50 protein-coding genes (1 of these 50 only partly in view) are annotated in these 52,265 nt (G+C 69.3%); 43 read left to right on the forward strand and 7 right to left on the reverse strand.

The annotated features are described in order from the left end of the window. From murD to lpxC, 9 genes are all read left to right on the forward strand, one after another. A protein-coding gene (murD, locus tag FEI13_RS10825; RefSeq protein WP_138181552.1) for a UDP-N-acetylmuramoyl-L-alanine--D-glutamate ligase crosses the window boundary here: on the forward strand, window positions 1-689 show its 3' portion. 688 nt of this gene lie to the left of the window's left edge; 689 of the gene's 1,377 nt are visible here — the last part of the coding sequence; the start codon falls outside the window, past its left edge; its stop codon occupies window positions 687-689. Next, on the forward strand, window positions 686-1,909 hold the full coding sequence (ftsW, locus tag FEI13_RS10830; RefSeq protein ID WP_138181553.1) for a putative lipid II flippase FtsW: 1,224 nt from the start codon (window positions 686-688) through the stop codon (window positions 1,907-1,909). Before murD ends, ftsW begins: the two co-directional genes overlap by 4 nt. Continuing rightward, window positions 1,906-2,991 carry an undecaprenyldiphospho-muramoylpentapeptide beta-N-acetylglucosaminyltransferase gene (gene murG / locus FEI13_RS10835; RefSeq protein WP_138181554.1) on the forward strand — a complete coding sequence of 362 codons (1,086 nt, stop codon included), beginning with the start codon at window positions 1,906-1,908 and terminating at the stop codon, window positions 2,989-2,991. The genes ftsW and murG overlap by 4 nt, the downstream gene beginning before the upstream one ends. 61 nt (window positions 2,992-3,052) lie before the next feature. Further along, on the forward strand, window positions 3,053-4,465 hold the full coding sequence (murC, locus tag FEI13_RS10840) for a UDP-N-acetylmuramate--L-alanine ligase (RefSeq protein WP_138181597.1): 1,413 nt from the start codon (window positions 3,053-3,055) through the stop codon (window positions 4,463-4,465). Continuing rightward, window positions 4,462-5,379 carry a D-alanine--D-alanine ligase gene (locus FEI13_RS10845; RefSeq protein ID WP_138181555.1) on the forward strand — a complete coding sequence of 306 codons (918 nt, stop codon included), beginning with the start codon at window positions 4,462-4,464 and terminating at the stop codon, window positions 5,377-5,379. Before murC ends, FEI13_RS10845 begins: the two co-directional genes overlap by 4 nt. A 3-nt stretch (window positions 5,380-5,382) precedes the next feature. Beyond that, window positions 5,383-6,108 carry a cell division protein FtsQ/DivIB gene (locus FEI13_RS10850; protein WP_138181556.1) on the forward strand — a complete coding sequence of 242 codons (726 nt, stop codon included), beginning with the start codon at window positions 5,383-5,385 and terminating at the stop codon, window positions 6,106-6,108. Window positions 6,109-6,302: 194 nt separating this feature from the next. Beyond that, window positions 6,303-7,592, forward strand: coding sequence for a cell division protein FtsA (ftsA, locus tag FEI13_RS10855; RefSeq protein WP_138181557.1), 1,290 nt, complete (start codon window positions 6,303-6,305; stop codon window positions 7,590-7,592). Between the two features lie 34 nt (window positions 7,593-7,626). Further along, window positions 7,627-8,808: a cell division protein FtsZ gene (gene ftsZ, locus FEI13_RS10860; protein WP_138181558.1), complete on the forward strand. Its 1,182-nt coding sequence runs from the start codon at window positions 7,627-7,629 to the stop codon at window positions 8,806-8,808. A gap of 111 nt (window positions 8,809-8,919) precedes the next feature. After that, entirely contained in the window at window positions 8,920-9,831 is a 912-nt protein-coding gene (gene lpxC, locus FEI13_RS10865; protein WP_138181559.1) for a UDP-3-O-acyl-N-acetylglucosamine deacetylase, read from the forward strand. Window positions 9,832-9,992: 161 nt separating this feature from the next. Here the strand turns inward: lpxC and FEI13_RS10870 are convergent, their stop codons facing one another. Continuing rightward, entirely contained in the window at window positions 9,993-10,424 is a 432-nt protein-coding gene (locus tag FEI13_RS10870) for a DUF721 domain-containing protein (RefSeq protein WP_138181560.1), read from the reverse strand. A gap of 142 nt (window positions 10,425-10,566) precedes the next feature. Between FEI13_RS10870 and FEI13_RS10875 the strand changes: the two genes are divergently transcribed. From FEI13_RS10875 to FEI13_RS10890, 4 genes are all read left to right on the forward strand, one after another. Further along, a complete protein-coding gene (locus FEI13_RS10875) occupies window positions 10,567-10,923 on the forward strand; it encodes a hypothetical protein (protein WP_138181561.1) in 357 nt (118 codons plus the stop codon). Between the two features lie 69 nt (window positions 10,924-10,992). After that, entirely contained in the window at window positions 10,993-13,728 is a 2,736-nt protein-coding gene (gene secA, locus FEI13_RS10880; RefSeq protein ID WP_138181562.1) for a preprotein translocase subunit SecA, read from the forward strand. A 57-nt stretch (window positions 13,729-13,785) separates the two neighbouring features. Beyond that, window positions 13,786-15,015, forward strand: coding sequence for a bifunctional glutamate N-acetyltransferase/amino-acid acetyltransferase ArgJ (gene argJ, locus FEI13_RS10885; protein WP_138181563.1), 1,230 nt, complete (start codon window positions 13,786-13,788; stop codon window positions 15,013-15,015). Window positions 15,016-15,098: 83 nt separating this feature from the next. Next, window positions 15,099-16,046 carry a Nudix family hydrolase gene (locus tag FEI13_RS10890; RefSeq protein WP_138181564.1) on the forward strand — a complete coding sequence of 316 codons (948 nt, stop codon included), beginning with the start codon at window positions 15,099-15,101 and terminating at the stop codon, window positions 16,044-16,046. 190 nt (window positions 16,047-16,236) lie between these two features. Here FEI13_RS10890 and FEI13_RS10895 read toward each other — a convergent pair whose 3' ends face one another. Both FEI13_RS10895 and FEI13_RS10900 read right to left on the reverse strand, forming a co-directional pair. Continuing rightward, window positions 16,237-17,139, reverse strand: a complete 903-nt coding sequence (locus FEI13_RS10895) for a carbon-nitrogen hydrolase (protein WP_138181565.1) — start codon at window positions 17,137-17,139, stop codon at window positions 16,237-16,239. Between the two features lie 92 nt (window positions 17,140-17,231). Next, the gene (locus FEI13_RS10900; RefSeq protein ID WP_138181566.1) at window positions 17,232-18,287 is read right to left on the reverse strand and encodes an agmatine deiminase family protein; all 1,056 of its coding nucleotides are present in this window, start codon (window positions 18,285-18,287) and stop codon (window positions 17,232-17,234) included. A gap of 143 nt (window positions 18,288-18,430) precedes the next feature. Between FEI13_RS10900 and FEI13_RS10905 the strand changes: the two genes are divergently transcribed. Continuing rightward, window positions 18,431-19,672: a lipoprotein-releasing ABC transporter permease subunit gene (locus FEI13_RS10905; RefSeq protein ID WP_138181567.1), complete on the forward strand. Its 1,242-nt coding sequence runs from the start codon at window positions 18,431-18,433 to the stop codon at window positions 19,670-19,672. A gap of 7 nt (window positions 19,673-19,679) precedes the next feature. Continuing rightward, window positions 19,680-20,402, forward strand: coding sequence for an ABC transporter ATP-binding protein (locus FEI13_RS10910; protein ID WP_420841589.1), 723 nt, complete (start codon window positions 19,680-19,682; stop codon window positions 20,400-20,402). Between the two features lie 63 nt (window positions 20,403-20,465). Here the strand turns inward: FEI13_RS10910 and FEI13_RS10915 are convergent, their stop codons facing one another. Further along, window positions 20,466-21,008 (reverse strand): DUF2062 domain-containing protein, encoded by a 543-nt coding sequence (locus tag FEI13_RS10915; protein ID WP_138181569.1) that lies wholly within the window; start codon window positions 21,006-21,008, stop codon window positions 20,466-20,468. Window positions 21,009-21,130: 122 nt separating this feature from the next. On the opposite strand from FEI13_RS10915, the gene FEI13_RS10920 reads away from it, so the two are divergent. From FEI13_RS10920 to murB, 9 genes are read left to right on the forward strand one after another with little or no spacing between them, the layout of a single operon-like run. Further along, entirely contained in the window at window positions 21,131-23,320 is a 2,190-nt protein-coding gene (locus FEI13_RS10920) for a ComEC/Rec2 family competence protein (protein ID WP_138181570.1), read from the forward strand. Between the two features lie 38 nt (window positions 23,321-23,358). Then, complete coding sequence (locus FEI13_RS10925; protein ID WP_138181571.1) at window positions 23,359-24,072, forward strand: MotA/TolQ/ExbB proton channel family protein; 714 nt, start codon at window positions 23,359-23,361, stop codon at window positions 24,070-24,072. Beyond that, window positions 24,069-24,491, forward strand: a complete 423-nt coding sequence (locus tag FEI13_RS10930) for an ExbD/TolR family protein (protein WP_138181572.1) — start codon at window positions 24,069-24,071, stop codon at window positions 24,489-24,491. The genes FEI13_RS10925 and FEI13_RS10930 overlap by 4 nt, the downstream gene beginning before the upstream one ends. Continuing rightward, window positions 24,491-26,233, forward strand: a complete 1,743-nt coding sequence (msbA, locus tag FEI13_RS10935) for a lipid A export permease/ATP-binding protein MsbA (RefSeq protein WP_138181598.1) — start codon at window positions 24,491-24,493, stop codon at window positions 26,231-26,233. Before FEI13_RS10930 ends, msbA begins: the two co-directional genes overlap by 1 nt. Then, window positions 26,230-27,267: a tetraacyldisaccharide 4'-kinase gene (lpxK, locus tag FEI13_RS10940; protein WP_138181573.1), complete on the forward strand. Its 1,038-nt coding sequence runs from the start codon at window positions 26,230-26,232 to the stop codon at window positions 27,265-27,267. The genes msbA and lpxK overlap by 4 nt, the downstream gene beginning before the upstream one ends. A gap of 19 nt (window positions 27,268-27,286) precedes the next feature. Then, window positions 27,287-27,496, forward strand: coding sequence for a Trm112 family protein (locus FEI13_RS10945; protein WP_138181574.1), 210 nt, complete (start codon window positions 27,287-27,289; stop codon window positions 27,494-27,496). Continuing rightward, the gene (kdsB, locus tag FEI13_RS10950; RefSeq protein WP_138181575.1) at window positions 27,496-28,299 is read left to right on the forward strand and encodes a 3-deoxy-manno-octulosonate cytidylyltransferase; all 804 of its coding nucleotides are present in this window, start codon (window positions 27,496-27,498) and stop codon (window positions 28,297-28,299) included. The genes FEI13_RS10945 and kdsB overlap by 1 nt, the downstream gene beginning before the upstream one ends. Next, window positions 28,299-28,775, forward strand: coding sequence for a low molecular weight protein-tyrosine-phosphatase (locus tag FEI13_RS19470; protein ID WP_240036497.1), 477 nt, complete (start codon window positions 28,299-28,301; stop codon window positions 28,773-28,775). The genes kdsB and FEI13_RS19470 overlap by 1 nt, the downstream gene beginning before the upstream one ends. Then, window positions 28,772-29,785, forward strand: coding sequence for a UDP-N-acetylmuramate dehydrogenase (gene murB / locus FEI13_RS10955; RefSeq protein WP_240036498.1), 1,014 nt, complete (start codon window positions 28,772-28,774; stop codon window positions 29,783-29,785). The genes FEI13_RS19470 and murB overlap by 4 nt, the downstream gene beginning before the upstream one ends. Window positions 29,786-29,900: 115 nt before the next feature. Here the strand turns inward: murB and rne are convergent, their stop codons facing one another. After that, a complete protein-coding gene (gene rne, locus FEI13_RS10960) occupies window positions 29,901-33,257 on the reverse strand; it encodes a ribonuclease E (protein WP_138181577.1) in 3,357 nt (1,118 codons plus the stop codon). Between the two features lie 565 nt (window positions 33,258-33,822). On the opposite strand from rne, the gene FEI13_RS10965 reads away from it, so the two are divergent. The 3 genes from FEI13_RS10965 (at window position 33,823) to sppA (ending at window position 36,577) form a co-directional block, all read left to right on the forward strand. After that, window positions 33,823-34,770, forward strand: a complete 948-nt coding sequence (locus tag FEI13_RS10965) for an RluA family pseudouridine synthase (protein WP_138181578.1) — start codon at window positions 33,823-33,825, stop codon at window positions 34,768-34,770. An 11-nt stretch (window positions 34,771-34,781) separates the two neighbouring features. After that, a complete protein-coding gene (locus FEI13_RS10970) occupies window positions 34,782-35,432 on the forward strand; it encodes an HAD-IA family hydrolase (protein ID WP_138181579.1) in 651 nt (216 codons plus the stop codon). Window positions 35,433-35,503: 71 nt separating this feature from the next. Beyond that, window positions 35,504-36,577 carry a signal peptide peptidase SppA gene (sppA, locus tag FEI13_RS10975; protein ID WP_138181580.1) on the forward strand — a complete coding sequence of 358 codons (1,074 nt, stop codon included), beginning with the start codon at window positions 35,504-35,506 and terminating at the stop codon, window positions 36,575-36,577. Between the two features lie 256 nt (window positions 36,578-36,833). On the opposite strand, the gene FEI13_RS10980 is transcribed toward sppA, so the two are convergent. Next, window positions 36,834-37,421 (reverse strand): Maf family protein, encoded by a 588-nt coding sequence (locus tag FEI13_RS10980; protein ID WP_138181581.1) that lies wholly within the window; start codon window positions 37,419-37,421, stop codon window positions 36,834-36,836. 129 nt (window positions 37,422-37,550) lie between these two features. Between FEI13_RS10980 and FEI13_RS10985 the strand changes: the two genes are divergently transcribed. The 16 genes from FEI13_RS10985 (at window position 37,551) to FEI13_RS11060 (ending at window position 51,462) form a co-directional block, all read left to right on the forward strand. Next, a complete protein-coding gene (locus FEI13_RS10985; protein ID WP_138181582.1) occupies window positions 37,551-38,078 on the forward strand; it encodes a YceD family protein in 528 nt (175 codons plus the stop codon). Between the two features lie 32 nt (window positions 38,079-38,110). Next, entirely contained in the window at window positions 38,111-38,281 is a 171-nt protein-coding gene (rpmF, locus tag FEI13_RS10990; RefSeq protein ID WP_108446852.1) for a 50S ribosomal protein L32, read from the forward strand. 38 nt (window positions 38,282-38,319) lie between these two features. Continuing rightward, window positions 38,320-39,441, forward strand: a complete 1,122-nt coding sequence (gene plsX / locus FEI13_RS10995; RefSeq protein WP_138181583.1) for a phosphate acyltransferase PlsX — start codon at window positions 38,320-38,322, stop codon at window positions 39,439-39,441. Between the two features lie 5 nt (window positions 39,442-39,446). Beyond that, window positions 39,447-40,418, forward strand: a complete 972-nt coding sequence (gene fabD, locus FEI13_RS11000; protein ID WP_138181584.1) for an ACP S-malonyltransferase — start codon at window positions 39,447-39,449, stop codon at window positions 40,416-40,418. Window positions 40,419-40,448: 30 nt separating this feature from the next. Then, window positions 40,449-41,192 (forward strand): 3-oxoacyl-ACP reductase FabG, encoded by a 744-nt coding sequence (gene fabG / locus FEI13_RS11005; RefSeq protein WP_138181585.1) that lies wholly within the window; start codon window positions 40,449-40,451, stop codon window positions 41,190-41,192. A 129-nt stretch (window positions 41,193-41,321) separates the two neighbouring features. Further along, the gene (acpP, locus tag FEI13_RS11010) at window positions 41,322-41,555 is read left to right on the forward strand and encodes an acyl carrier protein (protein WP_008956801.1); all 234 of its coding nucleotides are present in this window, start codon (window positions 41,322-41,324) and stop codon (window positions 41,553-41,555) included. 198 nt (window positions 41,556-41,753) lie between these two features. Beyond that, window positions 41,754-42,992: a beta-ketoacyl-ACP synthase II gene (fabF, locus tag FEI13_RS11015; protein ID WP_138181586.1), complete on the forward strand. Its 1,239-nt coding sequence runs from the start codon at window positions 41,754-41,756 to the stop codon at window positions 42,990-42,992. Between the two features lie 16 nt (window positions 42,993-43,008). After that, window positions 43,009-43,824, forward strand: coding sequence for an aminodeoxychorismate lyase (gene pabC / locus FEI13_RS11020; RefSeq protein ID WP_138181587.1), 816 nt, complete (start codon window positions 43,009-43,011; stop codon window positions 43,822-43,824). Window positions 43,825-43,843: 19 nt separating this feature from the next. Continuing rightward, window positions 43,844-44,848 (forward strand): endolytic transglycosylase MltG, encoded by a 1,005-nt coding sequence (gene mltG, locus FEI13_RS11025; protein ID WP_138181588.1) that lies wholly within the window; start codon window positions 43,844-43,846, stop codon window positions 44,846-44,848. Window positions 44,849-44,867: 19 nt separating this feature from the next. Further along, on the forward strand, window positions 44,868-45,521 hold the full coding sequence (tmk, locus tag FEI13_RS11030; protein ID WP_138181589.1) for a dTMP kinase: 654 nt from the start codon (window positions 44,868-44,870) through the stop codon (window positions 45,519-45,521). After that, the gene (locus tag FEI13_RS11035; RefSeq protein WP_420841590.1) at window positions 45,518-46,513 is read left to right on the forward strand and encodes a DNA polymerase III subunit delta'; all 996 of its coding nucleotides are present in this window, start codon (window positions 45,518-45,520) and stop codon (window positions 46,511-46,513) included. The genes tmk and FEI13_RS11035 overlap by 4 nt, the downstream gene beginning before the upstream one ends. A 48-nt stretch (window positions 46,514-46,561) precedes the next feature. Further along, the gene (locus FEI13_RS11040) at window positions 46,562-46,897 is read left to right on the forward strand and encodes a PilZ domain-containing protein (protein ID WP_108446859.1); all 336 of its coding nucleotides are present in this window, start codon (window positions 46,562-46,564) and stop codon (window positions 46,895-46,897) included. Window positions 46,898-46,951: 54 nt separating this feature from the next. Then, the gene (locus tag FEI13_RS11045) at window positions 46,952-47,797 is read left to right on the forward strand and encodes a TatD family hydrolase (protein WP_138181591.1); all 846 of its coding nucleotides are present in this window, start codon (window positions 46,952-46,954) and stop codon (window positions 47,795-47,797) included. 22 nt (window positions 47,798-47,819) lie between these two features. Then, window positions 47,820-48,389, forward strand: coding sequence for a DUF1285 domain-containing protein (locus FEI13_RS11050; RefSeq protein ID WP_138181592.1), 570 nt, complete (start codon window positions 47,820-47,822; stop codon window positions 48,387-48,389). Next, the gene (locus FEI13_RS11055; RefSeq protein ID WP_138181593.1) at window positions 48,386-50,635 is read left to right on the forward strand and encodes an ATP-dependent helicase; all 2,250 of its coding nucleotides are present in this window, start codon (window positions 48,386-48,388) and stop codon (window positions 50,633-50,635) included. Before FEI13_RS11050 ends, FEI13_RS11055 begins: the two co-directional genes overlap by 4 nt. Then, window positions 50,632-51,462 (forward strand): sulfurtransferase, encoded by an 831-nt coding sequence (locus tag FEI13_RS11060; RefSeq protein ID WP_138181594.1) that lies wholly within the window; start codon window positions 50,632-50,634, stop codon window positions 51,460-51,462. Before FEI13_RS11055 ends, FEI13_RS11060 begins: the two co-directional genes overlap by 4 nt. 146 nt (window positions 51,463-51,608) lie before the next feature. On the opposite strand, the gene FEI13_RS11065 is transcribed toward FEI13_RS11060, so the two are convergent. Beyond that, on the reverse strand, window positions 51,609-52,265 hold a 657-nt coding region (locus FEI13_RS11065; protein ID WP_193555732.1), incomplete at its 5' end, for an electron transfer flavoprotein-ubiquinone oxidoreductase.

Below are 52,265 nucleotides of genomic sequence, written 5' to 3' on the forward strand. Positions count from 1 at the left end.
CGGCCACAAAGCTGCCCGCCGAGGAGCGCTTCACCACCGCCGCCCCCGAGCGGGGGGAGTGGGGGATCGGGCGCCATCGGGGCGCCGACTGGCTGATGCACGGCGACACGCCGCTGATGCCCGCCGCCGAGATGCGCCTGCCCGGTCGCCATAACCAGGCCAATGCGTTGGCCGCCATGGCGATGGGCACCCGGCTGGGGCTGCCGCTCGCCGCGATGCTCGCGGTGCTGCGGCGTTTTCCCGGGCTGCCCCACCGCGGCGAGCTGGTGGCCGAGATCGACGGCGTGCGCTGGATCAACGATTCCAAGGGCACCAACGTCGGGGCGACCCTGGCCGCCATCGCGGGCCTGGGGCCGACCCTCGAGGGACGGCTGATCCTGCTCGCCGGCGGGGTGGGGAAGGGCGCTGACTTCCGTCCCCTGGCGGCGCCGCTGGCGCGTTACGGGCGCGAGGCGATCCTCTTCGGTGAGGATGCTCCGCGCCTCGAGGCCGAGCTGTCGGGCGGCACGGCGCTGACGCGGGTCGATGACCTGGACGTGGCGCTGGCGCGCGCGGCCGAGATCGCCGAACCGGGCGATTGCGTGCTGCTCTCGCCGGCCTGCGCGAGTCTCGACCAGTTCCGCGATTATCAGGCCCGCGGCGAGGCCTTCCGCCGGGCGGTCCTGCAGCGGGCGGAGGTGACGCCATGAGCCGGCTCGCGCGTCTTCGCCAGCGCCTGAGTACCGCCGACCAGCCCTTCGACGGCTGGCTGGTGCTGGCCGCGCTGTCGCTGCTGCTGATCGGCTGGGTGATGGTGACGTCGGCCTCCAGCGAGGTGGCCTCGAGCCTGACCGGCAACGCCTGGTACTTCAGCCTGCGTCACGGCACCTTCCTGCTGGCGGCGCTGGCCGTCGGGGCGTTGGCCCTGCGCGTGCCGCTGGCCTGGTGGAAGGCCAACGGCCCGCTGTTGCTGCTGGTGGGGCTCTCGCTGCTGGCGCTGGTGCTGCTGGTGGGTCGCGAGGTCAACGGCAGCCGGCGCTGGCTGTCGCTGCCCGGCGTGCCCTTCAACCTGCAGGCCTCGGAGGTCGCCAAGTTCTGCCTGATCGTCTACCTGGCCGGCTACCTGGAGCGTTTCCTGCCTCAGGTGCGCCGCGAGTGGGGCGCCTTCCTGCGTCCCCTGGCGGTGATGGCCGTGGTGGCGGGCCTGCTGATACTCGAGCCCGACTACGGCGCCGTGGTGGTGATGACCGGGGCGGTGATGGGCATGCTGCTGATGGCCGGCGCGCCCTGGGGGCGCTTTCTGGTGCTGCTGCTGCTGGTCGGCGTTCTCGGCGCCCTGGCCGCCGTCGCCGAGCCCTATCGCATGGCGCGTTTGACGAGTTTCGCCGACCCCTGGGCCGACCAGTTCGCCAGCGGCTACCAGCTGACCCAGGCGCTGATCGCCTTCGGGCGAGGCCACTGGCTGGGCATGGGCCTCGGCAACAGCGTGCAGAAGCTCTTCTACCTGCCCGAGGCCCACACCGACTTCGTCTTCGCGGTGCTCGCCGAGGAGCTCGGTCTGGTTGGCGCGATCGCCGTGGTGGGGCTCTTCGCCCTGCTGATCTGGCGGGCCATGGCGGTGGGCCGGCGGGCCGAAATCGCCGGCCTGGCCTTCGCTGCCTACGTGAGTTATGGCTTCGCCCTGGTGCTCGGCGCCCAGGCCTTCATCAACATCGCCGTGAGCACCGGCATGCTGCCGACCAAGGGCTTGACCCTGCCGCTGCTGAGCTACGGAGGCTCGAGCCTGGTGGTGAGCAGCGTGATGGTCGCCCTGCTGCTGCGCGCCGACATCGAGACTCGCGAGGTCCGCCGGCGGGCGCGCTCCACGGCCCGGCGGGCCTCCTCGGACAAGACGCCCGGTGCCGGCAAGACACAAGGAAGTACCCCATGAGTCGACAGCCAGGACGTCGTGTCCTGATCATGGCCGGCGGCACCGGCGGCCACGTCATCCCCGCGCTCTCGCTGGCCCAGGGGCTTGCCGAGGAGGGCGTCGAGGTCGCCTGGCTTGGCAGCCCGCGGGGCATCGAGAACCGCCTGGTGCCCGAGGCCGGCATTCCGCTGTTGCGCATCGCGGTGAGCGGCCTGCGCGGCAACGGGCTGGCCGGCTGGCTGCTGGCGCCGCTGAACCTCGCGCGCTCGGTCTGGCAGGCGCGGCGGGTAATCCGCGAGGTCGACCCCCAGCTGGTGGTCGGCCTGGGCGGCTTCGCCAGCGGCCCCGGGGGGCTCGCGGCCTGGCTGATGCGCCGTCCGCTGGTGATCCACGAGCAGAACGCCGTGGCTGGCCTGACCAATCGGGCCCTCTCGCGCCTGGCGCGCCGCGTCTACGCCGCCTTTCCCCAGGCCTTTCCCGGCCGGGCCGAGGTGATCGGCAACCCGGTGAGGGCCGAGATCGCCGCCCTCGGCCGGGTGCCTAGGCGCGCCGCGGAGATGGCGGGGCGTCGCCTGCGCCTGCTGGTGGTAGGCGGCTCGCTGGGTGCCAAGGCCCTCAACGAGCGCCTGCCCGAGGCGCTCGCCGCCCTGCCCGAGGAGCGCCGCCCCGAGGTGCGCCATCAGGCCGGGCGCGACAAGGATCAGACGACCCGCGAGGCCTATGAGGCGCAGGGCGTCGAGGCCGAGGTCACGGCCTTCATCGACGACATGGCCGGCGCCTATGAGTGGGCCGACCTGGTGGTCTGCCGCGCCGGTGCCCTGACCGTGGCCGAGCTTGCCGCCGCGGCCAAGCCGGCGCTCTTCGTGCCGTTCCCCCATGCGGTGGATGATCATCAGACGGCCAACGCCCGGGCCCTGGTCGAGCAGCAGGCGGCCCGGCTAATGCCCCAGCAGGAAATGAGCGCAGCGGCGCTGGCCGAGTGCCTGGCGACGCTGCTGGACCCCGACACTCTCGCCACCATGGCGGCACGGGCCCGTGCCGGTGCCCATCTCGACGCCGTCGAGCGCCTGGTGGCCGGTTGCATGGAGACAGGTTTTGAGTGATGAGACCCTCGGGCCGGTGCCCGGTCAGGCGACACCCCCGCATCCCGGCCGCGGGCTGGGCATGCGTCGGATTCGACACATCCACTTCGTCGGCATCGGCGGCGCCGGCATGTGCGGCATCGCCGAGGTGCTGGCCAACCAGGGCTATGCGGTCAGCGGCAGCGACCTGAAGGCCTCGCCGGTGGTGGCCCGCCTGCAGCAGTGCGGCATTCGCGTGGCCCTCGGCCACGCCTCCGACAACGCCGCGGGCGCCGACGTGGTGGTGGTGTCCACCGCGGTGGACGAGACCAACCCCGAGATCCGCTGGGCCCATGAGCACCGCGTGCCGGTAGTGCGCCGCGCCGAGATGCTCGCCGAACTGATGCGCTTTCGTCACGGCATCGCCGTGGCCGGCACCCACGGCAAGACCACCACTACCAGCCTCACGGCGACCCTGCTCGGCGAGGGTGGCCTCGATCCCACCTTCGTGATCGGCGGGAAGCTGACCAGCGCCGGCACCAACGCGCGACTGGGCGAAGGCGACTACCTGGTGGCGGAGGCCGACGAGTCGGATGCCTCCTTCCTGCACCTGCAGCCCATGGTGTCCATCGTCACCAACATCGACGCCGACCACATGGCCACCTATGGCGGCGATTTCGAGCGGCTCAAGGGTGCCTTCATCGAGTTCCTGCACAACCTGCCGTTCTATGGCCTGGCGATCCTGTGCATCGACGATCCGCATGTGCGCGGCCTGCTCGACCGGGTCAGCCGGCGGTTCGTTACCTATGGCTTCAGCGAGGACGCCGACTACCGAATCGAAGACTTCGATCAGCGGGCCGGCGAGGTGCGCTTCACCGCGGTGCGCCCCGAGGGGCTGGCCCCCCTCGAGGTGCGCCTGGCCATGCCGGGCCGCCACAACGCGCTCAACGCCCTGGCGGCGATCGTGGTGGCCAGCGATGCCGGTGTCTCCGACGACGCCATCCTGAGCGGGCTGGGGCATTTCGAGGGCGTGGGGCGTCGCTTCCAGGTGCATGGCCACTATCTCGCGCCCGAGGGCGAGGGCCAGGTAATGCTGGTCGACGACTATGGCCACCATCCCCGCGAGGTGGAGATGGTGATCGATGCGGTTCGGGCGGGCTGGCCCGACCGGCGCCTGGTGATGGTCTACCAGCCACACCGCTACTCGCGCACCCGCGACCTCTATGAAGACTTCGTGCGCGTGCTGTCCGGGGTCGACACCCTGCTGCTGCTCGACGTCTACAGTGCCGGGGAGGCGCCGCTGGCCGGTGCCGACGGCCGCACCCTGGCCGGCTCGATCCGCCAGCGCGGCGCGGTCGACCCGATCTTCGTGCAGGACAAGAGCGAGCTGCCGGGGCTGCTGGCGCGAGTGTTGCGCCCCGACGATATCCTGATCACCCAGGGGGCCGGTGACGTGGGCGGCATCGCCCAGCGGCTGAGCGATGCCGCCCTGAATCTCGATGAGGTGACGCTATGAATGGCGACATGGGGCGAGTGGCGGTGCTCTTCGGCGGCGTGTCCGCCGAGCGTGAGGTGTCGTTGAAGAGCGGGGCCGCCGTGCTGGCGGCCCTCGAGCGCCAGGGCGTAGACGCCATCGGCTATGATCCCGCCGATGGCGGGCTGGTGGGCCTCGAGGCGCTGGCACCGGATCGCGTGTTCATCGCCCTGCACGGCCGCGGGGGCGAGGACGGCACCCTGCAGGGGGCGCTGCAGCTGCTGGGCATTCCCTATACCGGCAGTGGCGTGCTGGCCTCGGCGCTGGGCATGGACAAGCAGCGCACCAAGCTGGTCTGGCAGGCCCTGGGGCTGCCGACGCCGGAGAGCGTGATGCTCGGCCCCGATGCCGATTGGCAGGCGGTGGTCGAACGGCTCGGCCTGCCGCTGATCGTCAAGCCGGTGCACGAGGGCTCGACCCTGGGCATCAGCATCGTCGACAGCTGCGATGCCCTGGAGGCGGCCTACCGCGATGCCGCCCGTTTCGATGCCCGGGTGATGGCCGAGCACTTCATCATGGGGGAGGAGTATACGGTGTCGCTGCTCGGCGACGAGGTCCTGCCGGCCATCCGTGTCGAGGTGCCCGGCGGTTTCTACGACTACGAGGCCAAGTACGTCTCCGACGACACGCGCTACCACCTGCCGTGCGGGCTCTCCGCCGACGAAGAGGCCGAACTCGCCGTGCTCTGTCGCGATGCCTTCGCGGCGATCGGCGCCGAAGGCTGGGGGCGCATCGACGTGATGCGTGATGGAGAAGGGTGCTTCTGGCTCATCGAGGTCAATACCGTGCCGGGCATGACCGACCACAGCCTGGTTCCTCAGTCGGCGGCCCATGCCGGCATCGATTTCGATGCCCTGGTGCTGCGTATCCTCGCCACGGCCGGGGAGAGTCGCTAGCCCATGGCAGCGCGTGGAAGCCTCGTCGGGGTGCTGCTGCTGGCGCTCTTGCTGGGCGCCGGGGGGCGGGCGTTGTGGGTGTGGCTGGATCGTCCCATCGAGCGGGTCTCGGTGCGGGGCGAGCTACAGCATGTCAGTGCCGACTACTTGCGCAGCCGCCTGGCACCGCTGATTCAGGGCCAGAGCTGGCTCTCCGTCGACCTGTCGGCGCTGCGCCGTCAGGCTCGGGAGATCGGCTGGCTGAAGGAGGTGCGCGTCAGCCGCGAGTGGCCCGATGCGCTGACCTTCGAGCTGGTCGAGCAGGTGCCGGTGGCGCGCTGGAGCGATGGGCGCCTGCTCAATCCCGAGGGCGAGCCCTTCGCCGCCGGCCCGGTGTCGCCGCCCGCCGACCTGCCGGACCTGGCCGGCCCGCCCGACAGCGGGGCCGAGGTCCTGGACTACCGGACTCGGCTCGCCACGCAGTTTGCTTCCCTGGGGCTCGAGGTGCGCCAGCTGCGCCTGGAGCCGCGCGGTGCCTGGCGCTTCCAGCTCGACAGCGGCGTCTGGGTGATGCTGGGGCGTAACGATCGCGCCTCGCGCCTGGGCCGCCTGGTCGCCGCCTGGGAGCGCGAGCTGGGACCTCTGGCGTCGCATATCCGCTACATCGACCTGCGCTATCCCAACGGCGTCGCCGTGGCGTGGCACGGCGAAACCGAGCCGCTCGAGGATGAGTCGGTAACGGATGGGTGAGCGATCGATGAAATGACTCGCTCATGAGGGCGGTATTTCGGGTGTTTCTTTCGCGGCAAAATCGCCGTATCGTGTCCGGTGTTTTAACAATCGGGCTGGTGGAACACGCGATGTTGTTCCTATAATTGCCCCAGGCTAACTTTTCAGGATTAATCTTCCCCTTCGGGGTCAGGTTCTAGGAGACTTCCCGACTCATGGCAGGTCCATCCAATGCGTCCAGTATGGTAGTCGGGCTGGATATCGGAACATCCAAGGTCGTGGCGATCGTGGGGCAGCCCAACGACGATGGCGGGATCGAAATCGCCGGTATCGGCTCACACCCGTCCCGCGGCATGAAGAAAGGCGTGGTGATCAATATCGAATCCACGGTGCAGTCGATTCAGCGCGCCGTGGAAGAGGCCGAACTGATGGCCGGCTGCGATATCCACTCGGTCTATGTAGGCATCGCCGGCAGTCATATCAGTTCGATGAATTCCGATGGCGTGGTGGCGATCAAGGAGCGCGAGGTCGCCTCCACCGATATCGACCGCGTCATTGACTCCGCCCGTGCGCGCGCGATCTCGGAGGGGCAGCGGGTGCTGCACGTCCTTCCCCAGGAGTTCGCCATCGATACCCAGGGGGGTATCCGCGAGCCGCTCGGCATGTCCGGGGTTCGCCTCGAGGCACGGGTGCATCTGGTCACCGCCGCCCTGAATGCCGTTCAGAACATCGAGAAGTGCGTGCGCCGCTGCGGGCTCGAGGTGGACTCCATCATCCTCGAGCAGCTGGCGTCCAGCCATGCGGTGCTGACCGAGGACGAGCGGGAGCTCGGCGTCTGCATGGTGGACATCGGCGGCGGCACCACCGACATCGCCGTGTTCACCGAGGGGGCCATTCGCCACACAGCGGTGATTCCCATCGCCGGCGACCAGGTCACCAACGATATCGCCATGGCGCTGCGCACGCCTACGCAGCATGCCGAGGAGATCAAGGTCAAGTATGCCTGCGCGCTGACCCAGCTGGCCGCCAGCGACGAGATGATCAAGGTGCCCAGCGTCGGTGACCGGCCGGCCCGGGACCTCTCCCGCCAGTCACTGGCCGAGGTCGTGGAGCCCCGCTACGAGGAGCTCTTCACCCTGGTGCGCGACGAGCTGCGGCGCAGCGGCTACGAGGACCTCGTCGCCGCAGGCGTGGTCCTGACCGGCGGCACCGCCCGCATGGAGGGCGTGGTCGAGCTGGCCGAGGAGATCTTCCATATGCCGGTACGCATCGCCTGTCCGCAGAATGTGCGTGGACTGGCCGACGTGGTGCGCAATCCGATTTATTCGACGGGTGTCGGCCTGCTGCATTACGCTCTACTGGAAACCCGTCAAGGGCATGGCCGCCAGGGGGCTGGGGGTAGCATGTCGGCGCAACCCAGAAGTGACGACAATACCCGGCGTGACGCAGGGGAAGGGACTCCGGCGTTGGCAAGGATCAAGGGCTGGTTCAAAGGAAATTTCTGACAGGGCCGCAGTCGCGGTCCAGGAGACGGGACTTATGTTCGAACTGGTAGATAGCGCACCCTCCAGCAGTGCAGTCATCAAGGTCATCGGTGTCGGGGGCGGTGGCGGCAACGCCGTCAACCACATGGTCGAGAGCAACATCGAGGGCGTCGAGTTCATCTGCGCCAATACCGATGCTCAGGCGCTCAAGCGCGTTGCCGCCAAGACCGTGCTCCAGCTCGGCAGCGAGATCACCAAGGGACTCGGCGCCGGCGCCAACCCCGACGTCGGCCGTCAGGCCGCCATGGAGGATCGCGAGCGCATCGCCGAGCTGCTCAACGGCGCCGATATGGTGTTCATCACCGCCGGCATGGGCGGCGGGACCGGCACCGGGGGCGCGCCCGTGGTCGCCCAGGTGGCCAAGGAGCTGGGCATCCTCACCGTCGCCGTGGTGACGCGTCCCTTCCCGTTCGAGGGCCCCAAGCGCATGCGCGCCGCCGAGGAGGGCATGAAGGAGCTCTCCGAGCATGTCGACTCCTTGATCACCATTCCCAACGAGAAGCTGCTCTCGGTGCTGGGCAAGAGCGCGACCCTGTTGACCGCCTTCAGTGCGGCCAACGACGTGCTGTTGGGGGCCGTGCAGGGCATCGCCGAGCTGATCACCAGTCCCGGCATCATCAACGTCGACTTCGCCGATGTGCGCACCGTGATGTCCGAGATGGGCATGGCGATGATGGGCACCGGCGGTGCCACCGGCGAGAATCGCGCCCGTGAGGCCGCCGAGAAGGCCATCCGCAGCCCGCTCCTCGAGGATATCGACCTCCACGGTGCCCGCGGCATCCTGGTCAACATCACCGCCGGCCCGGATCTCTCCATCGGCGAGTTCAACGACGTGGGTGCCACCGTTCAGGAGTTCGCCTCCCAGGACGCGACCATCGTGGTCGGCACCTCCATCGACATGGACATGACCGACGAGCTGCGCGTCACCGTGGTCGCTGCAGGGCTGGAAGGCAACAAGGCCCAGAAGCCGACCACCCGCGAGGCCTCGCGCAGGACCGAAGCCAGCGGCTATCGCCAGCGTCCGCCAGCGGCTGCCAGTCGTGGACAGGCCGCGGCGGCATCCAAGCCGGCGCCGCAGGAGGCGCCACGGCCCCAGTCGCAACCGGAGAAGCGTCCCTCTCAGGAGCTCGATGACTACCTCGATATTCCCGCCTTTCTGCGCCGTCAGGCCGATTGAGGCGGCCTATCACGGGAATAGCGGGCGCCAGGTGATCTTTCTTTGTTGAAACGGCCGTTCGGTGTTATAGTGAACGGTGTTTGATAACCAATGACTGCCTGGCGACTGCCCATGATCAGACAACGAACCCTGAAGAATGTCATCCGCGCCACCGGCGTCGGCCTGCACTCCGGCAAGAAGGTCTACCTGACGCTTCGTCCGGCACCGGTCGACACCGGGATCGTGTTCGTGCGCACTGACCTCGAGCCCGAGGTGCAGATCCCGGCTCGCGCCGAGCATGTCACCGACACCACGCTCTGCACCGCGCTCTCCGCGGGCGGTGACAAGGTCGCGACCGTCGAGCACCTGATGTCGGCCTTCGCCGGTCTCGGCATCGACAACGCCTACGTCGACGTCAGCGCGCCCGAGGTGCCGATCATGGACGGCAGCGCGGGGCCCTTCGTGTTCCTGATCCAGTCGGCGGGCATCGCCGAGCAGAATGCCCCCAAGAAGTTCATCCGCATCAAGCGTGAGATCGTGGTGCGCGAGGACGACAAGGAGGCCATCTTCCTCCCCCATCAGGGCTTCAAGGTCTCTTTCGCCATCGACTTCGATCATCCGGTGTTCGAGGGGCAGTCGCAGACCGCGATGGTGGACTTCTCCACCACCTCCTTCGTGAAGGAGGTGTCCCGGGCGCGGACCTTCGGCTTCATGCGTGATCTGGAGTATCTGCGCGCCAACAACCTGGCGCTGGGTGGGAGCCTCGACAATGCCATCGTGGTCGACGACTACCGCATCGTGAACGAGGGTGGGCTGCGTTACGACGACGAGTTCGTCAAGCACAAGGTGCTCGATGCCATCGGTGACCTCTACCAGCTCGGCTACAGCCTGATCGGCGAGTTCCGCGGCGTGAAGTCGGGCCATGCCTTGAACAACCAGCTTTGCCGTGCACTGCTGGCCCAGCCGGAAGCCTGGGAGTTGGTCACCTTCGAGGGCGAGGCCGAGAAGGCGCCGATCTCCTACGCGGCGCCCGCCATGGCCTAGCCCGAAGCTTGAAGAGCGGCGCTTCGCGCCTGGAAGCTTGAAGAAAAACAACCCCGCTGGTAGGCCCAGCGGGGTTGTTTCATACCAGGCTGAGGCTATGCTGCGTTCCAGCTTCCAGCTTCCAGCTTCCAGCTTCCAGCTTCCAGCTTCCAGCTTCCAGCTTACGGCTCCTCCTCGCGTTCGGCGTGGGCGGCCAGCCGTTTCAGGGCGCTCTTGAGGCCGGGGTCGTCGACGTCGGCGGCACAACTCGTTATCTCGTCGGCGGCCTTCTCCGGCAGGTGACGGGCCTGGCGCAAGGGTGGGCGGGTCGGGCGCACGGGGCGCACCTTGAGGATGAAGCCGGTGACCGCCTCGAACCCCGGCAGCTGGTGCAGCAGGCCGAGCAGTCGCGGCTGCTCGTAGCGCAGCCGAGTCAGCCAGACGGCGCGGTCGGTGATCAGCGCCAGCTTCCCCTGATGGAAGCCACCGACGAAGAGATGCTCGCGCATCTCCTCGGGCAGGTGATCGCGCAGATGGGCCTGGGCCCGTTCGACCAGGGTGGCCATGCGCATCAAGGCGCTCAGCTCGCCGCGCCCTTCGAGCAGGCGGGACATGGGCTGTGCTCGGAACTGCTTAACCTTTATACTCATCCGCTTGATTCTCGGGGTCGAAGCCCTGACGTTAGCCGTCGGCCGCCATCATCCAGGCGGCCCTTGAACAGCCAGAGCCTAGCACGCACCGGAGGCCGTCGACAGCATGCCCGCCGCCATCACCGACAACTGCGCCGGCCCCCGGGGTTCGCGGCGCATGCGCCGCGCGACGCGCTGGTGGCTGGCCGGTCTGCTGGTGGGTTGCCTGTTGCCGGCGGGCCTCGCCCAGCTGGAATCCCTGCGTCCCGTCGAGCGGGCCGCTCAGGTCAGCCTGCTGGTACCCGTGCTGCTGCGCGTGCGCTCTCGCCTCCAGGCGCGTCGGCGCGCCTTGGGGCGCTGGGTCCGCCGCCGGATGGGCTGGCCGCTGGCGACGAGACGGATATGCCCGCGTCCTGCGCATCCCCGTGTTCCGGTTGCCGCCAATGACGTCCTGTCGCGTCGTGGCCCTCCCGCGGGCCGCTGAGCCACCGCACCGGAGAGGTCGCGGGCCATTGCCCGCGATGCGATGTCACACGCAGCCACTGGATCCTTCATGATCAATAACCTGTTACGCAAGGTCGTCGGCTCGAAGAACGACCGCGACGTCAAGCGCATGAACCGCCAGGTCGCGGACGTGACCGCCCTGGAAGCCGAACACGAAGCCCTCGATGAGGCCGCCCTCAAGGGCCGTACCGATCACTTCCGCGAGCGTCTCGCGGGGGGCGAGTCCCTCGATGCGCTGCTCCCGGAGGCCTTCTCGACGGTTCGCGAGGCCAGCCGCCGCGTCATGGGCATGCGCCATTTCGATGTGCAGATGGTCGGCGGCCTGACCCTGCACCGGGGCCGCATTGCCGAGATGAAGACCGGCGAGGGCAAGACGCTGGTGGCGACACTGGCCGTGTACCTCAATGCCCTGCCGGGCAAGGGCGTGCACGTGGTCACGGTCAACGACTACCTGGCACGCCGCGATGCCGAGTGGATGCGCCCGCTCTATGAATTCCTCGGCCTCTCGGTGGGGGTGATCTACTCCGGCCAGACGCCGGAGGAGAAGCGCCACGCCTACGGCTGCGACATCACCTACGGGACCAACAACGAGTTCGGCTTCGACTACCTGCGCGATAACATGGCCTTCTCGCTGGAGGAGAAGGTGCAGCGCGACCTGCACTTCGCCATCGTCGACGAGGTGGACTCGATCCTGATCGACGAGGCGCGCACTCCGCTGATCATCTCCGGGGCGGTGGACGAGGACACCGAGCTCTATCAGGTGGTCGACCGCCTGGCCCACCACCTCGCAGAGTGCAGCGACGAGGAGGATCCCGAAAGCGGCGACTTCACCCTCGACGAGAAGCAGAAGCAGGTCGAGATCACCGAGGGCGGCCACCACAAGGTCGAGGCGCTGATGCGCGAGCAGGGCCTGCTCGGCGAGGCGGACTCCCTCTACGCGGCCCAGAATCTCAACCTGCTTCAGCACATGCACTCGGCGCTGCGCGCGCGCCACCTCTATCACCGCGACGTGGACTACATCGTCAAGGATGGCCAGGTGGTGATCGTCGACGAGCACACCGGCCGCAGCATGCCGGGGCGTCGCTGGTCGGAAGGCCTGCACCAGGCGGTGGAGGCCAAGGAGGGGGTGCCGGTCCAGCGCGAGAGCCAGACGCTGGCCTCCACCACCTTCCAGAACTACTTCCGGCTCTACGATAAGCTCTCGGGCATGACCGGCACCGCCGACACCGAGGCCTTCGAGTTCCGTCAGATATACGGCCTGGACGTGGTGGTCATTCCTACCAACCGGCCGCTGGTCCGCCAGGACTTCAACGACCTGGTCTACCTGACCGCCGAGGAGAAATTCGAGGCGATCATCGAAGACGTCCAGACGCAGACCGCGGCCGGTCGCCCGGTGCTGGTCGGTACCGCCTCCATCGAGACCAGCGAGTACCTGGCCGAGCTGATGAAGCGTGCCGGCATGGCCTTCAACGTCCTCAACGCCAAGCAGCACCAGAGCGAGGCACAGATCATCGCCCAGGCCGGCCGTCCCGGGGCCGTGACCATCGCCACCAACATGGCCGGTCGCGGCACCGACATCGTGCTCGGCGGTAACTGGGAGGCCGAGGCTGCCACGCTGGAGAATCCCAGCGAGGCGGAGCTCGAGCGGCTCAAGGCGGAGTGGCAGGCGCGCCACGACGCGGTGCTCGAGGCCGGTGGCCTGCACGTGGTCGGCTCCGAGCGTCACGAGTCCCGGCGCATCGACAACCAGCTGCGCGGGCGCGCCGGCCGCCAGGGCGACCCGGGCTCGACGCGCTTCTTCCTCTCGCTGGAAGACAACCTGATGCGGCTGTTCGGCTCCGATCGGGTCCAGCGGCTGATGCAGGCGCTGGGGCTGGAGCGGGGCGAGGCGATCGAGCACAAGATGGTCTCCAATGCCGTCGAGCGGGCCCAGAAGAAGGTCGAGGGGCGCAACTTCGATATCCGCAAGCAACTGCTCGAGTACGATGACGTGGCCAACGATCAGCGCCGGGTCATCTACGAGCAGCGCAACGAGATCCTCGCCGCCGAGGACATCTCCGACAACGTCGCCGGCATCCGCGAGGAAGTGCTGGATCTCGCCATCAGCGAGTTCGTGCCGCCCCAGAGCCTGCCCGAGCAGTGGGACCTGGCCGGGCTCCAGGATCACCTGAAGAGCGAGTTCAACCTCGAGGCGCCGGTCGTCGAGTGGGCGGAGCAGGACGACCGCTTCCACGAGGAGCCGCTGCGCGAGCGGCTCCAGGCGATGCATCGCGAGGCCTACGAGGCCAAGGTCGCGGAGGCCGGCGAGACCCTGATGCGCCGCTTCGAGAAGCAGGCGATGCTCCAGGTGCTCGACACCCGCTGGAAGGAGCACCTGCAGTCCATGGACCACCTACGCCGCGGAATCCACCTGCGAGGCTATGCCCAGAAGAACCCCAAGCAGGAGTACAAGCGCGAATCCTTCGAGCTGTTCCAGCACCTGCTGACCAACATCAAGGCCGACGTGACGCGCATCCTGAGCCACGTCCAGGTGCGTCGTCCCGAGGAGGTCGAGGAGCTCGAGCGCCAGCGTCGCGATGCGCTGGAGCGCGAGAAGGCGACGGCGGCGAGCCGCCATGACGAGCCCGCCATGGCCGGCGACGCGCGAGACGAGGCGCCGGCCGCGCCGGCACCGGGCGCCGACGGTCGCCCGCTGCGTCGTGAGGGCCCCAAGGTGGGGCGCAATGACCCCTGCCCCTGCGGGTCGGGCAAGAAGTTCAAGCAGTGCTGCGGCAAGCTGAGCTGAGGTGATGGGTTGAGGTGACTGGCCGGGTACGCCCCGGCCGACAGAGGAGACGAGACGATGGCAGTGGGTGAGACACGTTTTCCCGAGATGCCGGTGATCGAGGGGCTGCGGCTGGGTGCCGCCATGGCCGGCATCAAGAAGCCCGATCGCCGCGACCTGGTGGTGATCGAGATCCCCGAGGGGGCCAGGGTGGCGGGGGCCTTCACCCGTAACGCCTTCTGTGCGGCGCCGGTGATGGTGGCCCGCGAGCACCTCGCCGCCTGTGTGGCGCGCGGCGAGGGGGCGCGCTATCTGGTGGTCAATACCGGCAATGCCAACGCCGGTACCGGCGCGACGGGGCTCCGTGACGCCCGGACCACCTGTGCCGAACTGGCGCGGCTGGCCGGAGTGGAGGAGGCGAGCGTGCTGCCGTTCTCCACCGGGGTGATCGGCGAGCCGCTGCCCATGGACCGCCTGCTGGCGGGGCTGCCCGGCGCGGTGCAGGCGCTCGATGACGGATCAGACGCCTGGCTCGCGGCGGGCGAGGGCATCCTCACCACCGATACGCGGGCCAAGGGGGCCAGCGTCACCCTCACGCTTGGCGACGCGACGGTGACCATCAACGGCATCGCCAAGGGCTCGGGCATGATCCGTCCCGACATGGCCACCATGCTCGCCTTCGTGGCCACCGACGCCGCCATCGAGCAGGCGCTGCTCGATGGCCTGCTGCGCGAGGCGGTGGAGCGCTCCTTCAACTGCATCACCGTGGACAGCGACACCTCGACCAATGACGCCTGCCTGCTGATCGCCACCGGGCGTGGCGCGGCGGTGGTCGACGGTGAGGCGCTCGAGCGCTTTCGCGAAGGGCTCCTACAGGTGATGGCCGAGCTGGCCCAGGCGGTGATCCGCGACGGTGAGGGCGCGACCAAGTTCGTCACGCTGCGGGTCGAGGAGGCGCGCAGCCGTCGCGAGGCGCTGGACGTGGCCTTCACCGTGGCGCACTCGCCGCTGGTCAAGACGGCCCTCTACGCCTCTGATGCCAACTGGGGGCGTATCCTCGCCGCGGTCGGGCGGGCGCCCGTCGAGGAGTTCGACGTCGACCTCGTCACCATCGATCTGGGCGAGGTTCGCCTGGTCGAGAACGGCGGTCGCGCGCCTGGCTATGCCGAGGAGGCCGGCAGCGCGGTGATGGCTCGCGAGGAGATCGAGATCCGCATCGCCCTGGGGCGTGGTGAACAGCACGCCACGGTCTGGACCTCGGACCTGTCTCATGACTACGTGAGCATCAACGCCGACTATCGTAGCTGACCGAATCCTTCGGTCGGCAGTCAGACAGAAACCCCGCGCGGCCCACGGCCGCGTGGAACAGCGGGTAGGAGTCAATGAACGCAATGGTGAAGAGAAGGGTGCACGTGGCGGCGGCCGCCATCATCAGTGCCGACGGTCGCGAGGTGCTGCTGGCCCGTCGTCCCTCCAACGTCGATCATGGCGGCCTCTGGGAGTTTCCCGGTGGCAAGCTGGCACCCTACGAGACCGGCCTGGAAGCACTCAAGCGCGAGCTCCACGAAGAGCTGGGCGTGGAGATCCGGCGCGCTCAGCCGCTGATCCGCATCCACCATGAGTATTCCGACAAGCACATCCTGCTGGACGTGTGGCAGGTGCACGACTTCGCCGGCGAACCGTTTGGTCGCGAGGGGCAGGCCGTGCGCTGGGTGCCCATGAGCGAGCTGGCGAACTACCCCTTTCCGGCGGCCAACCTGCCGATCCTGCGGGCGGTGATGCTGCCGACGGAGTACCTGATCACCGGTGAGGAGGTCGACGAGTCGCGTTTCCAGGAGTGCCTGGGGCGCGCCCTCGACGAGGATGGCGTGCGCCTGGTACAGCTGCGGGCCAAGTCGCTGGACGAGGCGGAATACCTGAAGCGCGCCGAGCAGGCCCTCGAGCTCTGCCGGGCGCGGGGCGCACGGCTGGTGCTCAACGGCGAGCCGTCGCTGCTCGAAGCCGTGGATGCCGACGGTATCCATCTGACCAGCGATCGCTTGATGAGCCTGGAGCGGCGGCCCGTGGCCGAAACCAAGTGGCTCTCCGCCTCGACCCATGATCGCCGGCAGCTGGACCATGCGCGCCGCATCGGCTGCGACTTCGTGACCCTGTCGCCGCTGCGCACCACGCCCTCGCATCCCGAGGTGCCCCCGATCGGCTGGCATGACTTCCAGCAGCTGGTGGAGCGCGCGGGCATGCCGGTCTTCGCGCTGGGTGGGATGACGCGCTTCGATGCCCACCATGCCCGCGCCGTGGGCGCCCAGGGCATCGCCTCGATTCGCGATTTCTGGAAATGACCGGCTTCGCCGGAGCTTGAAGCCATCAGCTTGAAGCGGGAAGAAAACCGCCCCATGGCCTTGCCGTGTGGGCGGTTTTCTTTAGGCTCTCTGCAGCTTCCAGCTTCCAGCTTCCAGCTTCCAGCTTCCAGCTTCCAGCTTCCAGCTTCCAGCTTCCAGCTTCCAGCTTCCAGCTCCGCGCGAAGCGCGGTCAGTCCCGATAGCGCCGGGTCAGGTCGCCATAGGCGTCGATGCGCCGGTCCCGCAGGTAGGGCCAGATGCGCCGCACCTCCTCGCTGAGCGTCATGTCCAGCGTCACCAGCATGCGCTCCGCCTCCTGGCCGGCATGGGCGAGCAGCTCGCCCTGGGGGCCGCAGATGAAGCTGCCGCCCCAGAAGTCGATGCCCGGCGTCGCCCCGGAAGGATCCGACTCGTGGCCGACCCGATTGGCGACGATCACCGGCAGGCCATTCGCCACGCCATGGCTGCGCTGGATCAGGGTCCAGGCCTCCTTCTGGCGCCGTTTCTCCGGGGTGTCGTCCGGCGGATGCCAGCCGATGGCGGTGGGGTAGAGCAGCAGTTCCGCACCCGCCAGGGCCATCAGCCGGGCGGCCTCCGGGTACCACTGATCCCAGCAGACCAGCACGCCGAGGCGGCCGAGCGAGGTGTCGATCGGCGTGAAGCCCTGGTCGCGGGCAGCGTCCTGGTCGCCGGGGGTGAAGTAGAACTTTTCAAAGAAGCCCGGATCGTCGGGGATGTGCATCTTGCGATAGTGGCCCACGCGGCCGCGATCGCGGTCATAGACCACCGCGGTATTGTGGTAGAGGCCGGGCGCGCGGCGCTCGAACAGCGATCCCACCAGCACGATGTCGAGCTCTTCCGCCAGCGCCGCCAGCCGGGTGCCGGTCGGCCCGTCGAGGGGCTCGGCCAGGTCGAAGACGTCGGTGTCCTCGGTCTGGCAGAAGTAGTGGGTGGCGTGAAGCTCCTGGAGCATCACCAGCTGGGCGCCGGCGCCTGCCAGCTCTCGGATGCCGGCCTCGCTCTCGGCGAGGCTTCTGGCCTTGTCGGGCCAGGCGGGCTGCTGGACCAGTCCAACCTTCAGGTGACGGGACATGAATGAGTCTCCTCGTGGTTCAATGCTCGAGGCTAACCCGGTAACAGGTGTCCGAGGGGGCCCTCTGCCATCTGTCCCCGGCGCCTCTTGCGTCAGGCAACGGGTGTATCCTGGGCAGCCAGGCTGCCGGCGGGCAGCTGCATGGTCAGGCAGTGCAGGCTGCCGTGTTGGCGAATCACGCTCAGGCAGTCGATGGGGATGATGTCGCGGCCCGGAAAGGCGCTTGCCAGGGCGCTGAGCGCCCGGGTATCGGCGGCGTCGCCGTAGGTCGGGACCAGCACGGCGCCGTTGATGATCAGAAAGTTGGCGTAGGTGGCGGGCAGGCGGTGGCCGTCCACCGGGTCGTGGCAGGCGCGCGGCCAGGGCAGGGGCACCAGCCGGTAGGCCTCGCCGTCGGCGCGGCGTAGGGCCTTGAGCTCCGCCTCCATGGCGGCGAGCGCCGGATAGTGGGGGTCGGCGGGGTCGTCGCAGCGCACATAGGCCAGGGTGGCCGGGTCGCAGAAGCGCACCAGGGTATCGACATGGCTGTCGGTGTCGTCGCCCTCCAGGTGGCCGTGGGTCAGCCACAGCACCCGCGTGATGCCGAGATCCTGCTTGAGGCGCGCCTCCATGGCCGCCCGATCGAGCTCGGGATTGCGGTTGGGGTTGAGCAGGCACGCCTCGGTGGTCAGCAGGGTGCCCTCGCCGTCGGTGTCGATGGCGCCGCCCTCCAGCACCAGCTCGCTCGAGGCGAGGGGGCAGGCGAAGGCGCCGGCCTCGGCCAGGCGCCGGGTCAGGGTGTTGTCCCGGGCGGCTTCGTACTTGCCGCCCCAGCCGGTGAAGGCGTAGTCGAGCAGCCGCGGCGCATTGCCCTCGGCCACGGTGACCGGGCCGTGATCGCGGGCCCAGGTGTCATCGGCCGGGGCGACCATCAGCCGCAGGCGGGCGGGGTCGACGCCCAGGCAGATGAAACGCCGGGTCAGGTGGCTGCGGGTGGCCGCGTCCGGCACGGCGATCAGCACGGCCTGATAGCGGGCGATGGCCACCACCATGGCCTCCAGGGTCGCCTCGATGCGCTCGAGCAGAGGCGCCCAGTCGCTGTCGGCGGCGGGCCAGGTGAGTTGCACGGCATCCTGGGGATGCCATTCGGGGAGCAGGCAATGGGCCATGGGGCGAGTCTCGTGCGGGTCGTGACGGCGCAATGTAGGCTGCCGTCGTCAATGATGCAATCATCGCGCAAGCGGCCAGGGACGGCGATGCAGGCGCGGGCAAAAAACCGTACCATGGGCGCCCGCCGACAAGGAACGTTCTCATGCTCGACCGTCTCCCCTTTCTGATCGGGTTGCGCTACGTGCGGGCCAAGCGTCGCAACCACTTCATCTCCTTCATCTCGCTGACCTCCATGCTGGGCCTCATGCTCGGGGTCGCGGTGCTCATCCTGGTGCTCTCCGTCATGAACGGCTTCGACCATGAGCTGCGCACCCGGGTGCTGGGCATGGTGCCGCATACCAAGATCGAGTCGCCGGGTGGTCTCACCGGTTGGCAGTCCCTGGCCGAGCGCCTCGTCGAGCGCGAGCGGGTGATCGGCGCCGCCCCCTATGTGGAGCAGCAGGGCATGTTCTCGGTGGGCGGTCGCAACGAGGGCGCCATGGTCAACGGCATCGACCCCGCCTGGGAGAGTCGCGTGTCGATCGTCGACGAGAACATGCGTCAGGGCCGACTCGACGACCTGAAGGAGGGCGAGTGGAACGTCGTGCTGGGCTCGATTCTCGCCCGTCGACTGGGCGTGGGGGTGGGCGATCGCGTCACCCTGCTGGTGCCCGAGGCATCGATCACCCCGGCCGGGGTGTTCCCCCGGCTCAAGCGCTTCACGGTGAGCGGCATCTTCAGCGTCGGCGCCGACCTAGATGCCGCCCTGGCCTATGCCCATATCGAGGACATGCAGACCCTGGCGCGCCTGGGCGACGCCGTGGGCGGCCTGCGCCTGGAGCTCGACGACCTGTTCGCCGCCGGCAGCGAGACCCGCGCCATCATCGACGAGCTCGGTGCCGGCTACCGGGGGATCGACTGGACCTACTCCCACGGCAATCTCTTCCAGGCGATCCAGATGGAGAAGCGCATGATCGCGCTGCTGCTGACGGTCATCATCGCCGTGGCGGCCTTCAACATCGTCTCCACCCTAGTGATGGTGGTCACCGACAAGCGGGCCGATATCGCCATCCTGCGCACCATCGGCGCCACCCCGCGCTCGATCATGGGCATCTTCATCGTCCAGGGGCTGGCGATCGGCGTGATCGGCATCCTGGTCGGCGTCACCCTGGGCGTGCTGTTGGCGCTCACCGTGTCGGACCTGATCGGCTGGGTGGAGAGCACCCTGGGCATCCACTTCCTCGATGCCGGCGTCTACTTCATCAGCGAGCTGCCGTCGCGCCTGATCTGGTCCGATGTGCGCAACATCGTCGCCGCGGCCTTCATCCTGACCTTCCTGTCGACCCTCTATCCGGCCTGGCGGGCCGCGCGGGTCCAGCCTGCCGAGGTACTGCGCTATGAGTGACACGGCCATGACGCCACGGACCGATGCGGCCAGCCGAGCGGAGCGGGTGATGCTCGAGTGTCGCGACCTGACCCGCGTCTATCGCGAGGGGCCGCGGGACTTGACCGTGCTGGACGGCCTGGAGATGCGGGTGCAGGCCGGCGAGCGGGTCGCCGTGGTCGGCAGCTCCGGCTCCGGCAAGACCACGCTCCTGAACCTGCTGGGCGGGCTGGATCAGCCCAGTCGCGGCGAGGTGTGCATCGCCGGCGAATCGCTGCTGGCGCTCAACGACGCCGACCTGGGGCGCTTTCGCAACCGCCACATCGGCTTCGTCTACCAGTTTCACCACCTGCTGGCGGAGTTCACGGCGCTGGAGAACGCGGCCCTGCCGCTGATCGTGCGCGGCCAGCGCAAGCGCCACGCCGAGGAGCGCGCCCGGGAATTGCTGACGCGCGTCGGCATGGCCGATCGGGCCGATCACAAGCCGGGTGAGCTCTCCGGGGGCGAGCGCCAGCGGGTGGCCATCGCCCGGGCGCTGGTCACCGACCCCAGCCTGATGCTGATGGACGAGCCCACCGGGAACCTCGACCAGACCACCGCGGGGAGCATCCTCTCGCTGATGGACGAGCTGGCGGCAAGCGCCGCCTGTGCCTTCGTGATCGTCACTCATGATCCGGGGCTTGCCGCCCACCAGGATCGCGTGCTCAAACTCGACGGCGGGCGCCTGGTCGAGGAGCCTCCCCACGCCTGAGCGCGCCCGGTATCGCGATGAAGCAGCGGCCGGCGTCCTGGCGCCGGCCGCTGGCGTTTTACGTCACGATTCCTGGGTGGCCTCTCGCGAGCGGCGGCGTCGGCGGGTGCGCTGACGCCAGCTGCGGGACACCTGCCAGCGCCAGATCAGGCGAATCGCCAGGTTGGCCAGGGCGGCGGTGACCACCGCCGCGACCAGCGACCCGAGCGCCAGTGCCGGCAGGATCTCCACGAGCTGCTCGGCGATCCACTGGGTGGAGATCCGATCCGGGGCCGGGCGCACGGGCGTGTCCAGCAGCCAGGCGCCGAGGCGATAGTTGCCGAAGAAGATCAGCGGCATGGTCAGTGGGTTGGTGATCCATACCAGGCCGATCGACAGCGGCAGGTTGCAGCGCGCCAGCCAGGCGCCCATGGCGGCCACCAGCATCTGGAAGGGGATCGGCAGCAGGGCGCTGAACAGCCCCACGGAGAAGGCGTTGGCCACGCTGCGTCTTGTCAGCACCCACAGCGACGGATTGCCGATCAGGTGGCCGACCACGCGCAGGGAACGCCGGCGCCTGAGGGCGTCGGGATGGGGCAGGTAGCGCTGCAGGAGTCTGCGCGGCATGAAGACGAGCTCGCGGCGTCGAAACCCGAGCTATTATCCATAGAAGTCGCCTGCCTCGCCATGATGCGTCTCTCCGATGCGACGGAGGGCGAGGCGTCCGCCCGCCGTTCAGGGACGATATCATGTCGCTGGGTCTGGCCATGCCCCTGGCGCTCGCCGTGCTGGTTGGCGTGCTGGGAGGGCATCTTGCCGTGCCGGGAAGTACCGAGCTGCTCGCGGTCGCCTTCCTGGCGGCCCTGGCAGCGCGCCGCCCGCGGTTCGCGCTGGGGCTCGCGGTAACGGTTCTGGTCGCCGTGCAGCTGCTGGTCGTGAGCGGCGGTGAGCTCGCCGCCGGCCTGACCCGCCAGGAGCTGCGCCTCGAGGGGCGGTTTGACTCGGTGCGTCGCGATGCGAATCTCGCGCGGGTGGTCATGGCGGTGGACGAGTGCCGTGCGTTGTCGAGCGGCGTCCCGGCCTGTGACGACCTGACGCGGGTGCGCCTGTCCTTCTTCGAGGCCCCCGAGCTGGTAGCGGGTGAGCGCTGGGCGCTGACGGTGCGGCTGCGCCCACCGTCCGGCTTCGCCAATCCCGATACCTTCGACTTCGGCGCCTGGCTGAGGCGGGAGGGCATCCAGGCCAGCGGCTATGTGCGTCGCGACCCACCCCCGCAGAGGCTCGCCGAGGCCGGCTTCTCTCTGCGCCGACAGGCTCTCGAGCACCTCGACGCCCAGGCGCTGGCGGGTCGCCAGGCGCGCTGGCTGGCGGCGCTGACCCTGGGGGCCAGTGAGCGGTTGGAGCGCGCCGACTGGGACCTGCTCAACGCCAGCGGCACCACCCACCTGGTGGTGATCTCCGGTCTCCACGTCGGCCTGGTGGCGACCTTCGCCCTGTGGCTGGCGCGGGGCGTGGCCCGGCTGGTGACGCCCGGGGCCTGGCGCCTGGCGGTGTGGCCCTGGTGGCTGGCCGCCGCCTCGGCGGCGGGGTATGCCGTGCTCGCCGGCCTGGAGCCGCCTGCGCTGCGCGCCATGATCATGGCCCTGGTGGGGCTCTGGGTGGCCAGCGGGCGACATGCGCCCGGCCCCTGGCAGGCCTGGTGGCTGGCGCTAGGCCTGGTGCTGTCGATCGACCCGCTCTCGGCATGGCGTCCCGGCCTCTGGCTGTCGTTCGCCGCCGTGGCGCTGCTGATCCTGATCTGGCAGGGGAGGCCGCGTCCGCGGGGAGTGAGAGGATGGCTGTGGGCCCTGGTGCGCACCCAGCTGCTGCTGGCGCCGGTGATGGCGGCCGCGGTGCTGCTGGCCTTCGACCGTCTGGCGCCTGCGGCGCCGCTGATCAATCTGATTGCCGTGCCGCTGGTCAGCACGCTGCTCGTACCGCTCGGGTTGCTAGGCTGGCTCACCGCCTGGCTGCCCCCGCTCTCGGCGCTCTGCTGGAGCCTGTTCGGCCTGCTGGTCGATGCCCTGGCAGCGCTGCTGGAGCTGGCGGTCGCCTGGCTGCCGCTGTGGCAGCCGGCGCCGTCGCGGGTGCTACCTGTCGGTCTGGCGCTGGGGCTGGCCGGCCTGCTGTGGGCGCTGCCGGGTCTCGTGATGGGTCTGCGTCTGGCGGCCACGGCGACGCTGATGCTGCTGCCGCTGGGGCTGCCTGCCCCGTCGCCGGTGCTTGCCGAAGGACAGCTGCGGGTCCGAGTTCATGACGTGGGCCAGCGCTTCGACGACCTCATCGTCAGCCACGCCGACCAGGACCATGCCGGCGGCCTGCCGGCACTGCTCGACGCGCATCGAGTGGCACGCGTCCTGGCGCCCCCCGGCGAGGACCTGGGGCTGCCGGCCAGGCCCTGCACGGCGGGGCGCCGCTGGCAGCGCGGCGGGGTAAGCTTTCGCATCCTGTGGCCGCCTCGGGAGACCGCCGAGCTCTCCGCCAACGATCGCTCTTGCGTCCTGCTGGTCAGTGCGGGGGCCCAGCGATTGCTGATCACCGGCGACGTCGGTCGCCAGGCCGAGCGACGCTTTCTCGACGAGATCGAGCCGGGGATCACCCTGCTGGTGGCGGGCCACCACGGCAGCGACACCAGCTCCGGGCTCCAGCTGGTGCGGCGCCTGGCACCGCGCCATGTGATCTTCAGCGCGGCGCGCCACAATGCCTTCGGCCATCCCGCGGATCCCGTCGTGCGTCGCTTCCGGGCGGTGGGCAGCTGTCTCTGGAACACCGCCCAGGACGGTGCCGTGACCCTCTGGTTCGGCGACGAGGCGCGGCCGGCGCTCACCGCCGAGCGGCCGGCCGCCGGGCGGCGCGGCGGTGTCGGAGGCGGCTGCCTTGCGTTAGAATCGCGCCACTGATGCCGGCCCGCGGGCCGGCCCTACCCGGGGAGAGTGCCATGGACATGATGGATGCCCTGATCGCCGGCGGCTGGTTGATGGTGCCGCTGCTGGGCTGCTCGCTGCTGGCCTCGGTGATCATCATCGAGCGGCTGTGGACCCTGCGCGCGCGCCGCATTGCCCCCCGCGGGCTTGGCCAGGAGGTCTGCCACCTGGTGGCGCGCGGGCAGGTGAATCTCTACTGGCTGGAGGCGCACTCGCCGCTGGGCGGCGTGCTCGCCGCCGGACTGCGCAACGCCCGGCTCGGTCATGAGCAGGTGCGCGCCCGCTTGCAGGAGGCGGCGACCGCGGTGATCCACGACATGGAGCGCTTCCTGAGCCCGCTGGGCACCATCGCCGCGATCACCCCGCTGATCGGCCTGCTGGGCACCGTGGTCGGCATGATCGAGGTGTTTGCGGTGATCGTCAGCGGCGACGGGGCGAGTCGCACCGCGGATCTCGCCGGCGGCATCTCCCGCGCGCTGGTGACCACCGCGGCGGGCCTCACCGTGGCGATTCCCGCGCTGATGTTCCATCGCTACTTCCAGCGCCGGGTCGAGGACATCACCGTGCGCATGGAGGAGCAGGCCGGCCAGGTGGTCGAGTACCTGGCCCACTATCCGGGCGAGCTGGTGCTCGCCGAACGCCACGCCGACGAGGCGCACCCGGCGGCGCGCGGCGACGAGCGTCGTGAGGCGGACGGGCGCATCGCGCCGCGGGTGAAGCCGTCGTGAGATTCCCCCGGCGACGACGCGATCCGGTGGAGGTCAACCTCACGCCGCTGATCGACGTGGTCTTCCTGCTGCTGATCTTCTTCATGGTCTCGACCACCTTCGAGACCCGCCAGGCGCTGGAGCTCGAGCTCCCCGAGAGTGCGAGCGGCCAGCCGATGGAGGCCGCGCCGGTGACGCTGGTCGTCACGGCGGCGGGCGAGTATCGCCTGGGCGAGCGGGTCCACACTGCCGGGACCTTGGGCGATGCCCTGGCGGCAGAGGCCGAACAGGCCCGCGAACACGGCCTCGTGGTGGAGGCCGACGGGCGGGCCGCCCATGCCGACGTGGTACGCGTGCTGGATCGGGCCGCCGGTCTCGAGATCCGGCACGTGCGGATCGCCACCGAGGCCGTTGCAACCCCCCAAGCGGAGACACCGTGATCGAACATTCCGGCTGGACCCTCTACAAGCGCCTGCTGGGCTACGTGAAGCCCTACTGGCGTGCCTTCGCCCTGGCGATCCTCGGCTACGTGATCTATGCCGCCTCGAGCACCGCCCTGGCCGAGATGATGAAGCGGCTGATCGACGGCATCCAGAACCCGGACGCGGCCTTCCGCCTGTTCCTGCCGCTGTTCGTGGTGGGCATGTTCGCGGCGCGTGGCCTTGGCACCTTCCTTGGCACCTACTTCATGAGCTGCGTGGCGCGCAATCTGGTCCACGTGCTGCGCTGCGACGTCTTCAACCACATACTTCACCTGCCGGGACGCTTCTTCGACGCCCATTCCACGGGACAACTGATCTCCCGTGTCACCTACCACGTCGAGCAGGTCACCGGGGCCGCCACCAAGGCGGTCACCATCCTGTTGCGCGAGGGGCTCTTCGTGATCGGCCTGGTGGTCTACCTGCTGTGGACCAATTGGATGCTGACGCTCCTGTTTCTGGCCGTGACACCGCTGATCGGTGGCGTGGTCAGCTATGCCAGCAAGCGCTTCCGGCGTATCTCGCGGCGTATCCAGCGCTCCATGGGAGACGTCACCCACGTTGCCTCCGAGGCGCTTTCGGGCTATCGGGTGGTGCGCACCCATGGGGCCGAGGGCTTCGAGAAGGCGCGTTTCGAGAAGGCCAGCGAGGTCAATCGTCGCCAGAGCATGAAGGAGGCGCTGACCAAGGCTACCAGCACTCCGGTGATCCAGCTGCTAGTGGCGCTGTCGCTGGCGCTGCTGGTGTGGCTCGCCATGTCGCCAGCGCTGCTCGACGAGATGACGCCGGGCGAATTCGTCGCCTTCATCACTGCCGCCGCCCTGATGGCCAAGCCGGTGCGACAGCTCACCGAGATCAACAGTGAGATCCAGAAGGGCATCGCCGCCGCCGGCGAGCTCTTCGGGCTACTCGAGGAGCCCCCCGAGCGCGACACCGGCACCCATGAGCCCGGTCGACTCGAGGGGCGGATCCGCTTCGAGGGCGTGCGCTTCGCCTACGGCGACGACCAGCCCGAGGTGCTCAAGGGCATCGATCTGGAGGTGACGCCCGGCGAGATGGTCGCCATCGTCGGCCGCTCCGGCAGCGGCAAGTCGACCCTCGTCGGCCTGCTGCCGCGCTTCTACCGCCCCACGGCGGGGCGACTCTTGATCGATGGAGTGGAGCAGGGCGATTACCGCCTGGCCCCGCTGCGCCGCCAGATTGCCCTGGTCTCCCAGCAGGTCACGCTGTTCAACGCGAGCATCGCCGACAACATCGCCTACGGCGTGTCGGGGGCCGACCCCGCGGCCATCGAGGCCGCCGCCCGGGCCGCCCATGCCCACGAGTTCATCGAGCGCATGCCGCACGGCTACGACAGCGTGGTGGGGGAGAACGGCGTGATGCTCTCCGGCGGCCAGCGCCAGCGCCTGGCCATCGCCCGGGCGATCTTCAAGGATGCTCCCCTGCTGGTGCTCGACGAGGCCACCTCGGCCCTGGATACCGAATCCGAGCGCTATATCCAGGCGGCCCTGGAGGAGGTGTGTCGCGGCCGGACGACCTTCGTCATCGCCCATCGGCTCTCGACCATCGAGCGGGCCGACCGGATCCTGGTCATGGAACAGGGCGAGATCATCGAGCAGGGCTCCCACGCCGAACTGCTGGCCCGCGACGGCGCCTACGCGGCGCTGCACCGGCTGCAGTTTCAGGAGTCCGGGCCGGCATGACCGGCCTCGGCGAGCACTGGTTGACGGCGGCCTATCGCGGTGACGCCTGGCTTGGCGCCCTGCGGCCGCTGGAGGCGCTCTACCGCCTGGCCGTGCGCCGCCGCGCCGCGGCCTATGCGTCGGGCCGCAAGCCGGTATGGCAGGCCCCGATGCCGGTGATCGTGGTCGGCAACGTCACCCTGGGCGGCACCGGCAAGTCGCCGCTGGTCGCCTGGCTGGCCCGCCACCTGGCCGAGCGGGGATGGTCTCCGGGTATCCTCTCCCGGGGCTATGGTGGTCGCAGCGAACGCTATCCGCTGCTGCTGGACGCGCACACGCCGGTCACCGACTGCGGCGACGAGCCGCGCATGCTGGCCGACCAGACGGGCCTGCCGGTGGTGGTGGATCCGGATCGGCCGCGCGGGGCGAGGCGCCTGCTCGAGGCGGGCTGCGATATCTTGATCAGTGACGACGGCCTGCAGCACCTGGCGCTGGGGCGTGACCTGGAATTAGTGGTGGTCGACGGGCGGCGCGGCTTCGGCAATGGTCGCTGCCTGCCGGCGGGCCCGCTGCGCGAGCCGCTCTCGAGGCTCGACCATGTGGATGCGGTGGTGATCAACGGCACGCCGGTCTTCGCCTCGCTCCCCGGGGCCCATGTCATGGCCCTGGAACCCGCCGCCTGGCGCCGCCTGGGGGATGGCCGGCGCTTTCCGCTCTCGCCCTTGCCCTTCGAGGGGGCGGTGCACGCCCTGGCTGGCATCGGCCATCCGCCACGTTTCTTCGCGACCCTGGCAGCGCTCTGTGTCGAGGCGACGCCACATGCCTTCGCGGATCACCACCGCTACACGGCCGAGGACCTGGCCTTCGGCGACGACCGGCCGCTGGTGATGACCGCCAAGGACGCGGTGAAGTGCCGGGGCCTGGCGCCCGACGGGAGCTGGGTCCTCGAGGTGGAGGCGAGCCCCGATGCCGCCTTCCGTGCCTGGCTGGCGCAACGGCTGGACACCCTGTCATCATCTTATCCGACGCCGGGCGAGGCCCGGGCGGCGAACTGAATCACCACGAGGGGGAGTCATGGACAAGGAACTGCTGGCAATGCTGGTCTGCCCGCTGTGCAAGGGCAAGCTGAAGTACAACCGCGAGGCCCTGGAGCTCGAGTGCCGCTTCGATGGCCTCGCCTACCCGATTCGCGACGGCATCCCGGTGATGCTGCCGGAAGAGGCGCGGGCCATGAGCGTCGACGAGACGCTGCACGACTCGCCGGGACGCACGGGGGAGGCGTGATGGGCGACGCCGACTCCTTCATCGCGGTGATTCCCGCGCGCCATGCCTCCTCGCGCCTGCCCGGCAAGCCGCTGGCCGAGATCGCCGGCGAGCCCATGGTGGCTCATGTCTGGCGGCGTGCCGGCGAGAGTCACGCCGCGCGGGTCGTGGTGGCCACCGACGATGAACGCATCCGCGAGGCCCTCGAGCCTCTCGGCGCCGAGGTCGTGATGACGCGTGACGATCACCCCTCAGGGACCGACCGCCTGGCGGAAGTGTCCGAGCGCCTGGGACTGGCCGACGATGCCGTGCTGGTCAACGTGCAGGGCGACGAGCCGCTGATTCCGCCGGTGCTGATCGACCAGGTCGCCGCGAGGCTGATCGACGATCCCGAGGCCTCCATCGCCACCCTCGCCGAGCCGATCGGCGACGTCGAGACGCTCTTCAACCCCAATGCGGTCAAGGTGGTGCGCTCGCTCTCCGGGCGGGCGCTCTACTTCTCACGGGCACCTGTTCCTTGGGATAGAGAGGCCTGGGATCGTGGGGCCTTCGCCCGGCGTCCCGAGCTGCTCGAGACCGACGCCTGGCTGCGCCACATCGGCCTCTACGCCTATCGGGCGGGCTTTCTCGCCGATTATCGCGACTGGCCCCCGTCGCCGCTGGAGCAGCTCGAACAGCTCGAGCAGCTGCGCGCCCTGCACCACGGCCACGTCATCCAGGTCGCCTTGGCCCAGGTGCCCCATCCGGCCGGCGTCGATACCGAGGCGGACCTCGCACGGGTCCGCGCGCTGCTCGATGGCCAAGACCGCTCGGGAGGTGCCTGATGCGTGTGCTCTTCGTCTGCCTGGGGAACATCTGCCGGTCGCCCACCGCGGAAGGGGTCTTCCGCGCTCATCTCGAGCAGGCCGGCCTGGCCTCGCGGGTCGAGGTCGACTCCTGCGGCATCGGCCCCTGGCACGTCGGCAAGGCACCGGATGCCCGTGCCCGAGAGGCGGCCCTGCGACGCGGAATCGACCTCTCCGAGCTCAGGGCGCGGCAGCTCGCCGCCGAGGACTTCGAGCGCTTCGACTACGTGCTCGCCATGGACCACGACAACCTCGCCGCCATCGAGGCGCGGCGCCCCGCGTCGAGCGAGGCGGTCGTCGGTTTGTTCCTCGCCTTCGCCGGCTGGCCCGAGCGCGCCGTGCCCGATCCCTACTTCGGGGACGAGGGCGGCTTCGAGGCGGTGCTGGACCTAGTCGAGGCGGCTTCCCGGGGGCTCGTGACCGATATCGTTTCGCGCCTGGAGGCCACGCCTTGAGCCTGGCGCTCCACGCCGATCACTCGCTGACCGATGCCAATACGCTCGGGCTGCCCTGCGTCGCCGAGCGCCATGCCGCGCCGGCGACCCCGGCCGAGCTGCGCGAGGCGCTGACCCTGGCGCGTCGGCACGACTGGCTGCTGACGGTGCTCGGGGGCGGTAGCAACCTGATCCTGCCCGAGCGGCTGCCGGGGCTGGTGATCCAGCCGGCCATGGCGCGGTGGTGGCTCGAGGAGCAGGGTGACGGCGCGCTCGTGCATGCCGAGGCGGCCGTGGAGTGGCACGCGCTGGTGATAGCCCTGGCACAGCGTGGGCTCTGGGGCGCCGAGAACCTGGCGCTGATTCCCGGCCGCTGCGGGGCGGCGCCGATCCAGAACATCGGCGCCTACGGGGTCGAGCTGAGCGACCTGCTCGAGGCGGTGCACCTGGTCCACCTCGACGACGGCCGCGAGGCGGTGCTGTCGGCGGCCGACTGCGCCTTCGGCTACCGAGACAGTGTCTTCAAGGGCGCGCTAACGGGTCGGGTGGTGATCACGCGGCTGGTGCTACGCGTGTCGCGCACGCCGCGTCCACGGCTTGGCTATGGCGATTTGGCCAGCCGGCTCGATGCCGAGCCGACGGCGTTGGCGGTGGCCCAGGCGGTCTGTGCGATCCGCCGCGAGAAGCTCCCCGATCCGGCGACGCTCTGCAACGCCGGCAGCTTCTTCAAGAACCCGCTGATCGATGGTGAGCGCGCCCGCCGACTGCTGGCTGAGCATCCCACCATGCCGCACTTTCCCCAGCCCGATGGGCGCGTCAAGCTGGCGGCCGGCTGGCTGATCGATCGCTGCGGGCTGAAGGGATGGCGCCAGGGCCACTTCGGCGTGCATGAGCGCCAGGCCCTGGTGCTGGTGCACTTCGGAGGCGGCAGCGCCGACGAGCTGCTCGGCTTCGCCGGCGAGGTGGCCGCCCGGGTGAAGGCGTGCTTCGGTGTGAGTCTCGAGCGTGAGCCTAGGTGGGCCGGCGCCTAGGGTCATAGGCGAAGGGCCGCTAGGCGCATTCGCTCGCATATCGGGCCGACCGCGACCCTAAACGACAACACCCGCAGCCATGGCTGCGGGTGTTGTCGTTGGGGCAGGGCAGGGATCAGCCCTTCTTGCCCTCCTGGGCCTTGGCCTCCTGCTCGCGGCGGCGAATCTCGCGCGGATCGTTATGCGCGCGACGCCCCCGGCGGCGAGAGGCCTTGGTGGCGGGCTGAGGCTCGTCTTTCGCCTTGGCCTTGGCCGGCTGTTCGGCCTTTTCCTCGGCCTTTTCCTCGGCCTTTTCCTCGGCCTTCGCGTCGGCCTTCGCGTCGGTCTTGGCTTCGGCGGGCTTCTGCTCGGGCTTCTCTTCAGCCTTTTCCTCAACCTTCGCGTCAGCTTTGGCCTCGGCGGCTTTCGGCTCGGGCTTCTCTTCAGCCTTTTCCTCAACCTTCGCGTCAGCCTTGGCTTCGGCGGGCTTCGGCGCGGCCGGCTTCGGCTCGGCGGGCTTCGGCTCGGGCCTTGCGTCGGCTTTCTTGTCGGCCTTGTTCTCGGCGGGCTTCGACTCCGGCTGCGGCTCGGCCTTGGTCTCGGCGGGCGTCTGCTCCGGCTTCGGCTCGGCCTTGGTCTCGGTGGGCTTCTGCTCCGGCTTCGGCTCGGCCTTGGCCTCGGTGGGCTTCGGCTCGGCCTTGCCGTCGGTCGGCTTCTGCTCGGCCTTGGCCTCGGTCGGCTTCGGCTCGGCCTTGGCCTCGGTCGGCTTCGGCTCGGCCTTGGCCTCGGTGGGCTGCGGCTCGGCCTTGGCCTCGGTGGGCTGCGGCTCGGCCTTGGCCTCGGTCGGCTTCTGCTCGGCCTTGGCCTCGGTCGGCTTCTGCTCGGCCTTGGCCTCGGTCGGCTTCTGCTCGGCCTTGGCCTCGGTCGGATTCTGCTCGGCCTTGGCCTCGGTCGGATTCTGCTCGGCCTTGGCCTCGGCGGGCTGCGGCTCGGCCTTGGCGTCGGTCGCTACCGGCTCGGCCTGGGGCGCCTCGGCGGCTTCCGCCTGCAGGCGCTGCTGCTCGGCCTCGGCCTTGGGGTTGAGGGCGTGCTTGCGGGTGCGGTTGCGCGGATTGTTGCGGGTCCGCTTCGGCTTGCCATCATCGACCGGCTCGCTGGCGGCCGGCTTGTCAGCGCGTTTCTCGCTCGACTTGTCGGCGACCTTTTCGGCTGGCTTGTCGCTCGGCTTGTCAGCGCGTTTCTCGCTCGACTTGTCGGCGACCTTCTCGGCCGGCTTGTCGCTCGGCTTGTCGGCGGCGACCTTCTCGGCCGGCTTGTCGCTCGGCTTCTGGCGGCGCGCGTCCTCGCGGGACTTGTCGTCACGCGGCTTGTCATCTTGACCCTTGGGCGCTTCCTGCTGGTTCGCTGCCTGGCGGTTGTCGTCCTGGCGGCCACGTCCACGGCCGCCACGGTTGCCGCGGTTGTCGCGTCCCTCGGTGCCGGTGGCCTTGCCCTGATCGCGGCCACCCTCCTGGCGAGCATTGCTGCGACGCTCGTCACTGCGCTGACGACGTTGGCGACCGCCACGGCTGCCGCGATCCTCGTCACGCGGGGCGGGCTTGCGGGCTGTCTGGTCGCTGTCGGTCGACGACTCGCTGCGGCGAGCGGCGGGCGTCTTCTCCTGGTCGGCGGAGGTGTCATCACCGCCGAGCAGCTTGGCCAGCCCCTTGACCAGGCGACCGAGGACGCCGCCCTCGGGCTCGGCGGCCGGCAGCGCGGCCGGCGCCTTGGCGGCCGATGCCTTGGCACTGGAGGCCTTAGGCGCGCTGGGTTTGCTGGCCGTGGGCGTCTTGGCGGCGGCCGGGGCAGGCGCCTGCTCCTCTTCCTTCTGCAGGGAGGCGGGAGCCGGCTCGTGGTGGATCACCGTCTTGACGGCGGCCTCGACGCGCTGGACCGGCTTACCGAAGGCGGCCTCGGGCTCCTTGCCCACTTCGCTCTCGGTGGAGAGCTCGAAGCTGGAGAGATTGGAGGTGCCTTCCTCGTCGACGTGGTCGTCGCGCAGGCGCTGGACGTCGTAGTGGGGCGTGTCCATGTCGGGATTGGGCAGCATCACCACGCGGACGTCCTGGCGGCGCTCGATGTCGGCCAGCACGCTGCGTTTCTCGTTGAGCAGGTAGGTGGCGACCGGTACCGGCAGGATCGCGCGGATCTGGGCGCTGCGATCCTTCATGGCCTCTTCCTCGATCAGGCGCATGATGGAAAGCGAGATGGAGCGCACGTCGCGGATGGTGCCCTGACCGTCACAGCGCGGGCAGACCACGCCGCTGGTCTCGCCGAGCGATGGGCGCAGGCGCTGGCGAGACATCTCCATCAGGCCGAAGCGTGAGATGCGCCCGATCTGCACCCGGGCGCGATCGAGCTTCAGCGCGTCACGCATGCGGTTCTCGACCTCGCGCTGGTTACGCGCGGGGCTCATGTCGATGAAGTCGATGACCACCAGACCGCCGATATCGCGCAGGCGCAGCTGGCGGGCGATCTCGTCGGCCGCCTCGCTGTTGGTCTGCAGGGCGGTCTCCTCGATATCGCTGCCGCGGGTGGCGCGTGCCGAGTTGATGTCGATGGAGACCAGCGCCTCCGTGTGGTCGATGACGATCGAGCCGCCCGAGGGCAGCTTGACCTCACGCTCGTAGGCGGTCTCGATCTGCGACTCGATCTGGAAGCGCGAGAAGAGCGGGACCTCGTCGACGTAGAGCTTGATCTTCTGCTGGTAGGAGGGCATCACCTGGCGGATGAAGGCCAGCGCCTCCTGGTGGATCGCCTCGCTGTCGATCAGCACCTCGCCGATGTCCTGGCGCAGGTAGTCGCGCATGGCGCGGATGATGACGTTGGATTCGCGGTAGATCAGGAAAGGCGCCGCGCGCTTGCCGGCCTCCTCGGTGATCGATTCCCACACCTGGACCAGGTAGTCGAGGTCCCACTGCAGCTCCTCGGGAGAGCGGCCGATGCCGGCGGTGCGCACGATCAGGCCCATCTTGTCGGGCACGGTCAGCTGGCCCATGGCTTCCTTGAGCTGGCTGCGCTCCTCTCCCTCGATACGACGCGAGATGCCGCCGGCCCGCGGGTTGTTGGGCATCAGCACCAGGAAGCGGCCGGCCAGGCTGATGAAGGTGGTCAGCGCCGCGCCCTTGTTGCCGCGCTCCTCCTTGTCGACCTGGACGATCACTTCCTGACCTTCCTTGAGCACCTCCTTGATGCTGGGGCGTCCGGAGGGCTCCTTCAGGAAGTAGTCGCGGGAGACCTCCTTGAGGGGCAGGAAGCCGTGGCGGTCGGCACCGAAGTCGACGAAGGCGGCTTCGAGGGAGGGTTCAACGCGGGTGATCTTGCCGCGGTAGATGTTGGCTTTCTTCTGTTCCCGGGCACCGGACTCGATGTCCAGGTCGTAGAGGCGTTGTCCATCGACCAGCGCGACGCGCAGCTCTTCCGGCTGGGTCGCATTGATGAGCATCCGTTTCATGTCGTCTCACAAATATGGACGTGCCGGATGGTGGTCAACGACGGAGGCGAACCGCTGGCTGCAGCGTGCCTGTGCTCAGCGCATGTCGCGGATGCGGTATAGCGCCCGGCCGCCCCGGAGCATCCTTGCACGATGGATCCGACGCGGCATGATCATGTTGAGTACGGGGCGGTGGCAGGACATGTCACGGTGGGACATCGCCCATCCGGTTCTGCGGTCACCGCCAACACCTGGCATTCATCGATTCGCCAACGCCGGCCTCCGGCACGTTGTTGTACGTATCCCTGGATCTCCGGTCGTGCCGCTGCGGGCGCGATCGGAGCCGGGCGTGGCGTAGTATCGTTTGCTTGTCGGCGGCGGGACCTCGGATTGGCGAGGATCTTCGCGGCCCGATCTTTTCGCCTCGGCCTGCGTGTCTGTCGTGCAGGCGCACTCATCGGGTCGTCACGACCCATTGAGGCGAGCTGGTAATATACCAGTAACGGGGGTGGCCAGCAATTGGCGCAGGATGGTGCACACTGCGTTAGAATGCGCCTTTCGAGCGGGTTTTCAGTGGAGTGGCGGCATGGCCGAAGGGCGCGACGTGCAGTGGGTGGAAGTGACCGAGGGTCAGGTTGGCCAGCGGGTCGACAACTTCCTGTTGACGCGCATGAAGGGGGCGCCGCGAGCGCTGATCTACCGCATCGTGCGCAAGGGCGAGGTGCGGGTGAACAAGAAGCGCGTCAAGGCGGATACTCGCCTGGTGCTGGGCGATCTGGTGCGTATCCCGCCGCTGCGCCTCACGCCCCGGGAGGCGGTGCGCGAGGTCAGCGACAACCTGCGCAACCTGCTGGCCGGCAGCGTGCTGGTGGAGGGGCGCGACTGGTTGGTGATCAACAAGCCCTCGGGGCTCGCCGTGCACGGCGGCAGCGGGGTCAAGATCGGCCTGATCGAGGCGCTGCGCCAGGTGCGCGAGGATCTCGACTTCCTGGAGCTGGTGCACCGCCTCGATCGCGATACCTCCGGCTGCCTGCTGCTGGCCAAGTCACGACCGGCGCTGTTGGCGCTCAACGAGTCGCTCAAGCAGCATCGCATGGACAAGCAGTACCTGGCCCTGGTGGCCGGGCGCTGGCCGGCGCGTCGCGACTTCGTCAGCGCCCGGCTCGATCGTTATGAACTGGGCAACGGCGAACGGCGGGTGCGAGTGGAGTCGGCCGGCAAGGTGGCCCGCACCCGCTTCGCGGTGCGCGAGACCTTCGACAAGGTGACCCTGATCGAGGCCGAGCCGGTCACCGGGCGGACGCACCAGATCCGCGTGCACGCCGCCCATGCCGGGCATCCGCTGCTCGGGGACGACAAGTACGGCAGCCGCGAGAGCCAGCGCCTAGCGGCAGGGCTCGGCGTGCCCCGGCTCTTCCTGCATGCCGCCTCGCTGACCTTTCCCGAACCCACCAGCGGCCGTCCCGTGCAGATCAGGGCGCCGCTCCCCGACGATCTCGAGGCGGCACTCGCCCGAGCGCGCCACTCTCGCTGACAGGAGACTTCATGCGCTATCGATTGGCCATCTTCGACTGGGATGGCACCCTGATGGACTCCATCGCCCGCATCGTCTCCTGCATGCAGGCGGCCTCCCGGGATGCAGGCTGGGGCGAGCTCGAGGCAGGCGCGGTCCGCAACATCATCGGCCTCGGCCTGCCCGAGGCCATCGTCACGCTCTGTCCCGGCATCGATGCCGAGCGGGCCGAGTTGCTCAGGGCCCGCTACGCCTACTACTTCGTCGAGGGCGATGTCACGCCGATGCTCTTCTATCCGGGCGTCGAGACGGGACTCGCCCGGCTGTGCGGACGGGAAGGGCAGCGCCTGGCGGTGGCCACCGGCAAGAGTCGCCGCGGGCTGGATCGCATCTTTCGCGAAAGCGGCAGCGGCGACTGGTTTCATGCCAGTCGTACCGCCGATGAGACCCTCTCCAAGCCGCACCCTCGCATGCTCGAGGAACTCCTCGTCGAGCTCGGCGTCGAGGTCGGCGAGGCGGTGATGATCGGCGATACGGAATACGATCTGGAGATGGCCAGGGCGCTGGGCATGGACCGCATCGCGGTGACCTGGGGGGTGCATGCCCCGGTCCGGCTGGCCGCCAGCCGCCCGGTGCTCACCGCCGAGACGGTGCCCGAGCTCTTCGACTGGCTGCACGGCTAGGACCTTGATGTCCAGGTCCGCCACGGTCAGCTCGTTCACGACCCGCCTATCAAGGGAAGGATTGCATTGCCATGAGTGACGACGACAAGCGGGACGATCGCTGGACGACGGGCCCGGAGCTGACGCCCGAGCAGGCGCGTGAGCGGGCGTCGGCCGATGCCGCGTCGTCTGGCGACGAGGATGCCGAGACGCTGCGCGAGCGCCAGCGCCTGGCTCAGCTCGCGATGATGGATCGCTGGATCGACGGCGTGCTGGTCGAGCAGCGCCGCTCGCGGCGCTGGAAGCTGTTCTTCCGCTTCTTCTTCGCGCTGCTGATCCTCGCCTCGCTCTCGACCACCTTCTATGGGCTCTTCCTGGCACCGGGTGCATCGGCGCCTGCCGGGCGGCACCTCGGCGTCGTCGAGGTCAAAGGCGTGATCGACAGCGAGTCGCCGGCCAGCGCCCAGCGCGTCATCGAGGGGCTCGAGCGGGCCTGGAAGGCCGATCAGGCCGAGGCGGTGGTGCTGCATCTCAATAGTCCCGGGGGCAGCCCGGTGCAGTCCCAGCGCATCTTCGATGCGGTGATGCGGCTGCGCGAGCAGGGCGACAAGAACATCATCGCGGTGATCGAGGACATCGGGGCCAGCGGCGCCTACTACGTGGCGGCGGCGGCCGACGAGATCATTGCCGCCCCGGCCAGCCTGGTGGGCTCTATCGGGGTGATCCATGCCGGTTTCGGCTTCGAGGAGGCCATCGAGCGCCTCGGGGTAGAGCGGCGAGTCTTCACCGCCGGAGAGAACAAGGCCTTCCTCGATCCCTTCTCCGATATTTCCCGCTCCCAACGTCAGTTCTGGCAGGAGGTGCTGGCCACCACCCACCAGCAGTTCATCGACGACGTCCGCGCGGGGCGCGGCGACCGACTGGCCGATGACGAGCGGCTCTTCAGCGGGCTGATCTGGACGGGCGAGCAGGCCCGGGAGCTCGGCCTGGTGGATGAGCTGGGCAGCCTGGATACCCTGGCGCGACGCTTCGACGAGGCGCGGCTGCAGGACTACACGCCGCGCCTGGATCCCCTGGAGCGGATCTCCCGCCGGTTCGGTCGGGTCGCCGCCGAGTGGGTGGGGCTCCCGCAGGCCGCGGCGCCGGTACGCTACCAGCTTCGCTAGCTTGAAGCTGGAAGAGCGCCGCTTCGCGGCTGGAAGCTTGAAGAAAGCCCCTGGTCACTCGATGGGTGGCGATATGCTGCCTTCCAGCTTCCAGCTTCCAGCTTCCAGCTTCCAGCTTCCAGCTTCCAGCTTCCAGCTTCCAGCTTCCAGCTCCCAGCTCCCAGCTTCCAGCTCCCAGCTCCCAGCTTCCAGCTTCCAGCTTCCAGCTCCCAGCTTCCAGCTCCCAGCTTCCAGCTTCCAGCTTACGGCTTACGGCTTACGGCTCGCCGAGCGGGTCGAGGCCTGCCTCGCGGAGCATCGCGCAGAGCCGGATCAGCGGCAGGCCGATCAGGGTGTTGGGGTCATCGCCCTCGAGGCGCTCGAACAGCGTGATGCCCAGGCCCTCCATGCGAAAGCTGCCGGCACAGTCCAGCGGCTGTTCCCGGGCGACATAGGTCGCGATCTCTCGCTCGTCGAGTCGACGAAATACCACCTCATAGCTGTCGTGACAGACGCGATGCCGGCCATGGCCGGTGTCGATCATCGCCAGGCCGGTGAGAAAACGAACCCGCCGGCCGGAGAAGCGCGCCAGCTGGGCGCGGGCGGTGGCCTCACTGCCTGGCTTGCCGAGGATCTCGCCCTCGAACAGCGCTACCTGGTCGGCGCCGACGATCAGGTGGTCGGGGTGGGTCGCCGCCAGCCGCTCGGCCTTGGCCAGCGCCAGGCGATGCACCAGCGTCTCGGGCGCTTCTCCCGGGCGCGGTGTCTCGTCGATATCGGGACTCTCCCAGGCATAGGGGAGGGCGAGGCGGTCGAGCAGCTGGCGGCGCCAGCGAGAGCCCGAGGCAAGCACCAGGCGGGGCATGAAGGCTTCCTCTGCGGTGGGTCGAGTGAACGGAATGCACGATGACGCCGAGCGCGCCGTCTGGCCATTGTAACCCGGTGCGATGGCGGCTTTGACAGGGGAAGGGGGAGTGCCTATCATTGCGCGCCTATGTTGACCTCAAGACTCCCCGGCAGGGTCGAGCCCTACAAGCTCGCGGCCCGTGCCGAACACCTGGAAGGCCTGGTGGCGCTCGCCGAACTGGCCCGACTCGAAGACGAAGTCGGCGCCCAGTCCGGCGACGCTCAGGTGTGGCTGGATTTCGCCATCGATCCCCAGGGGCGCCGGGAGATTCGCGGCCACCTGGAAGCCGAGCTGCAGATTCCCTGCCGCCGCTGCCTCCAGCCCATGGCGCAGCGCGTCGAGAGCGATTTCCGGCTGGGGATGGTCACCAGCGACGCCCTGGCCGCCGAGCTGCCGAGCACCCATGAACCGGTGCTGGTGGAAAACGAACAGCTGAACCTGATGGCGGTGGTCGAGGATGAGATCATTCTCAGTCTGCCCCAGGTGGTTTACCACGACGAGGCCGAGTGTCCAGTCTCGCGCGACCAGCTGACCAGCGGGGAGGCGACCGACGCGTCGGCCGACGCCCCGGCGAGCCCTTTCGATGTGCTGCGGCAGATCAAGGGCAAACTCTGATACACCCTCGTTTCACTCTGGAGTGACAACCCATGGCAGTTCAACAGAACCGCAAGACCCGTTCCAAGCGCGGCATGCGCCGTAGCCACGACGCCCTGACCTCGGCAGCCCTGTCCCAGGACAAGGAAACCGGTACCACTCACCTGCGTCACCACGTGGCGCCGGACGGCTTCTACCGTGGCCGTAAGGTCGTCGACGTCTAAGACGACGACGGCGAGAGTGGTAGTGGCTGGCCGCTGACGTGCGGATTGCCATCGACGCGATGGGCGGGGACCTCGGTCCCCGCCCCGTCGTCATGGGGTCCGCCCAGGCGGTCAACGCCGACCCGGATCTAGAGCTCCAGCTGTTCGGCCCCGCCGAACGGCTCAGTGATGAGATCGCCCGTCTGCCGCGGCAGTTTGCTGCGGCGGCGGCGCGTCTGCGGGTCAGCGATGCGCCTGGCGTGATCCGCCAGGCGCAGCGGCCCAGCGAGGCGCTGCGCCACGGGGCCGATACCAGCATGGCCAGGATGCTCGACAGTATCGCCACCGGTGGTGCGCTAGCCGGAGTCAGTGCCGGCAATACCGGCGCCCTGATGGCCCTGGCGCGGCGTGCCCTGGGCACGGTGGCGGGCATCCCGCGGCCGGCGATCAGCACCGCCATTCCCACTCGCGATCGGCGGCGCTGCTATCTGCTTGACCTGGGGGCCAACGTCGAGGCGAGCGCCGCGCGGCTCGTCGACTTCGCCCTGATGGGCGAGGTCATGGCACGCCACGTGGACGGCCTCGCCGCTCCTCGGGTGGCGCTGCTCAATGTCGGTGTCGAGGGTACCAAGGGCACCGCCAGCGTGCGCGAGGCCGATGCCTGGCTACGGCAGCATCCCGGCATCACCTACCTCGGCTACGTCGAGGGCGACGGAGTCTTCAGCGGTGCCGCCGACGTGGTGGTCTGCGACGGCTTCGTCGGCAACGCGGTGCTCAAGGCCAGCGAGGGCCTGGCACGCTTGCTGGTGGAGCGGGTGCAGGCGACCTTCGAGGCCCACTGGAGCAGTCGGCTGGTGGGGCTGCTGGCCCGGCCGGCGTTGCGGCGCCTCAAGGGCGAGCTCGATCCTGTTCGCTACAATGGGGCCAGCCTGCTGGGGCTCGCCGGGATCGTGATCAAGAGTCATGGTGGCGCCGATGCCACGGGCTTTCGCTTCGCGGTCCAGCGCGCGGCCGACGAAGTCAGTCACGACCTGCCGAGTCGGCTGGCCGCTGAACTGGATCATCGACGGTCCTCTGTCGATTCGGCCGCCGTCGGTCGAGTCGAGAGCGGATCCGGACATCAAGGTCCGATCCTGCCGGGTGCGACCGGCATCGACGACAGTCAACAAGCGCAAAGGTGATCGACATGACACAATCCCTTGCCCTCATCTTTCCCGGGCAGGGCTCGCAGCAGATCGGCATGCTGCGCGAGCTGGCGGAGCGCTACAGCGTGGTGCGTACCACCTTCGAGGAGGCTTCCGACGCCCTGGGGTACGACCTCTGGCAGGTGGTTCAGGAAGGGCCGGCCGAGGCGCTCAACGCCACGGCCTGCACCCAGCCGGCGCTGCTCACCGCCAGCGTCTCGATCTGGCGTGTCTGGCAGGAGCTGGAGGGCCCGAGGCCCGTGGCCATGGCCGGTCATAGCCTGGGCGAGTACAGCGCCCTGGTGTGTGCCGGTGCCCTGACGTTCGCCGAGGGCGTGCGGTTGGTGAAGCTGCGCGGCGAGGCGATGCAGGTGGCCGTGCCGGTGGGCGAGGGCGCCATGGCGGCGATCCTTGGTCTGGACGACGCCGCCGTCGAGCAGGCCTGCGCCCGTGCCGCGGACGGCGACGTGGTCGCCGCGGTCAACTACAATGCCCCCGGTCAGGTGGTGATCGCCGGCAGCAAGGCGGCGGTCGAGCGAGCCATCGTGGCCTGCCAGGAGGCCGGGGCGAAGCGTGCCATGCCGCTGCCCGTGTCGGTGCCGTCCCACTGTGAGCTGATGCGCCCGGCCGCCGAGCGCCTGGCGGCGGCGATGGAGGAGATCGAGCTGCGCGCGCCGCGCTACACGGTCTATCAGAACGTGGATGCCCAGGCTCATGCCGATGTGGAGACCCTTCGCACCCGGCTGATCGAGCAGCTCTATCAGCCAGTGCGCTGGACCGCCTGCATCGAGGCCATGACCGGGCGGGGCGCCGAGGTGCTTATAGAGTGCGGGCCCGGCAAGGTGCTCACCGGCCTCAACAAGCGCATTGCACGGGGCAGCAAGGGGCTGGCGGTCAATGACCCGGACAGTCTCTCTGCGGCCCTCGAACTGGCCAGGGAAGCCGCCGGCCAGTCGCCGTCGGCCAATGGCTGATCCATCTTCAGGACGTAGACGGAAGAGACCATGACAACCGAGCGTAGAGTCGCCCTGATCACCGGGGCCAGTCGCGGCATCGGCCGCGCCACCGCCCACGAGCTGGGGCGCCAGGGTCGCATCGTGATCGGCACCGCCACCAGCGATGCCGGGGCCGAGCGGATCGATGCCGATCTCGCCGCGGCGGGCATCGAGGGGGCCGGCCGCAAGCTGGACGTCACCGACCAGGCCAGTGTCGATGCCCTGATCAAGGCGATCACCGAGGAGTTCGGGGCGCCGACCATCCTGGTCAACAACGCCGGCATCACTCGAGACAACCTGCTGATGCGCATGAAGGAGGATGAGTGGGATTCGGTGATCGACACCAATCTCAAGTCCGTCTATCGCGTCAGCAAGGCCTGCCTGCGCGGCATGACCCGGGCTCGCTTCGGACGCATCGTCTCGATCAGCTCGGTAGTGGCCACCATGGGCAACCTGGGGCAGACCAACTATGCCGCCGCCAAGGCGGGCATGGAGGGTTTCACCCGGGCGCTGGCCCGTGAGGTGGCCTCGCGTGCTATCACCGTCAATGCGGTGGCGCCGGGGTTCATCGCCACGGACATGACCGAGGCGCTGCCCGAGGAGCAGCACAAGATGCTGCTCGGCCAGATTCCCCTGTCACGACTCGGTGATCCCGAGGAGATCGCGGCGGCGGTGGGCTTTTTGACCGGCGAGACGGCGGGCTACATCACCGGCGAAACCCTGCATGTCAACGGCGGCATGAACATGCGTTGAGGCCATCGGGGGAGGCGGTTGCGCCGACCCCGGGGCGTCTATAAACTACCCCGCAGCTTCCGGCTAGCGGATCTGGATCTTTAACGGCTGGTTTCCGAACGGCCAATGTGAACGACTGGAGTAGTCATAATGAGCACCATCGAAGAGCGCGTTAAGAAGGTTGTGGCTGAGCGTCTGAACGTCAAGGAAGAAGACATCCAGAACTCCTCTTCCTTCACCGAGGACCTCGGCGCGGATTCCCTGGATACCGTCGAGCTGGTGATGGCGCTCGAAGAAGAATTCGACACCGAGATTCCCGACGAGGAAGCCGAGAAGATCACTACCGTTCAGGAAGCCATCGACTACGTCAACGCCCACCAGTAAGGTGGCGGTCGATACCGCTTTCTGAAGCGTCCGGGGCAGTGCCCCGAGGAGAGCCGTCCTGCCGAGGCAGGACGGCTCTCGTGCTATGCGCGCCGGGAACTTGCCGAGCCCGCACAGGTCGAGGAGACTCGGGTATAATGCGCGCAATGACGATCCCGCCACGGGGTCGTGTCACCAAGGTTGTCTGGAGGAAAGCTGATGGCTCGTAGAAGGGTTGTGGTGACCGGGCTCGGTCTGGTCACGCCGGTGGGAAATACCGTCAAGGAGAGCTGGGCCAATATCCTGGCCGGCAAGAGCGGTATCACTCCCATCGAACACTTCGATGTCAGCGCCTTCAATACGCGCTTCGGCGGGTCGGTGAAGGACTTCGACATCAGTCCCTATCTCAATCCCAAGGACGCCCGCAAGATGGATCTGTTCATCCAGTACGGGATGGCGGCGGGCGGCCAGGCGATTGCCGATGCCGGGATCGAGTGCACCGAAGAGAACGCCGATCGTATCGGGGTGGCCATCGGCTCGGGCATCGGCGGTCTGCCGATGATCGAGCACAATCACAACGCCCTTAACAAAGGCGGGGCGCGCCGGATCTCGCCGTTCTTCGTGCCGGGCTCGATCATCAACATGATCTCCGGGAATCTGGCGATCCAGCACGGCTTCCGCGGCCCCAATATCGCGATCACCACCGCCTGCACCACCGGTACGCACAACATCGGCTACAGCGCGCGCACCATCGCCTATGGCGACGCCGACGTGATGGTCTGCGGTGGCGCTGAGATGGCGACCACGCCGCTGGGCCTCGGCGGCTTCTCGGCGGCCCGCGCGCTGTCCACGCGCAACGACGATCCCGAGGCGGCGAGCCGCCCCTGGGATCGTGATCGCGACGGCTTCGTGCTCTCCGACGGCGCCGGGGTGGTGGTGCTCGAGGAGTACGAGCAGGCGAAGGCCCGCGGGGCGACCATCTACGCCGAGCTCACCGGCTTCGGCATGAGCGACGACGCCTACCACATGACGGCGCCGCCGGTAGATGGCCGCGGGGCCGCCCGGTCCATGCGCAACGCCATCAAGGATGCCGACATCGATCCCTCGGCCGTCGACTACATCAACGCCCACGGCACCTCGACCGCGTCCGGCGACCTCGCCGAGAGCCGTGCCGTCGAGCAGGTGATGGGCGAGGCCGCCCGGTCGGTCGCGGTCAGCTCCACCAAGTCGATGATCGGCCACCTGCTGGGGGCGGCAGGTGCCGTGGAGGCGGTGTTCAGCGTCCTGGCGATTCGCGATCAGGTCGCGCCGCCGACGATCAACCTGGACAACCCCCAGGATGGCTGCCGTCTCGACTACGTGCCGCACACCGCGCGCGACATGAAGATCGACATCAGCCTGTCGAACTCCTTCGGCTTCGGCGGCACTAACGGCACGCTGATCTTCAGCAAGGTGTGAGTCCGGGGGGCGCGTCGTGACGGCAGAGACGGCGAAGGACGACTGGCCGTTGGAGGATCGCGGCGTCGCCTACGGCGACGGTCTCTTCGAGACCGTCCTCGTGCGCGATGGCCGCCCGCTGCTGTGGGAGCAGCACCTGGCCCGCCTCGCTCGAGGCTGCGGGGTGCTGGGGATCCCGTTACCCGCTCGAGAAGCGCTGGAGGCGCCGCTGGTCGAGGCCGGCGAGGGGCTCTCGGTGCTCAAGCTGATCCTGACCCGCGGCAGCGGCGGACGCGGCTATGCGCTCCCAATCCCCTCCGATCCCCAGCTGCGCTGGCGGCTCAGCCCGTTCGCGCCCAGCGCGCAGCGCTGGCGGCAGGGGGTGCGGGTGCGCCACTGCCGGCTGCGCCTGGGCATCCAGCCCATGCTGGCCGGCCTCAAGCACCTCAACCGCCTCGAGAACGTCCTGGCCCGTGCCGAGTGGACGGATGCCGACACGGCCGAAGGACTGCTCTGCGACAGCGAGGGGCGTCTGGTGGAGGCCACCTGCATGAACCTCGTCTGGCAGCGTGACGGCAAGCTGGAGACGCCCCGGCTCGATCGCTGTGGCGTGGCCGGCACGCTGCGATCTGTCCTGCTCGAGCGGGCGCCGATCCATGAGGTCGACGCCTTCCCCTCGGCGCTGGATGGGGTCGAGGCCCTGTGGCTCGGCAATTCGCTGCAGGGGCTCTGGCCGGTGGCGAGGCTCGACGATGCCGCGGGCACCCCCATCCGGCACTGGACCATCGGACCGGCGCACCGTCGTCTGCAGGCCCTGGCCCATGCGGCGCTGGGCTATCCCCCCGTCACGTGATGATTGAACGAGGACACGCATGCTGCGTCTGCTGAAGATCCTGCTGGTGCTGGCCGTGCTGGCGGCCCTGGCGTTACTCGCCGGCCACCGTTACTGGCAGTCGCGCCTCGAGGCGCCCATCGCCCTCGAGGCGCCGACGCTCTACGAGGTGCCGGCCGGCGCCGGCTACCATCGCGTGATTGGTGAGCTGACCGAGCGCAGCATCCTCGAGGAGGTCTGGGCCTTTCGCCTGCTGGCGCGCCTGGAGCCAGAAAGTCTGCCCGACCTGCGCCCCGGCGAGTATCGCCTGCAGCCCGGGATGAGCGGTCACGAGCTGCTGGCGCTGCTGGGTAGCCATGAGGTCGTCACCTACTCGCTGACCATTCCCGAGGGGTGGACCTTTGGCCAGATGCGCGAGGCGCTCGACGCCGCGCCCAAGCTCGAGCATCGCACCGAGGGGCTCAGCGACGCCGAGGTGATGGCGCTGCTCGACCGGGAGCAGCGCCACCCCGAGGGCTGGTTCTTCCCCGATACCTATCGCTATCACAAGGGGCTCAGTGACCTGGAGATACTGCGTCAGGCTCTCGAGCGCATGGAGACCACCCTGGCGAGCATCTGGGAAGAGCGCGACGAGGACCTGCCGCTCGAGAGTGCCTACCAGGCGTTGATCATGGCCTCGCTGATCGAGCGCGAGACCGGCGCTCCCGAGGAGCGGCCCCAGATCGCCGGCGTGTTTACGCGCCGCCTGGAGCGCGGCATGCGCCTGCAGACCGATCCCACCGTGATCTACGGCATGGGCGAGCGCTACGCGGGCAACATCACCCGGGCCGACTTGCGCGAGCCGACGCCCTACAATACCTATGTGATCGAGGGGCTGCCGCCGACGCCGATCGCGCTGCCGGGACGCGCCGCCCTGGAGGCTGCCGTTCAGCCGGCCGAGGGCGAGACGCTCTACTTCGTCGCGCGCGGCGACGGCACCCACCACTTCTCGCGCACCCTGCGCGAGCACAACAACGCGGTGAACCGGTATATCCGCAATCGCTGACCATGGAGCGGCATCGAACATGACCGAGCGCGGACGATTCATCACCCTGGAAGGCGGCGAGGGGGTGGGCAAGTCCACCAACCTCGCCCTGGTGGTCGAGCACCTGCGGGCCTGCGGGCACGAGGTGGTGGCGACTCGCGAGCCCGGCGGCACCCCCCGGGCGGAAGACATTCGCCGGCTGCTGCTGGATCCCGTCGAGGAGGAGCCCCTCGACCCGGATGCCGAGCTGCTGCTGGTCTTCGCCGCCCGCGCCCAGCACCTGGCGCGGGTGGTCAAGCCGGCCCTCGCGCGCGGTGCCTGGGTGGTCTGCGACCGCTTCACCGACGCCACCTACGCCTATCAGGGCGGCGGGCGCGGCATCGACACCGCGCGCATCGCCGAGCTCGAGGCCTTCGTGCAGCGCGGCCTCGAGCCCGACCTCACGCTGCTGCTGGACATGTCCATGGACGCCGCCCAGCGGCGCCTGGACAGTCGCCTCGAGGGGCAGGGCGAGGCGCGCGACCGCTTCGAGCGCGAGCGCGGCGACTTCTTCGAGGCGGTGCGTCGCGCCTATCTCGCGCGCGCCGAGGCCGCCCCCGAGCGGGTGGCGGTGATCGATGCCGGGGCCGGGCTCGACGAGGTCAAGGCCGAGCTGCTGGCCCGCCTGGACGCGCGGATGGACGCATGGCGATGAGCCCCGTCGAGGTGCCGCGCCCGCTGCCCTGGCTGATGCCGCGCTGGCGCGAGCTCGTCCAGTTGGCCGATACCGGGCGGCTGCCCCACGCCCTGCTGATCTCGGGCGGTCACGGCATCGGCAAACACTCGCTGGCCGAGGCGCTGGTGGCCCGTACCCTCTGCGCCTCGCCCGGCGAGACCGCCTGCGGCCGCTGCCATGCCTGCCACATGCTGGCCTCGGGCTACCATCCGGACCTGCTGCGGGTGGCGCCGGAGGAGGGCAAGCGGCTGATCCGCATCGGCCCGGTGCGCGAGGTCAACGCCTTCGTCGCCCAGACCGCCCAGCAGGGCGGCTATCGGGTGATCACCATCGCCCCGGCCGAGGCGATGAACGTGGCGGCCTCCAACGCGCTGCTCAAGAGCCTCGAGGAGCCGGGCGGTCGCACCCTCTTCGTGCTGCTCTCCGACATCCCCTCACGACTGCTGCCGACCATCCGCTCGCGCTGCCAGCATTGGAGCCTGCCCGTGCCGGCCGAGGCCGACTGTCGGTCCTGGCTGACCGAGCAGCTGGGGGGCGAGGAGGAGGCCCACTTCTGGTTTCGCGCCGCGGGGGGGTTGCCGCTGCGCGCCCTGGAGCTCGCCGAGCCCACCGCCCGGGCGCTGCGCCAGCAGCTGGTCGAGACCTTCGAGGCGCTGATGCGCGGCGGCGAGCCGGTGGCCGAGGCAGCCCGGCTGGATCGCCAGTCCATCGATGCCATCCTGTGGTACGGTATCATCTGGCTCGAGGACCTGATCCGCCTGGGGCTCTCGGGCGATACTGCCGAGCTGCGCAACCCCGACCTGCTGGTGCTCTACCGCCAGGCGGTCAAGAATGCCCGGGTACGCGACTGGTTCCGCCTGCTGGACTATGCTCGCGAGCAGCGACGCCTGCTGGCCGAGGGCGGTAACCCCAACCCCCAGCTGACCCTCGAGGCCTGGCTGGTGCGCTGGTCCACGCTGTTGCGTTCCTGAGACGCCGCGGCGCCCTTGACCCGCTGACGCTTCGTAAAGGGAGATACCATGGCCGCACAGAAGGCGCTTTCGCTGACCATCCAGGATGTCCCGACCCTGCTCTCGGCCTACATGCCGGTGCTCGAGCGCGGCGGCATCTTCGTGCCCACTCGCGAGCGCTATGCGCTGGGCCAGGAGGTCTTCCTGCTGCTCATGCTGCCCGGCGACGAGGAGCGCGTGCCGGTCACCGGTCAGGTAGTGTGGGTCTCGCCCGAGGGCGTGGCCGGCCGCCGGGTCCCCGGCATCGGTATCCACTTCAGCCCCGACGACCAGGCCGTGCGCGACCGCATCGAGACCCTGCTGGCCGGCCAGCTAGACAAGGGCGCCCCGACCTACACGCTCTGACGGACCGCTCCGGTTCGCTACCTGAACTCACCTGTCATTTCGGAAGTCCCCTGCATGTTCGTCGACTCCCACTGCCACCTCGATCGCCTCGATCCCGCCAGCCACGATGGCGACCTCGCCGCCGCCCTCGAGGCCGCCCGTGCCCGTAACGTGCGCCAGTTCCTGGCCATCGCCGTGACCCTGGAGGACGTGCCGACCCTGGCCGAGATCAGTCGCGCCCATGACGATGTGGTGATCTCGGCCGGCATTCACCCCCTGCAGTCGCTCGAGGCGGAGCCCGATGTAGCAGCGATCATCGAGGCGGCCGAGCGCTTCGGCGCCGTGGCCATCGGCGAGTGCGGGCTGGACTACCACTATCTCGACAAGTCGCCCGACTCGGTGCCCTCCCGGGAGGTGCAGCTCGAGCGCTTCCGTCGCCAGCTGATCGCCGCTCGCGAGCTCGAGCTGCCGGTGATCATCCATACCCGCGAGGCCCGCGAGGACACCCTGGCACTGATCCGGGAGCACGTTGACCCGGCGGTGGGCGGGGTACTGCACTGCTTCACCGAAGACCTCGACATGGCCCGGGAGGCGGTGCGCCACGGCTTCTACATCTCGCTGTCCGGCATCGTCACCTTCCGCAACGCCGAGTCGCTGCGCGAGGTGGCGCGGAGGGTGCCGCTGGATCGGCTGCTGATCGAGACCGACAGCCCCTACCTGGCCCCGGTGCCGCATCGCGGCAAACCCAACGAGCCGGCCTGGGTGGTCGAGGTCGCCGAGTGCATCGCCGAGGCACGAGGCATCAGCATCGAGGAGCTCGCCGCCCAGACTACCGCCAACTTCTACCACCTGTTCCGCGCGGCGGCCCCCGAGGCCCCGGCGAGCGTCCGCGACGCCCTGTCCCGCGCCGGACTGGTCTAGGTAACCGACAGAGGCCGTATCCATGACCCTCGACCCCCTGCTGGCTCAGATCGAGCCCCACGGCGAGATTCCCCCCGTGGATCGCTGGCACCCCGCGCAGCGCGGCGAGATGGACCTCACCATCGCCGCCGACGGACGCTGGCTCCACGAGGGCACGGCCATCGCGCGGCCGCGCCTGGTGCGTCTGCTGTCGACCATCCTGCGCCGCGAGGCCGATGGCGACTACTGGCTGGTGACCCCGGCCGAGATGCAGCGCATCCGCGTCGAGGATCGCCCCTTCCTGATCGTCGATGCCGAGCTCGAGGCGGGCGACTGGTGGCTCACCACCAACGTCGGCGACCGCGTTTGCCTCGACGCGGCGTGCCGCCTGACCCTCAGCGAGACGCCGGCCGGCGAGACGATCCCCGAGGTGCCAATCCGCTTCGGCCTCGCCGCCCGCCTGGGGCGCAACGTCTACTACCGGCTGGTGGAGCAGGCCGAGACGCGAGAGGTCGGCGGGGGCGCCCTCGAACTGGGCCTGACCAACGGCGGAGTATGGCAGCCGTTAGGTCGGCTCGAGGCGGGCGAGCGCCGGGACGGCGACGGCCCATGAGCGAGAGTGCCGCCTCGCACCCATCGCTGACCGCCGAGCAGCGGGCGGTGGTGTCCCATGAGCGGGGGCACGCCCGGGTCGCGGCCGTGGCCGGGGCCGGCAAGACCACCACCATGGTGGCCCGGGTGCTGCACCTGCTGGCGCGCGATGTGCCCCCGGGGAGGATCCTGGTACTGATGTTCAACCGCTCGGCCCGGGAGGACTTTCAGGCGCGGCTCGCGGCCATGGCACCGGCCGGGCAGGCGCTGCCCGATGTGCGTACCTTCCATTCGCTGGGGCATCGGCTCTCCGCCAGCCTGACCCGCTGGGGCGTGCTGGCCCCGCGCCAGCTGCTTACCGCCGACTGGCAGCTCGAGCGGCTGCTGCGTCAGGCGACCCTGGCGGCGCTCGCCGAGGAGCCCGAGGCGCGGGAGGCGGCGTTGGACGCCGAGCGTCTCGAGGCATTGGCGCACTTCTGCGGACTGGTGAAGGCCGAGATGGCCTCGCCCGCCGAGCTGCACGCTCGGCTCGACTTCGGCGAGGAGACCGGGCATTTCGTGGCCGCCTTCGAGCATGCCGAGCGGCTGCTGGCCGAGCAGGGGCTGATGACCTTCGCCGACCTGCTCTATCGGCCGCTGCTGGCGCTGGAGGAGGACGCCGCGCTGCGCCGCCGGGTCCAGGGCTTTCTCGATCACGTGGTCATCGACGAGTACCAGGACATCAATACCGCCCAGCAGCGGCTGCTGGCGCTGCTCGCCGGCCGCGAGGCCGAGGTGATGGCGGTGGGCGATGCCAACCAGTGCATCTACGAGTGGCGCGGCGCCCATCCCGACACCATGCTGGAGAACTTCACCGCGACCTTCGGTGCGGCGCGCGACTACCCGCTCTCCATCACCTTCCGCCACGGCCACGCCCTGGCGCTGGCCGCCAACCACGCCATCGCCGCCAACCGCCGGCGCCCCGACCAGCTCTGCCTGGCCGCCCCCGACAATCCCCGCACCGAGCTCGCGGTGGGGCAGGGCGGCCGGGCGCTGCTCGACGAGCTCGGCGCCTGGCAGCGCCAGGGACGGGCTCTCGACGAGGCCTGCCTGCTGGTGCGCAGCTGGGCGCTCTCGGTGCCGCTGCAACTGGCGCTGCTGCGCGAGGGCATCCCGTTCCGGCTGACTCGGGAGGATCGCTTCGTCTTCCGCCTGCCGCTGGTGGAGGCCCTGGCCGGCTACCTGAAGCTGGCGCTGGAGCCCCGGCTGCTCCAGGATCCTGGGCACCTTTCGCGACTGCTGGCCCAGCCCACTTCTTTCGTCGCCCGGGAGCGGATCGCCGCCCTGGCCACCCGGCTGGCCGAGAGCCAGCGCTGGCCGGAGCGTCACGATCCCCTGCTGGAGGGGCTCAAGCCCCACCAGCGGCGCACCCTGAAGCGGCGCTGGTCGCTGCTCTGTGAACTGCCGCGGCGCTCGGCTTGGCCGCCGGCCCGACTGCTGGAGCACGTGCTCGAGGCGGTGGAGGCCGAGAAGGTCCTGAAGCGCGCGGCCGCGCGGCGCGACAAGGGCGAGGAGGATGTGCGCCTGCTCGACGTGCTGGTCGAGCAGGCCCGCGAGCTCGGCAACGACACCGCCGCCTTCATCGAACTGCTGTGCCGCCCGGTCGAGAATCGCCAGGACGGGGTGCTGATCACCACCGTGCACGGGGCCAAGGGCCTCGAGTGGCCGCTGGTGCTGCTGGCCGGCACCAACGAGGAGGACTTTCCCCACTACACCCGCGACAACCCGCTGACCCCGGCGCGGCTGGAGGAGGAGCGGCGACTCTTCTACGTGGCCATCACCCGGGCCCGGGAGCGCCTGATGCTACTCCACGACGGTGGCGAGCACCGCCCCAGCCGCTTCATCGGCGAATCCGCTTGGCAGGATGGCCAGCGGGTCGCCCGGCGGCTGGCCGAGGAAGGGGAGGACGTCGCCAACGAGACTGCCGGCCCGGGAGCCCCGCTGGAGGTGGCCGACTCCGCGCTGGTCGGCCGCTACCTGGCGGCGCTGGGCCAGTCACTGCCGTTGGCCAGGGCGCGGCCCGCCTCGCCCGAGCCGGGGCGCGTCGCTCCGGGCCACTTCCGGGTCGGCCAGGCCCTGCGCCATGCGGTCTTCGGCGAGGGCCACATCGACGTGGTGGAGGGCGATCCCGACAACCCGGTGATCGAGGTACGCTTCCGCACGGCCGGCCGACGCCGCCTGATCGCCTGCCGGGCCCCCATCGAACTGCTGAACGGAGTCGACGCATGACCGAACCGCTGATCTCGGCCACCACCCTGGCTGATGCCCTCGAGGGCTCACATCCGCTCCGCCTGCTGGACTGCCGCGCCCGCCTGGGCGTGCCCGATGCCGGTCGCCGGCTGTGGGTCGAGGCGCATCTGCCGGGCAGCGTGCATGTCGATCTCGATCGCGACCTGGCCGGTGTGCCGGGGGCGGGCGGCCGGCATCCGTTGCCCGACCCCGAGGCCTTCACCGAGGTGCTACAGCGCCTGGGCATCACGCCGGATCAGCCGGTGGTGGTCTATGACGACATGGGCGGACAGCTGGCGGCGGCGCGGGCCTGGTGGATGCTCGCCTGCTGGGCGGGGCATCCTGACGTGCGCCTGCTCGACGGCGGGGTTAAGGCCTGGTTGGCGGCGGGGGGCGAGCTTGTGGAGAATGGCGACCCGGACGCCGCGTCGGCGCCGTCGGGCTGGCAGCCGGCGTATCGTGACGCGGCCCTCGTCGCGGTCGATGAGGTTGCCGCCGCCAGCTCGCTGAAGGTCGACGCCCGCAGCCGCGAGCGCTTTCGTGGTGAGGCCGAGCCCGTGGACCCGGTGGCCGGCCACATTCCCGGCGCGGTGTGCCGCCCCAGCGCCGACAACCTCGATCCGGGCGGCCACTTCAAGCGCGCCGAGGTGCTGGCCCGCGAGCTGCCCGAGGCCGACTCCTTGATCGCCTACTGTGGCTCGGGGGTCACCGCCTGCCATAATGTGCTGGCCTACGCCGTGGCCGAGCGAACGCTGCCGAGGCTCTACGTCGGCTCCTGGAGCGAGTGGATCTCGGATCCCGCCCGGCCCATCGCCACCGGCGACTGAGCCCGGGCTGCGCCCGGGAGCTGTAAGCCATAAGCTGGAAGCTGGAAGAAAAACGCCCCCATGGCAAGGCAATGGGGGCGATCGTCATTATGCTGCTATCCAGCTTCCAGCTTCCAGCTTCCAGCTTCCAGCTTCCAGCTTCCAGCTTACATATTCGGGTAGTTCGGCCCGCCGCCGCCCTCCGGCGCCACCCAGGTGATGTTCTGCGCCGGGTCCTTGATGTCGCAGGTCTTGCAGTGGATGCAGTTCTGGAAGTTGATCTGGAACTTCGGCTGGCCGGCGTCGTCCTCGACCACCTCGTAGACGCCCACCGGGCAGTAGCGCTGCGCCGGCTCGGCGTAGGTGGGCAGGTTGTCGCGGATCGGCAGCTCGGGATCGGCCAGCTTCAGGTGGCAGGGCTGGTCCTCCTCGTGGTTGGTGTTCGACAGGAACACCGAGGAGGGCTTGTCGAAGGAGAGCTTGCCGTCGGGCTTCGGGTAGTCGATCTTCTCGCACTCGGCCGCCGGCTTCAGGGTGGCGTGGTCCGGCGTGGTGTCGTGCAGGGTCGGCAGCTTGCCGCCAACGAGCTGATCGAGGAAGTTGTAGGCGCCGCCGCCGACGGTGCCGTACTTGTGGATCGCCGGCCCGAAGCTGCGGCTCTCGTCGAGCTCCCGATAGGCCCAGCTCGCCTCCCACTTCTCGGTGAAGGCGGTGAGCTCGCGTCCGCCCTCGTCGCCCTGATGCAGGGCCTCGAAGACCGCCTCGGCCGCCACCAGCCCGGATTTCATGGCGGTGTGCAGGCCCTTGATCTTGGCGAAGTTCAG

This window comes from Halomonas urmiana (assembly GCF_005780185.1).
In the GTDB taxonomy this organism is placed as follows: Bacteria; Pseudomonadota; Gammaproteobacteria; order Pseudomonadales; family Halomonadaceae; genus Halomonas; species Halomonas urmiana.

Bases quoted from the DNA above. Each gene is read 5' to 3' on its own strand.
- FEI13_RS10910 (WP_420841589.1), top strand. From the start codon at position 19,680: ATGACGCCACGGACCGATGCGGCCAGCCGAGCGGAGCGGGTGATGCTC.
- FEI13_RS10875 (WP_138181561.1), top strand. From the start codon at position 10,567: ATGCCCGCCGCCATCACCGACAACTGCGCCGGCCCCCGGGGTTCGCGG.
- ftsW (WP_138181553.1), top strand. From the start codon at position 686: ATGAGCCGGCTCGCGCGTCTTCGCCAGCGCCTGAGTACCGCCGACCAG.
- FEI13_RS11035 (WP_420841590.1), top strand. From the start codon at position 45,518: ATGAGCCCCGTCGAGGTGCCGCGCCCGCTGCCCTGGCTGATGCCGCGC.
- FEI13_RS10965 (WP_138181578.1), top strand. From the start codon at position 33,823: ATGGCCGAAGGGCGCGACGTGCAGTGGGTGGAAGTGACCGAGGGTCAG.
- FEI13_RS10980 (WP_138181581.1), bottom strand. From the start codon at position 37,421: ATGCCCCGCCTGGTGCTTGCCTCGGGCTCTCGCTGGCGCCGCCAGCTG.
- rne (WP_138181577.1), bottom strand. From the start codon at position 33,257: ATGAAACGGATGCTCATCAATGCGACCCAGCCGGAAGAGCTGCGCGTC.
- FEI13_RS10870 (WP_138181560.1), bottom strand. From the start codon at position 10,424: ATGTCCCGCCTGCTCGAAGGGCGCGGCGAGCTGAGCGCCTTGATGCGC.
- FEI13_RS10925 (WP_138181571.1), top strand. From the start codon at position 23,359: ATGGACATGATGGATGCCCTGATCGCCGGCGGCTGGTTGATGGTGCCG.
- FEI13_RS10920 (WP_138181570.1), top strand. From the start codon at position 21,131: ATGTCGCTGGGTCTGGCCATGCCCCTGGCGCTCGCCGTGCTGGTTGGC.
- FEI13_RS10850 (WP_138181556.1), top strand. From the start codon at position 5,383: ATGGCAGCGCGTGGAAGCCTCGTCGGGGTGCTGCTGCTGGCGCTCTTG.
- mltG (WP_138181588.1), top strand. From the start codon at position 43,844: ATGCTGCGTCTGCTGAAGATCCTGCTGGTGCTGGCCGTGCTGGCGGCC.
- lpxC (WP_138181559.1), top strand. From the start codon at position 8,920: ATGATCAGACAACGAACCCTGAAGAATGTCATCCGCGCCACCGGCGTC.
- kdsB (WP_138181575.1), top strand. From the start codon at position 27,496: ATGGGCGACGCCGACTCCTTCATCGCGGTGATTCCCGCGCGCCATGCC.
- FEI13_RS11050 (WP_138181592.1), top strand. From the start codon at position 47,820: ATGACCCTCGACCCCCTGCTGGCTCAGATCGAGCCCCACGGCGAGATT.
- secA (WP_138181562.1), top strand. From the start codon at position 10,993: ATGATCAATAACCTGTTACGCAAGGTCGTCGGCTCGAAGAACGACCGC.
- FEI13_RS10945 (WP_138181574.1), top strand. From the start codon at position 27,287: ATGGACAAGGAACTGCTGGCAATGCTGGTCTGCCCGCTGTGCAAGGGC.
- rpmF (WP_108446852.1), top strand. From the start codon at position 38,111: ATGGCAGTTCAACAGAACCGCAAGACCCGTTCCAAGCGCGGCATGCGC.
- lpxK (WP_138181573.1), top strand. From the start codon at position 26,230: ATGACCGGCCTCGGCGAGCACTGGTTGACGGCGGCCTATCGCGGTGAC.
- fabF (WP_138181586.1), top strand. From the start codon at position 41,754: ATGGCTCGTAGAAGGGTTGTGGTGACCGGGCTCGGTCTGGTCACGCCG.
- FEI13_RS11060 (WP_138181594.1), top strand. From the start codon at position 50,632: ATGACCGAACCGCTGATCTCGGCCACCACCCTGGCTGATGCCCTCGAG.
- FEI13_RS10985 (WP_138181582.1), top strand. From the start codon at position 37,551: ATGTTGACCTCAAGACTCCCCGGCAGGGTCGAGCCCTACAAGCTCGCG.
- FEI13_RS10890 (WP_138181564.1), top strand. From the start codon at position 15,099: ATGGTGAAGAGAAGGGTGCACGTGGCGGCGGCCGCCATCATCAGTGCC.
- ftsZ (WP_138181558.1), top strand. From the start codon at position 7,627: ATGTTCGAACTGGTAGATAGCGCACCCTCCAGCAGTGCAGTCATCAAG.
- acpP (WP_008956801.1), top strand. From the start codon at position 41,322: ATGAGCACCATCGAAGAGCGCGTTAAGAAGGTTGTGGCTGAGCGTCTG.
- FEI13_RS19470 (WP_240036497.1), top strand. From the start codon at position 28,299: ATGCGTGTGCTCTTCGTCTGCCTGGGGAACATCTGCCGGTCGCCCACC.
- FEI13_RS10895 (WP_138181565.1), bottom strand. From the start codon at position 17,139: ATGTCCCGTCACCTGAAGGTTGGACTGGTCCAGCAGCCCGCCTGGCCC.
- murC (WP_138181597.1), top strand. From the start codon at position 3,053: ATGCGTCGGATTCGACACATCCACTTCGTCGGCATCGGCGGCGCCGGC.
- sppA (WP_138181580.1), top strand. From the start codon at position 35,504: ATGAGTGACGACGACAAGCGGGACGATCGCTGGACGACGGGCCCGGAG.
- FEI13_RS10970 (WP_138181579.1), top strand. From the start codon at position 34,782: ATGCGCTATCGATTGGCCATCTTCGACTGGGATGGCACCCTGATGGAC.
- FEI13_RS10845 (WP_138181555.1), top strand. From the start codon at position 4,462: ATGAATGGCGACATGGGGCGAGTGGCGGTGCTCTTCGGCGGCGTGTCC.
- tmk (WP_138181589.1), top strand. From the start codon at position 44,868: ATGACCGAGCGCGGACGATTCATCACCCTGGAAGGCGGCGAGGGGGTG.
- fabG (WP_138181585.1), top strand. From the start codon at position 40,449: ATGACAACCGAGCGTAGAGTCGCCCTGATCACCGGGGCCAGTCGCGGC.
- ftsA (WP_138181557.1), top strand. From the start codon at position 6,303: ATGGCAGGTCCATCCAATGCGTCCAGTATGGTAGTCGGGCTGGATATC.
- argJ (WP_138181563.1), top strand. From the start codon at position 13,786: ATGGCAGTGGGTGAGACACGTTTTCCCGAGATGCCGGTGATCGAGGGG.
- FEI13_RS10905 (WP_138181567.1), top strand. From the start codon at position 18,431: ATGCTCGACCGTCTCCCCTTTCTGATCGGGTTGCGCTACGTGCGGGCC.
- FEI13_RS10900 (WP_138181566.1), bottom strand. From the start codon at position 18,287: ATGGCCCATTGCCTGCTCCCCGAATGGCATCCCCAGGATGCCGTGCAA.
- FEI13_RS11055 (WP_138181593.1), top strand. From the start codon at position 48,386: ATGAGCGAGAGTGCCGCCTCGCACCCATCGCTGACCGCCGAGCAGCGG.
- FEI13_RS11040 (WP_108446859.1), top strand. From the start codon at position 46,562: ATGGCCGCACAGAAGGCGCTTTCGCTGACCATCCAGGATGTCCCGACC.
- fabD (WP_138181584.1), top strand. From the start codon at position 39,447: ATGACACAATCCCTTGCCCTCATCTTTCCCGGGCAGGGCTCGCAGCAG.
- murG (WP_138181554.1), top strand. From the start codon at position 1,906: ATGAGTCGACAGCCAGGACGTCGTGTCCTGATCATGGCCGGCGGCACC.
- FEI13_RS10915 (WP_138181569.1), bottom strand. From the start codon at position 21,008: ATGCCGCGCAGACTCCTGCAGCGCTACCTGCCCCATCCCGACGCCCTC.
- FEI13_RS11045 (WP_138181591.1), top strand. From the start codon at position 46,952: ATGTTCGTCGACTCCCACTGCCACCTCGATCGCCTCGATCCCGCCAGC.